This window comes from Alteraurantiacibacter lauratis (genome assembly GCF_037154155.1).
GTDB classification, from domain to species: Bacteria; Pseudomonadota; Alphaproteobacteria; order Sphingomonadales; family Sphingomonadaceae; genus Alteraurantiacibacter; species Alteraurantiacibacter lauratis.
On record NZ_JBANRN010000016.1, the window covers coordinates 1 to 55,110 of the forward strand.

Sequence of the window (55,110 nt, forward strand, 5' to 3'; positions counted from 1 at the left end):
GGAATCCCAATCGAAGAACACGATGTAGGGGCCCTGGTTGCACTGCACCACCGGCGGCGGAGGCGGCGGGGGCGGAGGCGGCGGCGGCGGGGGAGGCGGCGGCGGGGGCGGCGGGGGCGGCGGCGGAGCCACCGGCGCCGGCGCAGGAGCGCCACCGAAGTTGTAGATCAGGCTGATCAGCGCGGAGTGCGTGGCCAGCGAGAACTCGGTCGCGCGGCCCTGGCTGTCGGTTACGTTGAAGTTGTTGGTGTTGAAGTACTTGTACTTCAGGCCAACGTCGAAATTGCGGCTGGCCGGAACACGCAGCGCGGCGATCGCCTGCCATGCCCAGGTGTGATCTGCATCGTCGATGTAGCCGGGGCCGGGCGAGTAGATCGAGGTTTCGCCGCTCATCCAGGTGTGGCCGAAACCGCCACCCACCGACAGACCAATGCCTTCGTCACCGCCGAAGTCAACCAGCGCATTCGCCATCACCGAGGTGAGGCGCATTTCGCCGCCAGCCACCGAGGTGCCGGTAAAGAAGTTGCCGTTGCGCACAGCTTCGGCGGTGCGCGGAATGCCGATCACGGTCGAGGTCAGGAGCGTGGGATCCCATTCCTTGTACGAACCTTCCAGTTCGGCACGGATCGGGCCGAAGTCATAACCGAGAACGCCGGCAACTTCCCAACCGGTTTCGCCTTCGATCAGGACCGCATTCTGGGCAACACCAGCATTGGTGGTGACATCGAGTTCATACTCGTTCGGGAAAACAGCGCCGACATCGACACCGAAATACCCCTGACCATCCCTGGCCATTGCAGGTGCCGAAAGGGCAACGGCTGCAACGCCAAGGCCGAGCGCAAATTTCTTCATAGTTTATTCCCCTTTGAACCTTCGAACGCGGTCATAATTGCTCACGCGAATTGTGGCAACCGTAACCGGTTATCCAGCACATATGACGGCCGGTGGTTTCAACGATTTGAAGCCCTATGCGACAAGTCTATGCCGCAGTTGCGGTTCCCGGCAACGCCCCTTTTCGCCTAGTTTCAGGCCATAATGGAGCTTTTCACCTGCAATCGTTGCGCAAATGCAACATTTGCGCGATTTCATTGCTTGGCGCGGAAACTTTGCTGCATTGCAGCGGCGTTGGAATGCCAGGGAAGCCCTACAGCGCCAATTCGCCCGATTCTCCGGTGCGTATCCGCACCACTTCGGGCAGGTCGAGGACGAAGATCTTGCCATCGCCGATGGTGTCCGTCGCCGCTGCTGCGCGGATCGTTTCAACCACGCGCGGTGCCAGGTCGTCGCTGGTGGCGATCTCCAGCCGCACCTTGGGCAGCATGTTCACCGCATATTCGGCGCCGCGATAGATTTCGGTCTGGCCTTTCTGGCGGCCAAAGCCCTTGGCTTCGGATGCGGTCATGCCGGCGATCCCGATACCGGCCAGCGCCTCGCGAACAGCTTCCAGCTTGAAAGGCTTGATCACCGCAATCACCAGTTTCATCGCATATCCCCTTGGTCAGTGCCCCGGCAGCCGCGCCATCCCTCCGGCGTCTCCGCCGCGCCATAATCGACCTTGGCGCGGTGATGGCAACAAAAAAGGGCCGGAGCGGCTGGCTCCGGCCCAAAGTTTGTTCGTTCGCAGGAGGAACGAGTGGAGGCGGGACCGAGGGGAGAGGAGGAGGTTCGCGGTCCCGCCAAGCTTCAACTTCAGTTGTAGGCGCGCTCGCCGTGTTCGGAGATGTCGAGGCCGTTGACCTCTTCCTCTTCGGTGACACGCAGACCGATGGTCAGCTTCACGAGGTAGCCCGCGATCAGCGTGCCGATACCGGCCCACAAGATCGTGACGATCACGCTGAAAGTCTGGATCCAGAGCTGTGCACCCATCGCGGTCGAACCGTCGCCGGGGCCGCCGAGGAACGGCTGGTAGACCACCGCGGTGCCGATGGCGCCGACAATGCCGCCGATCCCGTGGATGCCGAAGGCGTCGAGCGAGTCGTCATAACCGAACTTCGCCTTCATCTTCGCCACGAAGAAGTAGCAGACGATCGAGGAGACGATGCCGAGCAGGATCGCGCCGAACGGGCCGGAATTGCCCGCAGCAGGCGTAACCGCAACGAGACCGGCGATGATGCCCGAGGCAAAGCCCAGTGCCGAACCCTTGTGGCCAGCCAGCCTTTCCACGACCATCCAGGTCAGCGCCGCAGCAGCGGTGGCAACGAAGGTATTGATCATCGCCAGGCCAGCCGAACCGTCAGCTTCGAGCGCCGAACCGGCGTTGAAGCCGAACCAGCCCACCCACAGCAGGCCGGCGCCGACCAGCGTCAGCGTCAGGCTGTGCGGGGGCATCGGCTCCTGCGGGTAACCGCGGCGCTTGCCCAGCAGATAGGCAAGGACGAGGCCCGAAATACCGGCATTGATGTGCACCACGGTGCCGCCAGCGAAGTCGAGCGCGCCGTCTTCGAACAGCAGGCCGCCGCCCGCCCACACCATGTGCGCGATCGGGAAATACACGATGGTCAACCAGATCGGCACGAACATCATCAGCGCGCTGAACTTCATGCGCTCAGCCGTCGCACCCAGAATCAGGGCGGCGGTGATCGCGGCGAAGGTCATCTGGAAGCTGATGAAGACATACTTGCTGATGACTTCATCGGTGAAGGTGGCCGCCGTGCTCGACGCATCGGTGCCCATCAGGAAATAGCTGCCGCCCGAAATGAACAGGCCCAGCGTGCCTTCGTAAGTGGTATCGCCAAAGGCGAGCGAATAGCCCCACATCACCCAGATCAGCATGGCAAGGCACGCCGTGGCGCCAACCTGCGTCATGGTGGAGAGCATGTTCTTGGAACGGGTGAGGCCGCCATAGAAGAGGGCAAGGCCCGGCAAGATCATGAGCAGCACCAAGAGGGTGGCAGTCATCATCCAGGCGTTGTTGCCGGGATTGGGCACGGCTTCGACCACTTCGGCCGCTTCCTGTGCATAGGCCGCTGTAGCGGTCAGCATGGATGCACCGAGCGTTGCGGCGCCATACATGAGTTTGCGGATCATTGTGTTACCCCTTTGTCCGAAAGCACTGGTCAAAGCGCGGTTTCGCCGGTTTCGCCGGTGCGGATCCGGGTCGTCGACATGAGGTCGAGGACGAAGATCTTGCCGTCGCCGATGCTTTCCGTGCTGGCGGTTGCCTGAATGGTTTCCACGACCTTGGGCATAAGCTCGTCGCTGACGGCGATTTCGAGCTTCACCTTGGGCAGCATATTCACCGAATATTCGGCCCCGCGGTAAATCTCGGTCTGGCCCTTCTGCCGACCGAAGCCCTTGACTTCGGACACAGTCATGCCCGCAACGCCCAGCGCGCCAAGCGCTTCACGCACTTCGTCGAGCTTGAATGGTTTGATGATGGCGATGATGAATTTCATCACTGACCCCTGTTGCTTTTACCGGAGACGGTCCCGGCCGGGGGAATGCAATGCAAAGCCCGTGCCAATTCCCCTCACGGGGAACGCAACGGGCTGTTAAGGATTATCACAGGGGAAAGTTCCGCCTCGGAAAGCCCGAATCTTGTGCAGTTGCACAAAAATTAGGCACGCATCTCGCAGTCGGCCAGCTCCAGCTCGGCACGCACGGGCAAGTGGTCCGATGCGGCCACGGCCAGCGCGCTGCGGTGCACTTCGCAACCCGCGCAGCGCCAGTGCGGCGAATGGACGATCCGGTCGAGCGGGGCGAGCGGGCGGCTGGCGGGGAAGGAGCGGCCGGGGGTAAGCACTTCCCACCCCTGCCCGAACGAACGCAGCGCCCCGCCGCGCGGCGACCATTCGTTGAGATCGCCCAGGATCACCGCCGGCGCATTCCCATGCGCCAGCACGCCGCACACCGTGGCAATCTGGCGGCGGCGCAGCAGGCCCGACAGGTCGAGATGCATCCCCACCACATCGAATTCGCAGCCTTCCTTCGACAGCCGTGCATGCACCGCCCCGCGTGGTTCGAGCGACGGGAGCGTGATGGGCGCGGCATCCACAATATCGATTCCCCGCTTCACCAGAATGGAATTGCCGTGCCACCCCATCCCGCCTGCGCGCATCGCCAGCGGCACGATCTGCCAATGCGTCTCGATCAGCATATCGCGCGGGATCACCGCCGCGCGCGGGCCGAACCGCTGATCCGCCTCTTGCAGCGCCACCACATCGGCATCGAGTTCGTGCAGCACGCGCACGATCCGGTCGGCATCGTGCCGCCCGTCAATCCCCACGCCCTTGTGGATGTTGTAGCTGGCAAAAGTCAGCTTCATCCCGCACATTTTCCATCAACCGGCATGGGACTACAGGTAGGTCTGCCCTGCCCTATTGTCACCTGCCGCCAATCATCGCTCCTTGGTGGCGGAAAAGGTGAGGTCGGGGTTCTTTTCGGCGGCGTAATTCACGTCCCACGGGCTTTTCGCCATGAACACCGGATCGCCATCACGGTCCTTCGCCAGATTGGGGCGGTTGAATTCGGCAAAGCTGCGCTGCGCCGCCTCGCCGCCCCTGATCCAACGCGCGGTGGAGAAAGGCGAAGGCTCCAGCACCGCCTCTACCTTGTATTCGGCCTCCAGCCGCGAAATCAGCACCTCCAATTGCAACTGGCCCACCACGCCCACGATCCACTGGCTGCCGATTTCGGGATAGAACACCTGGATCACCCCTTCTTCGGACAGGTCATCGAGCGCTTTTCGCAACTGCTTGGTTTTGGTGGGGTCCTTCAACTGCACGCGGCGCAGGATTTCGGGCGCGAAATTGGGCAGGCCGGTAAAGCGGACCTGATTCTTTTCGCTCAGCGTATCGCCCACGCGCAGCGTGCCGTGGTTGGGGATGCCGATAATGTCGCCGGCCTCGGCCGTGTCGGCCAGTTCACGATCCTGCGCAAAGAACAGGATGGGCGAATGCACCGCGATCGGCTTGCCAAGGCCACTCGGCACCAGCTTCATGCCGCGCCTGAACGTGCCCGATACCTGCCGCATGAAGGCGATGCGGTCGCGGTGGTTGGGGTCCATATTGGCCTGCACCTTGAAGATGAAGCCGGTCACCTCGTCGCGCTCCGGGCTTATCAGTTCCTCGCCCGCGGGCTGCGGGCGCGGCGGCGGGGCATAGGCAGCGATGGCGCCAATCAGTTCCTCGACGCCAAAGTTCTTGAGCGCCGATCCGAAATAGACCGGAGTCAGGTCGCCATGGCGGAAGGCTTCAAGGTCAAATTCGGGGTAGCCGCCGCGTGCCAGTTCGATCTCCTCGGCAAAGCGCGGCGGGATGGCGGCATCGGTTTCGCGGGTGCCCAGAAATTCGCGGCTTGGCCCTTCGGGACGGGTCACTGTCTCGGTGGCGAAATCGAGCAGACCTTCAAACTCGCCGCCCATGCCGATGGGCCACATTTGCGGACTGACATCGAGCGCCAGCATATCGGCCACTTCGTCAAGCAGCGCGAACGGATCGCGCCCTTCGCGGTCCACCTTGTTGACGAAGGTGATGATCGGCACGCTGCGCAACCGGCACACTTCGAACAGCTTGCGCGTCTGCGGCTCGATCCCCTTGGCTGCGTCGATCACCATGATGGCCGAATCGACCGCGGTCAGCGTGCGATAGGTATCTTCGCTGAAATCCTCGTGCCCCGGCGTGTCGAGCAGATTGAAGACGATCCCGTCCTTCTGGAAGGTCATCACGCTGGAGGTGACCGATATGCCGCGCTGCTGCTCGATCTTCATCCAGTCCGACCGCGCGCGCCGCGCCGCGCCGCGGGCCTTCACCTCGCCCGCCAGATGGATCGCGCCGCCCTGCAGCAGCAGCTTTTCGGTCAGCGTGGTTTTCCCTGCGTCCGGGTGCGAGATGATCGCGAAGGTGCGGCGGTTACTGGTCATGGATCAGCCGCGCAGCTCCGCGCCCAGCTTTGCCGCTGCCGCCACGACCTTGTCCGAAATGGCTTTCAGATCGGCATCCTTGAAGCTGGCCTCACCCGGTTGCAGCGTCACTTCGATCGCCAACGACTTCTTGCCTTCGGGCACGCCCGCACCCGCAAACAGGTCGAAAATGCGCGCATCGGCAATGCTCAGCTTGTCCGCCCCCTTCACGCTGCGCAGCAGATCGCCGGCGGGCAGATCGGCAGGCACCAGGAAGGCGAAGTCGCGCGTCACGGCCTGCAGCGCGGGCGGCGCGTAATGGGGCCGCGCAAAGCCTGTGCCGCCCTTCTTCGCCGGGATCGCATCGAGGAACAGCTCCACCGCCATCACCGGCCCATCCACATCGAACGCGGCGAGCGTTGCCGGGTGCAGCGCGCCAAAGCGGGCCAGCACAACCTTGGGCCCCAGCCGGAGCGTGGCGGACTGGCCGGGATGGAATTGCGGCCCCGGCCCAAGATCATCAGGGCCCATAACCTGCAGTTTTTCGACCGGCGCGCCCGCTTCGGCGAGCAGTGCCAGCGCTTCGGCCTTGGCATCGAAGGCGTCGAACTTCACCGCCTTGCCGTTCGCCCAGCCGCGGGGGGTCTTCTCGCCCGCCAGCACCACCGCCAGCGCCGCACGCTCGTCGCTCGCGCCATCGGGGCTGCGCAGATAACGGCGGCCAATCTCGAACAGGCGCGATCCGGCCGCGCCGCGATCCGCATTGCGCTTGGCCGCAGCCAGCAGGCCGGGGATGAGCGAGGGGCGCATCGCCTTCATGTCCTCGCTGATCGGGTTGTCGAGCACCCAGAGGGGTTGGTCATTGGCGGCAAAATGCTCCGCCTGCGCCACCGGCAGGAAAGACCATGTCACCGCCTCGTTCAGCCCGCGTGCGGCAGCGGCACGGCGCAGGCGGCGTTCGACCTGCTGCTGCGGCGTCGCGGTTGGCCGGGCCACGCCGTCGGCGCGCGGCAGGGCGACGCTCGCCACCTTGTCGAGACCGTGGATGCGAACGACTTCCTCCACGATATCGGGCGCACCGTCCACATCATGGCGCCGCAGCGGCACGGTCACTTGCCAGTCGTCCGAAACGGCAAAATCGAGCGCGGCAAGGATGCGGCGCTGCTCGCTTTCCTCCACCGCGACGCCGCCCAGCTTCTGCGTCAGCGCTGGGTCATAGGCGATCACCTTGGGCGTGAGAGGCGGCGAACCGGCGCGCACGACATGGCTTGCCTCGCCCCCGCAAGTGACAAGGATCAGATCGGTGAGAAGCGCCAGCCCCTCGTCCAAAAAGGCGGGATCGACCCCGCGCTCGAACCGCGTGCGCGCATCGCTGGCAAGGCCCAGCTTGCGCCCGGTTACGCCGATGCTTTCGGGGTTGAAATAGGCGATCTCAAGCAGGACATCGGTGGTGTCGTCCTGCACGCCCGAATGTTCGCCGCCCATGATCCCGGCGATGTCGTGCACGCCGGCATCATCCGCAATCACCGTCATGCTGGAATCGAGCGTATAGGTCTTGCCGTTGAGCGCCAGCACCTGTTCGCCATCCTTCGCACGACGGGCGACAACCGCACCCGACAGCTTGGCAAGGTCATAGACATGCGCCGGGCGGCCGCAGGCGAGCATCAGATAGTTGGTGCAGTCCACCAGCGCCGATATCGGTCGCAGGCCCGCCGCCTTCAGCCGCGCCTGCATCCAGTCGGGCGAGGGGCCGTTTGTGACGCCGCGGATTACGCGGCCGTAAAAGGCGGGGCACCCTTCGGGATCGTCGGTGCGGATGTCCACCGGGCAGGGGAAGCCGCCCACGATAGCAGGCACCGTCACTGGCCTGAACCTGCCCATACCGGCGGCCGCCAGATCGCGGGCAATACCCATTACGCCCATGCAATCGGGCCGGTTGGGCGTGATCGCCACGTCGAAGATGGGCGATGTGCCGTGATAGTCCGCAAAGGGCGTGCCGACCGGCGCATCGTCGGGCAATTCGATGATGCCTGCGTGATCCTCGCCCAGCTCCAGCTCGCGCGCCGAGCACATCATGCCGTTCGATTCCTGCCCGCGAATGGCGCTTTTCTTGAGCACCATGCCGTTGGCCGGCACCACTGCGCCGGCGGTGCCCAGCACGCCCTTCATGCCTGCCCGCGCATTGGGTGCCCCGCACACGACTTGCAGCGGATTGCCATCCCCCGCATCCACGGTCAGCACGCGCAGCTTGTCGGCATCGGGGTGCGGCTTTGCGGTGAGCACATGGGCCACGCGGAAACCGGCGAGCTTCTCGGCCGGATCCTCGATCCCTTCCACTTCCATGCCAATGGCGTTGAGCGTAGCCGAAATCTCCGCCACGCTCGCCTCGGTGTCGAGGTAGTATTTCAGCCATTCGAGCGAGAATTTCATGCCCGCGCTCCTACACCGCTGGAAAGGGTAGGCTGATCGAACGGCGAGAAGCCGTAATGCGCCAGCCAGCGCGCATCGCCGTCGAAGAAGGCGCGCAGATCGTCCATCCCGTATTTCAGCATCGCCAGACGATCGACCCCCAGGCCAAAGGCAAAGCCCTGCCATTCATCGGGATCAAGGCCCGACATCTCGATCACCCGGCGGTTGACCATGCCGCTGCCGAGCAATTCCATCCAGCCGTGCCCCGGCGCATCCCCGCTGCCGCCCAGCACGCGGCGCGAACGGCCATCGGCAGTCTTTTCGATGGCAAAGCCCACATCGACTTCGACCGAGGGTTCGGTGAAGGGGAAATAGCTGGGACGCAGGCGCAGCACGATATCCTCGCGCTCGAAAAAGGCCTTGAGGAAGGTTTCCAGCGTCCACTTCAGATGGCCCAGATGAATATCGCGGTCGATCACCAGCCCTTCGATCTGGTGGAACATCGGCGTGTGCGTGGCGTCGCTGTCGCTGCGATAGACGCGCCCCGGCGCGATGACGCGCAACGGTGCACCTTCCGCCAGCATGGTGCGAACCTGCACGGGGCTGGTGTGCGTGCGCAGCAGCATCTTGCCGCCTTTCGGGGCCTGATCCGGGAAATAGAACGTATCGTGCATCGCCCGCGCCGGGTGGCTTTCGGGCATGTTGAGTGCGGTGAAATTGTACCAGTCGTCCTCGATTTCCGGCCCGGTCGCCACGGCAAAGCCCAGATCGGCGAAGATTTCGGCCAGCTCGTCCATCACCTGGCTGACCGGGTGCACGCTGCCGCGCGGGGCATCGGGCGCAGGCAGGGTCAGATCGACGCGCTCGGTCGCCAGCCGCTCGGCCAGTTCGGCCGCGTCGAACGCCTGCTTGCGGGCAGCCAGCGCCTCGGCCACGGCTTCGCGCAAGCCCTGAATCGCCGGACCCTTGGCCTGCCGCTCCTCCGGGCTCATCGCGCCCAGCGTTTTCAGCAGGGCGGACACGCTGCCCTGCTTGCCCAACAGGCCGACGCGCAAGGCTTCCAGCGCGGCGGGCTCGTGCGCAGCAGCGATTGCGGCCAGCGCTTCGCTCTTCATGGTTTCAATGTCAGACATGGGTTTTGATCAGTCAAAAGGTGTGCAGCAATTGGAAACAGGCGCGCCTGTTAGCCGCCCCGCGCGCTGCACCCAAGCCCTAAATGCCCGGACTTACCCCGCCGCGGCCGCGCCATCGGCATAGCGCAGCACAGTGGGCATGTCGGTCTGCGCCAAGACTCCTTGATCCACCATGCGGCGCGCCATGATCCGGTCGAGCACGGGATGCGGCCTTTCGGCATATTCGGTGGGGGTCATGCCCATGAAGCTGCGGAAATCGCGCACGAAATGCGCGTGGTCGAAATATTGCTCGTCCAGCACACTGCTCCAGCTTCGCGCGCTGCGATCCGTTGACGACGATACCATATAGCGCGCCAGGCTACGCAAGAAGCGTTGGCGGCGCAGCAGCATCTTGGGCGGAAACCCGAAATAGCGCGCGCAGAACCGTTCCAGCGAGCGGCGATTCATGTCCAGCTTGCGCCCCAGTCCCTCGACATCGGCAACCGCCGGATCGCGCAGCACCTCGTGGCAGCGCTCCACCAGCGGATCGGGCGCGGCAAAGTGCTGATCCAGATCCAGAAGATAGGTGTTGATCTGGCGGGCGATAGCATCGGCCTTCAGCCGCTCTTGCCGCACGATGTCCAGAATGGGGGCGAAAGGGGCCAGTGCCTCGACCTGGTGGCCGTCGACAATCTGGTCCGCCAGCGCCCGCGCGGGCATGGCGACATAACGCGCCCAGCCCGCCGGTTGCAGACCCAGCCCCCACAGGCGCGAACGCCACAGGGTAAAGCCGATGGCGCGGCTGGTCGGGCCGCTCACCACAAAGGGAAAGGTGGGACCGGCCGGAGCGGGGATGACAGCGCCATCGGGTGGCCTGCCTTCCTGCGTAAAGCGCATCGTCGCCCATTCGGGATGCAGCCAGTCATCCACCCGCATACCTTCCGGACAATCGATTTCGAAGGAGTAGAGAGCCGTGAAAAAAGGCTGCAACGCACCCGACAGCGCATAGAACCTTACCTGGATATCAAACGGCTCCATCATGCGCGCAACCCAGCCCTGTTTGTGCCGAACATCTGGTGCCGGGCCGGATTCGGCTCCACCCAATGCGACACATCATTACGTGCCACTTCCCGGATGGTTCCCATCAAGACCAGTTTTTTTCAAGCCGCCTGTTACAATCGCGCAAGGAATTGTGACAAGCGCCGTTAGGGTGCGGCGGCTGTCTTGCCGCACAGGACTGTCGCTGTTTCACACCGCCTTCGCCGACTGGGTCGTTTCAGATCGGGTGGAAGGGATAGCGACATGAAGACAAGAACTGGATTGGCCTGTGCAACTGCGCTGGCGCTCGCCTGCGGGACATCCCCCGCCTTTGCCAACGACAATGCCGTGCAACTTGTCCGCTGCGAACAGAGCCTTGGCACGGTCGCATTTGTCGACGGCGCGAATGCCGGGTGGAGCCAGTGGAACCTGGGCAGCCCGCGCGCGCTGCTGATGCGCCTTGCCACCGAATCGGGATGTTTCACCCCGCACAGCGGCGGCAACGAGCCCGCGCGCTTTTTGATGACCGCGATTGCGGGCACGCAGGAAGAGGTGGATCAGGGCGTGGAATTGGCGCGCGGCGCGGCCACCGAAGCGCTGGTGCGGAGCGGCGCGGCGTCATCTGTCCTGCGCAGCGTGCCCTTTGGCGGCGCGGCGCTGGGAATGCTGGGTGGGCTGGGCGGCCGGCGCACCACAGTGGCGGCCGGTCTGACCGTGGTCAGCCCCGCCAATGGCCAGCCGCTCGCCACGGGCAGCGGATCGGTCACCCGATCATCGCTGACATTCCGGGGCAATAACGGATCCTGGGCGCGCGATGTGGCCGGCACGACCGGCTATGCCAACAGCAGCGAAGGCCAGCGCCTGACCGAAGCCTTCATCCTCGCCTTTAACCAGATCGTCGGGCAGAACGCCGCGCTGGCCGCCGCTCCGCAACCGGGGGCAGCCGCAGCAGCCCCCGCCGCAGCGCCGGGCGCAACCACTGCGGTTGCCACGGTGATGCGCGCCGGCCCTGCGGAAAGTGCCGCCGAAGTGCGCGACCTGCGTGCGGGCACCGCTCTCAAACTCACCGGCAACCGTGAGGGCCTGTGGATCGAGGCAGAGGACAATTTCGGCACCAGGGGGTGGGTATCGGTCGAAGACCTGCAATAGCCACCCTTCTTACGGACAGCCTTCTGAACCGGCGCTGCGCCTCTCGGCAAACGACCCTTGCCCCTGCAGCGTCCGGAACAGACGAAGGGCGCGGATGGCCCAAACCATCCGCGCCCTTCATTTTTTGTCTTCCGGTCAGTCGACCGCAACAGGCCGGCAGATTACGCGGGGAGCGCGCCCTTGGCTTGGCGGATAATCGCGGTGAAGGCATCGGCCTGGTTCATCGCCAGATCGGCCATCACCTTGCGGTCGAGTTCGATCCCCGCCAGCTTGGCGCCGTGCATGAACTGCGAATAGGTCAGGCCTTCCATCCGGACAGCGGCATTGATGCGCTGGATCCACAGGGCGCGGAAATTCCGCTTCTTCACCTTGCGGTCGCGATAGGCATACTGGCCGGCCTTTTCGACCGCCTGCCGCGCAACGCGGATGGTGTTCTTGCGGCGACCGCGATAGCCCTTGGCCTGGTCCAGAATCCGCTTGTGCTTGGCGCGGGTGGTCACGCCCCTCTTGATACGGCTCATCCGTCAGTGCTCCTTAATTAAGGCCGTAGGGCGCCCAAAGCTTGATCGTCTTCGCATCTGCGTCAGAGATCACCTTGGTGCCGCGCTGCTGGCGGATGTATTTGGCGTTGTGGCTGATCAGGCGGTGGCGCTTGCCGGCCACACCGTGCTTGACCTTGCCATTGGCGGTGATCTTGAAGCGCTTCTTCACACCGCTCTTGGTCTTCAGCTTGGGCATTTTCGTCTCCTTTGTCAGGGACACGTCCGACCAGCCCTGGCAGCCCTTTTGGCCAGACCGGCGGGGAATCACGTGTCAGTGAAGGAGGGGCCGATAGGCGCAGGACGCGCAAAAGGCAAGCCGGATCGGATCAGTGCGCGTGATCGTCGTGCGCGTCCTCGCCGCTCATCACCGCCAGCACATCCTCCAGCCGCGCCGGATCGCCCAGCGCCAGCACATGGCCTTCGGACGCATCGTGCAGCGGCTCGCCATTCCAGTCGCACATCAGGCCGCCTGCGCCTTCCACCACGGGCACCAGCGCGGCGTAATCGTGCAGCTTCAGTCCCGCCTCGCACACAATGTCGATATGGCCGCTGGCAAGGCAGGCGTAATTGTAGCAATCGCCGCCCATCACCATGCGCTTGTGATCGGTCTTGGCGGCGAGCGCCATGAAGACCTCGCCTTCGGCTTGACTGAAATATTGCGGGCCGGTGGTGGCGATGGTGGCGCGGGCCAGATCGCGGCAGGTGCGCGCAGAAACGGGCTGGCCGTTCAGCGTGGTGCCCTGCCCCATGACGCCCAGCCAGCGCTCCTTCAGCACCGGCTGGTCGATCAGTCCCAGCACCGGAAAGCCATCGACCAGCAGCGCGATCAGCGTGCCGAAAGTCGCGCGCCCGGCGAGAAAGGCGGTGGTGCCGTCAATCGGGTCGAGCACCCATTGCCGGCCCGAACGGCCCTTCTCCTCGCCGAACTCCTCGCCAAAAACGCCGTCCTGCGGCAGTTCGGCCTTGAGGATGCGGCGCATCGCTTCCTCGGCATTGCGGTCTGCCAGCGTGACCGGGGTGGCGTCTTCCTTGGCCTCGGTCGAGACGGGGGTGCGGAACAGCGGCAGGATCTCCGCCCGCGCGGCATCGGCCAGACGGTGCGCCAGTGCGATTTCGGCGGAAAGGTTCATGGAAGAGGCATCCTTTCCGCAGCCGGAACGCTGACGGGATCACCCGCATCGTGCACGCGGATCACGATGGCGCGAATCCCGTCCGCCCCGGCGCGCGGCGTGTGCACGGTGCGGCGCGGGATGACGAAGCTTTCGCCCGGCCCCAACTCGCGCGGCTCCATCCCGTCAATATCGAGCACTGCGCTGCCGCCCAGCACGTAGAGATATTCCTCCCATTCGTGCCAATGCGCCTCGCCCATGGCATTGGGCGGCAGATGGAGATCGGCCACGATCACCTCGTGCCCCGGCGCGGCCTGCGCCTCTTCGCGGAACACCGGGTTCGAACCGAAAGGCGGCTGATGAATCGCGGGCTGGGCGTGGGCAGGCGCCGCAGAGGCGGCGAGCAACACAAGGGGAGCCAGCGCGCGCATCGGATCAGTCGAACAGGCTCGACACGCTGCTTTCGTCCGCAATGCGGCGCACCGCCTCGCCCACCAGCGGGGCGATGGTGAGCACGCGGATCTTGGTCGAATTCTTGGTGGCATCGGTCGGCAGGATGGTGTCGGTAATCACCAGTTCCTTCATGCAGGAGCCCTCGATCCGCGCCACCGCGCCGCCTGACAGCACGCCGTGCGTGATGTAGGCCGCCACGCTTTTCGCGCCCGCTTCCAGCAGCGCTTCGGCCGCGTTGCACAGCGTGCCACCCGAATCGATGATGTCGTCGATCAGGATGCAGTTGCGCCCCTTCACCTCGCCGATGATGTTCATCACTTCGCTTTCGCCGGGGCGTTCGCGGCGCTTGTCGACAATGGCGAGCGGCGCGTTATCGAGCCTTTTCGCCAGCGCGCGCGCGCGCACCACGCCGCCCACATCGGGGGAAACGACCATCAGATCGTTCTCGCCATAACGGGCCTGAATATCCGCCGCCATTACCGGGGCGGCATAGAGGTTGTCGGTCGGGATATCGAAGAAGCCCTGGATCTGGCCGGCGTGCAGATCCACCGCCAGCACGCGGTTGGCGCCCGCCTGTGTGATGAGATTCGCCACCAGCTTGGCCGAAATGGGCGTGCGCGGCCCCGGTTTGCGGTCCTGCCGGCCATATCCGAAATAGGGCACCACCGCGGTGATCCGCTTGGCCGAGGCGCGCTTGAGCGCGTCGATGCAGATCAGCAGTTCCATGAGGTTGTCGTTTGCCGGATAGCTGGTGGATTGCACCACGAACACATCTTCGCCGCGCACATTCTCGTGAATCTCGACGAAGATTTCCTCATCCGCGAAGCGGCGCACGCTGGCATCGGTCAGCGGCACTTCGAGATAGCCGGCAATGGCGCGGGCAAGCGGTAGATTGGCGTTGCCGGACATGATCTTCATGGGCGTTCAAGACCTGTAATGACGCGCAGGGGCAGGGATTCGATGCCCTGCCTCTAGCCCAGCGTCACATTATTGCAAACCATGGGCGCGCGGCGATGTGGGGGAAAGCACCCGATCAATCCTCCCGTTCGGCGCAATGCTCGCCCCGGATCCAGCGGATCGTGCCGGTGGAAGCGCGCATCACCACGCTGTGGGTGGACAGCGCCTGCCGCCCGTCCTTGCGGCGCACATGGCGCACCCCGTCGAGCAGGCTGCCATCGGTCACGCCGGTGGCGGCAAAGATGCAATCGCCGCGCGCCAGATCCTCCAGCCGGTAGATGCGATCGAAATCGGTGATGCCGCATTCATGCGCACGGCGGCGTTCGGCTTCGTTACGGAACATCAGCCGCCCTTCGAACTGCCCGCCCAGGCAGCGAAGCGCCGCCGCCGCCAGCACGCCTTCGGGAGCGCCGCCGGAACCCATATAGAGGTCAATCCCGCCATCGGGATCTGCCGTGGCAATCACCCCGGCAATATCGCCATCGCCCAGCAATTGAATGCCGCAGCCCAGCTCGCGCAATTTGCCGATCAGATCGGCGTGGCGCGGCCGGTCGAGCACGCTGACCATCAGCCGGTCAGGCGCCACGCCCTTGGCTGCTGCCACCGCCGCGACATTTTCCTCTGGCGTCTTGGCAAGGCTGACGATCCCGTCGGGAAAGCCGGGGCCGACCGCGATCTTTTCCATATAGACATCGGGCGCATTGAGCAGGCAGCCCTTGCCCGCAATCGCCAGCACGGCCAGCGCATTGGCCCCGGCCTTGGCGGTGATGGTGGTGCCTTCCAGCGGATCGACCGCAATGTCGATTTCCGGCCCGGCGCGCCCATCGCTCGCCTGCGCCGCGCCCAGCTTCTCGCCGATATACAGCATGGGCGCATGGTCGCGCTCGCCTTCACCGATCACCACCGTGCCATCGACCGGCACAAAATCGAATGCGGCGCGCATGGCCCTGACCGCTGCGTCATCGGCCGCGGTCTCGTCCCCCCGGCCGACCTGCCGCGCCGCCGCCATCGCCGCCGCTTCGGTGACGCGCACCATTTCCAGCGCCAGCACCCGGTCGAGCGGGGATGTCGTCGCGGCACTTGTGGCGGTATCGTTCACGGGCAATTCACTTGGGCAAAGGGAGGTTGCCGGCGGGATTAGGACGGGGTGGCAGCGATGTCGAGATCATTGGCGCGTTACACCCTGCTTGGGGCGCTTGCGGCACCTCTGGCCGCGCCCTTGGCCGCGCAGGAGGCCGCACCCGCCATCACCGCAGAGGAAGCGCTGGAAAACGCCCGCTCTGTCTGGAGCACAAGGCCGGAGCCCGAAGCGGACCCTTGCGCGCAGGCCGAAGCCAATCCCGATGTAATCGTGGTCTGCCGCCGCTGGGAAAGCGGGGAACGCTACACTTTCGAGCGCCCTGTCGAGGCCGATAGCGGGGTCACCGGCAGCGGTGCGCCGCGCCCGCCCGAATTCGACAATTCCTGCCTGCGCACGCGGGGCCGTGAAAACTGCATCATGCTGGGCCGTGTGCCGCCACCTGCGGTAATGGTGGATTTCAGCGCTTTCCCCGAAACGCCCGCCGGATCGGATGCGGCGCGCTATGGCGGGCCGACCGATGCGGATGCGGCGGGCGATTAACCCAGCAACGGCATTACCAGCGGCGGTTCGGCCAGGCTGGGCGAACCTTCAAGCAGGCGCATCGCGGCCGCTACCGCGCTTTCCGGCCCTTCATGGCTGACGATCGCCACCAGCACCGGATCGAGTCCGGCGTCGGAGGGCGAGCCGTGCTGGATCATGCTTTCGATCGACACGCCCGCATCGCGCATCGCGGCCGTAATCTCGGCCAGCACGCCGGGCCGGTCGGCCACGGTGAAGCGCATATAGTGGCGGCCCAGCCGGTTGCCGGGATCAGCGGCAGGCGCCTTTTCCAGCAAGGCCACGGGCAGCGAGAAGGGCGCAACCGCATTGCCGCGCGCAATGTCGATGAGGTCAGCCACCACCGCGCTCGCCGTGGGGCCATCGCCCGCGCCGCGCCCCTGGAACAGCAGGCGGCCGACGAAATTGCCCTCGGCCACCACCGCATTGGTTGGCCCATCCACGGCAGCGAGCGGGTGATCCTTGGCCACCAGCACCGGCTGGACGCGCTGGAACAGGCGGCGTTCGCCGTCCACCGTCTGCACCTCGGCCTGCCCGACAAGGCGAATCACATGGCCCAGCGCATCGGCCTGCGCGATATCGGCTGCGCGGATGCGGCTGATGCCGGAAATGTCCACCGCGCCGAAATCCACCGCCGTGCCAAATGCCAGCGCCGCCAGAATCGCCAGCTTGTGCGCGGCGTCCACGCCTTCGACGTCGAAAGTGGGATCGGCCTCGGCATAGCCCAGGTCCTGCGCAGCCTTGAGCACGCCGCCGAAATCGGCGCCGGTCGATTCCATCTGCGTCAGGATGTAATTGCAGGTGCCGTTGAGGATACCGTACAGGCGCTCGATCCGGTTGGCAGCCGCGCCCTCGCCCAGCCCCTTGATCACCGGGATGCCGCCCGCAACCGCCGCCTCGAATTTCAGGGCAAGGCCGTGCGCTTCTGCCAGAGTGGCCAGTTCCATGCCATGATGCGCGATCATCGCCTTGTTCGCGGTGACCAGCGCCTTGCCGCCGCCCAGCGCCTGCCGCGCCAGAGTGAGAGCGGGGCCATCCGATCCGCCGACCAGTTCCACCACAACATCGACATCAGGCCGCATGGCCAGCGCGGTCATGTCGTCTTCCCAGGCATAGGGAGCAAGGTCGATGCCGCGATCCTTGCTGCGGTTGCGCGCGCTTACCGCCACCACTTCGATGGCCCGGCCCGCGCGTGCGGCGATCAGGCTGCCATTGGCATCGAGCAGGCGAATGACGCCCGCCCCCACGGTGCCAAGTCCGGCAAGAGCGATTCGCAAGGGTTGGGTCATGTTCGGAGTTTCCGCAAGCTGAGTGGAAGAGGGCCAGGCCGCGCCCGATAATGCGGACCGGTGCGCTTGGCTAGGCCCCGTCGCGTCTACTCCGCGCTGCGCGCGCAGGGGCCGACCCGGTCGCGCACGAGGGCGTAATCGGCGCGGGCGCGGGCGCGCGAATCGGGATCGCGCTGCAAGAAGGCGTCGGCGGGCAATTCTGGCGGAAGGAAGCAGGCCAGCGCATACCACTGCAGCGTTTCCGCGCGTGGCGGGCGCGCCGACTGGTCGACAATTTCGGTCCACGACACGCCCCATTCGGGCGCCATCCCCGGTCGCCGCACGATCGACAGCGAGACAGGGGCACCGCTGCGCGTTTCAAGAAAGATCTGCGTTTCCGATTCGCCCGCCAGATTGCCGGGCACACTCATCACCTCTTTCACACCGGTGATGACGGGTGGCCGTTCGCCCTGCACCAGCTGTGTCATGACCTCGCGCACGCGCGTTTCCAGCAGCGGATCGGCCGGCTGGATCGCCTGCGGCCCGACCAGCTGGATCTGCCCCGGACGGTTGGGCACGCGGCGGGCGAAGACAATCACGGTCTCGCGCTTCAGATTGGGGCGGCGGCCGCGTTCGTTCAGCGGCAGATCGACCAGAAAGCTGTGCCGCGCGCCTACCGGCCCCGGCCCCGCGATGAGCGCCTGCGTATCGGCTTCCAGCAGCAGGCGGGCCATGCCCGGCGCCAGCCCCGGCGCATTGGCGGGGCGGATATTGCTTTGCTTGCGCACCTCGACGCGCATCACCAGTTCGGCCGCCTGCCCCAATTCGACCAGATCGACATAGGTGAGATCTGCAGCAGGCAAGGGGCCGCTGCGAAACGGGGATGCAAGCTGCGACGATGGCGCCTGTGCCTGCAACTGGGCGGGCAGCGCAGCGAACCCGCACGCCGCCATCCCCGCCAGCGCCAAGAGCAGATTCGCACTGCGAGAGATTCGCATTTTCGTTCTATCCTTATGCCGAAACCACGGCATTTTGCCGCAATTCAGACCGCTCTGGTGCCCCATATAGGACGCAATCGGGTGGTTTTGCGACAAAAACTGTCCTTAAACCATCCGTTAACGGCTGAATCCTTGCTGAACTCCGCCCCCATGCCATGAAAGCGATTGCCCATGGGGTAAGGTGCCGTTAAGACCCGGGCCGAATGGATGGCGCACCCATAACAGAACAGGGGCGCATCCTGGGCGGGGTGGGCAAATTGCGTATGTCCTCTCGTTCCTTACCGCTCTTGAAGCGTGGCGCGCTCTGAAAGCTTCAGGCTGCACGTATGGGAGTGGTGAAATTTCGCTGCGGCAGGCGAACCCACAGGTGGGTTGTGGAATGCTGCTCTGGCCGGGCCTGGACCTGGCGAATGGATATGGAGTGATGGGACTGGATGGCTTACGCTGACCAAGAAATGAGCGGTAGTCGACTTGTATCGATTATCATCGTTGCCCTCATCCACATTGCAGTTGGTTACCTGCTTATCAGCGGCCTCGCCATTTCGGCGGTGAAGGAAGTTGTCGAGCGCGTGACCACAGTGGATGTGAACGAACCGGAACCGGAAGTGGAGGAACCCCCGCCACCGCCGCCGGATGATACCGCCCCGCCGCCGCCCGTGGCGCCGGCACCGCCGATTAGCATTGCACCGGCACCGCCGCCGATCCGCACGCAGGAGAATATTCCTCCGCCTGCGCCGCCGGCCGTGATCGTGCCGCCGCCGGCACCGCCTGCGCCGCCTGCTGCTCCGCCGCCGCCGCCGCCGCCTTCGCGGGCTCGTCCTGCACAGCCGGACGGACAAAGCCGCTGGGCGCGCCGCATTCAGGACAATTACCCGGCGCGCGCCGTGCGTCAGGAAATTCAGGGCAATGTCGGCGTATCCGTCGTCGTCGGCCCGGATGGCCGCGTGACGCAGTGCACGGTTTCCAATTCCAGCGGTTCGGACATTCTGGACTCGGCAGCTTGCGAAGGGATGCAGCGTTACGCACGCTACACTCCGGCGCTGGATGATGCGGGCAACCCCACAACCGGCCGGCACTCGATCACGATCGTGTACCAGCTCGGCAACTGATTTTCCGGTTCAGATTCATCTCATACAGAGAGGACTTTTCGCATGTTTATTGAACTTCTCGCCGCCGCTGCCGACGCAGCCCCGCAGAACCAGTTCGGCTTCATGGAAGCCATGGAACAGGGCGGCCCCGTCGCCTGGACGATTCTGGGCGTGCTGGTTATCCAGTCGGTCGGTTCGTTCTACATCCTGTTCACCAAGTATTTTGAACAGAACAAGGTGATCAAGCAGTACACCTCCAGCCGCGCCGCCTTCTGGCGCGCCGGTTCGCTGAGCGAAGGTGCCACCAAGCTGGAAAAGAACAGCGCCTGGCGTCAGCTGGTGGACGATGCCCTCGCCGCCGAAGCCGAGCACAAGAACATGACCGACAGCCTCGAAGCGCACGATTGGCTGCACGGCACGCTGGCGCGTTCCGAAGCTGCGATCAACGCCAAGCTGGCAAGCGGCCTGCCCTTCCTCGCCACCACCGGTGCGACCGCGCCGTTCGTGGGTCTGCTCGGCACCGTGATCGGGATCTACCGCGCACTGATCAACATCGGTATTGCCGGTTCGGCCTCGATCGACAAGGTTGCCGGCCCGGTGGGTGAAGCGCTCATCATGACCGCCATCGGTCTGCTGGTGGCCGTGCCTGCGGTGTTCGCCTACAACTACCTGCAGAGCCGCAACAAGAAGATCGCCGCGATGCTGTCTGGCTTCTCGACCGAACTGCTGGCCAACCTCGCCTCGAACGGCGTTGTAAAGCCGCATCTTCCGGCCGCGGCGGCCAAGCCTGCCGCTCCGGCCAAGCCGGCGCCGAAGGCCTGATCCTCTCCTGCAAAACGACGGCGGGTGCCAGGCGGCACCCGCCACCTTGCAGAATTTTTTGAGATAGGACGAGAAACATGGCCATATCGATGGGTGGAGACGGCGCCGACACGCCAATGTCCGACATCAACACCACGCCGCTGGTGGACGTGATGCTGGTGCTGCTGATCATCTTTCTGATCGCCGTGCCGGTTGCCATCCAGACGGTGGAAGAACTGCGTGTGCCGATCCTCGTTTCGCGGGAATCGGACAACAAGGTCGAAAACCTGCTGATCACGGTGACCACCACCGATGATGCGGGCCGGACGCCCAGCACGATCAACACCGCCTATACCGGTGCCTCGCGCAACGGTGATTGCCGCGTGTTTTTCAACAACACCACGCTCGTCGATTCGAGCGAGCTGTACGAGCAGGCATTCCAGCGTCTGGACGCCATCGTGCAGCGTGCGGGCGGCCCGGAAGCCATCATGGCGCAGCCGGAACTGATCCCGCAGGTGCATATCCGCGGCGACGTCAACGCGCCGTGGCGCTGTGTTGCGGGCACGATCTTCAACGTGCAGGCGGCGGGCTATCCCACCGTCGGCTTCATTTCCAACCCGGTCGATCCGAACGGCTGATAGGCCGCTCGCCCATTCGATCAGGATATTAGGAGAAAACCCATGGCAATGTCAGGCGGCCGGGACGATGGCGAGCCGATGATGGAGATGAACACGACGCCGCTGATCGACGTCATGCTCGTGCTCCTCATCATGTTCATCATCACCATTCCCGTGGCGACCCACGCCATCAATATCGATCTGCCGGCTCCCAGCCCGCCCACCAACGTTCCGCCGCCGGATCCGATCATCAACAAGGTGGTGCTGACGCCGGACAACCAGATCCTGTGGAACGGCAACGCAATCTCGATTGCCGAACTGCGCTTCCAGTTGCAGCAAACGCTGAACTTCCCGGTTGAACCCGAACTTCAGTTCGAGCCGGAAGCACAGGCCAGCTACGAATTGTCGGCGCAAGTGCTCAACGTGATCAAGAACGAAGGCATCACCAAGTTCGGCTTCGTCGGCAACGAACGCTACCGCAGCTTCGGCAAGGAATAAGCCGGAGCGCTTCGGCGGACAGAATTGAGGGGGCCGGAGCGATCCGGCCCCCTTTTTCGTGCCCCGCCTCTCGCGGGGGTGCCGCGCTGGCAAGGGGGATCAATCGACCCGCATGGCCGCATCCGCCAGGCTCTCGGCTTCCAGCAACAGCTCGTCATCGCCCGCACCCTGCGGCACCGCCTCGCGCCCGATCATCACCATCACCGGCACCGCCAGCGGGCTGACGCGATCGAGCGTGACGTGTTCCAGTCGCGCCGCTGCGCCTTGCAGCACATCGGCCAGCCGCGCCATATCGGTCAGCCGCGTGCGCGCATCGGCCCAGGCCGCCTCGATCAGCACATGGCCCGGCTCGTATTTGCGCAGCACATCGTAAATCAGATCGGTGCTGAAAGTGACCTGCCGCCCGCTCTTGCGCTGGCCCGGTTGCTGGCGCTCGACCAGTCCGCCGATCACCGCCACCTCGCGAAAGGCACGGCGCAGCAGATAGCTGTTCTCCACCCAGCTTTCGAATTCCGCCGCCAAAATAGCAGGCGACAGCAGCGGCGCAGGATCGGTCACCGCGCGCCGCCCCCATACCGCCAGGCAATAATCGTTGGCGACGAAACCTCCGGGCATCAGCCCCGCATCCTCCATCCGCTTGGTAATCAGCATCCCCAGCGACTGGTTCGCGTTCCAGCCGGCAAAGGTGTAATAGACCGCATATTCGCGGCCTCCGTGGGGGAAGCTTTCCACCAGCAGATTGTCCGGCCCCGGCAGGCGGCTGCGCCAGTCCTGCACTTCCAGCCATTCGCGCACCTCTTCGGGCAGACGCGCCCAGCCTGCCCGATCGACCAGCAGGCCGCGCACACGCTCGGCCAGATGCGTGGTCAGCGGCAGGCGCAAACCACCATAGGACGGGATCACCGCGGCCTTTGCACTGGCGCGCACGATCAGATCCATGTCCTTCAGTTGCTCGACTTCCAGATTGAGACCCGAAAAGCGGAACGTGTCGCCCGGCGCGAGCGCAGCGGCAAAGCGTTCCTCCACCCGGCCCAGCGAGCGCCCATTGCGGAAACGGACATTGAGCATTTCGGAATCGACGATGATGCCAGCATTGAGCCGGTGCCGCGCCGCCATTTCGGGATGCGTCAGCCGCCATGTGCCGTCACGGTCGCGCACAATGCGCCGGAACCGGTCATAGGCCTTCAGCGCATAACCGCCTGTCGCCACGAAGTTCAGCACCCGGCTCCACACTACCTCGTCGACCCACGCATAGGGCAGGCAGGATCGCACTTCGGCCAGCAGGCCTGCCTCGTCAAACGGCGCGGCGCAGGCGCAGACCATCACGTGCTGCGCCAGCACATCGAGCGCGCCGGGCCGGAAATCCTCCCCGTCGCGCCGGCCTTCATCCACCGCATCCTTGGCCGCCTGGGCTTCCAGAAACTCGAACCGGTTGCCCGGCACCAGCAGCGCGCGGCTGGGCTGGTCAAGCCGGTGATTGGCGCGGCCAATGCGTTGCAACAGGCGGCTGGAGCCCTTGGGCGCCCCCATTTGCACCACCAGATCGACATCGCCCCAATCCACCCCCAGATCGAGGCTGGCGGTGCACACCAGCGCGCGCAGTTCGCCCCGCGCCATCGCGCCTTCCACCTTGCGTCGCCCTTCGACCGACAGCGATCCGTGATGAATGCCGATAGGCAGCTTGTCCTCGTTCGCGTCCCACAATTGTTCGAAGATATATTCGGCCAGAAAGCGGGTATTGGTGAAGATCAGCGTGGTGCGGTTGGCGCGGATTTGTTCGTAAAGCTGCGGAATGGCCCAGGTCCCCGCATGGCCGCCCCAGGGCACGCGCGTATCCGCGGGCAGGACGATATCCACCTGCGCCGGTGCGCCCGGCTCGCCTTCCACCAGCGTCACCGTGTCGATTTCACCAAAGGGGGCGAGCCATGCGCGAAACCCCGCTGGATCGGCCAGTGTGGCCGACAGACCCACGCGCCGCACATCCGGCGCAATGGCCTGCAACCGTGCCAGCGCCAACGCCAGAAGATCGCCGCGCTTTTGCGTGGCAAAGGCGTGGATCTCGTCCACCACAATCCGCTTGAGGCCCGCGAACAGCTTGAAGCTTTCCGGATAGGACAGCAGCAGCGACAGGCTTTCGGGCGTGGTCAGCAGGATGTGCGGCGGCTTTTCGCGCTGGCGCTTCTTGCGGTCGGACGGGGTATCGCCGCTGCGCGCCTCCACCCGCAAAGGCAGGCCCATTTCGGCAATGGGGGTGAGCAGATTGCGCTGCACATCATGCGCCAAGGCTTTCAACGGCGAGACATACAGCGTGTGCAAGCCTTCGGGCGGCGGATCATCGCCCAGCACCGAGGGGCAGAAGGCCGCCAGAGTGGGCAGGAACCCGGCAAGCGTCTTGCCCGCGCCGGTATCGGCCACCAGCAGCGCGTGCCGTCCTGCCCCGGCCACCGCCAGCATATCGGCCTGGTGACGGCGCAAGCGCCAGCCTTTGGCGGCAAACCACTGCGCGATTTCGGGCGGGAGAGGCGGCGGCGATGCCATGGGCCAAGAGATAGGGCGCACAGCGCCCGTATCAAAGCGCGAACAGCCCCAATTTCTCGACTTCGCCAAGCGGCAGGTTCAGGCCGAAATGCATCGCCAGCGCGGATTGCACCTCTGCCGCATCGGCAAGTTCGCGCCGTTCCGCACCATCCGGCCCGCCAATCGACAGGCTGCACCCCGTCAGCGCGGCGAATCCGGCCGGCAGCACACGGCTGACCACCAGCCCTGCGCGAAAGCGGGAAGCGGGCCAAGTGGCCGTCCAGTGGTTTGCCTGCTCCAGATCCATGGGCATGACGGGGGCAAGGTCAAAACTGTATTGCGCCTGCCACTCCGCGGTTTCCTGCGCACGGCCATCGGTGGTGGTGCGGGGGCCAGCGCGTTCGAGCAGCCATTCGCCGTGCGGCTCGCCTGCCCGGCGCAAGCGGTGGCGTGCGCCATCGCCCGTTTGCGCCGACGCGCCGTCTACCAGCGGGAGAGGCGGCACGAAGCTCCCGCCAAATCCCGCATCAGCCAGCCATTGCTGCCCCTCAACCTCGGCCAGCAACAGCACATGGGTGCGCGGGCCTATGAAATCCGCGGGCATGGCAAGGCGCGGGCGGGCGAGCAGCGGGCGCGTGGCGATGCCCATGGCGGCAAGCATATCGGCGTACAGGCGGTTCTGTTCGAAGCAGTATCCGCCGCGCCCATGCTCGACCAACTTGGCAAACACGGCATCACTGCCAATGGCAGGCGTGTGCCCCCGCAAGACATCAATGTTTTCAAAGGTGATCGCCTGCCGGTGCGCCGCCTGCACCTGCGCCAGACCCTGCGGCGTGGCGGGCGGTGCGGATGGCAGCCCCAGCCGCGCGAGGTAGGCGGCAAGGCGCGCATCGGTCATTCCTGCATGATCTCACTGCCGGCAGGTTCACCGCCTTCGAGGAACAGCATCTGCGCATCCAGCTCCTCCCGGCTCATCCCCACCAATTGCGCCAACCGCTTGCGATCAGCGTCCCCAAGTTCGCTGTAGCGCCGCTCGGGCGGGAGATCGGCCGCGACCGCGGCGATTTCTGCTTCCACCTCGGCAAAAGCCTGCATCATGGCGGGCATGGCCGACATCGCGGCCATCGCCAGGCGCGGGTCGGATGAAAGCGACAACGACCGACGGGCATAGGCCGCACCGGAAGGGGTGGCGAAGAAAGCGGCAATATCGGCCAGTTCGGCAGAGGTGAAGTTGATTGCATAAAGCTCTGCCATGGCGCGACGCAACGGCGCTTCCAGCGCGGCGCCCGCCCGGCTCATCAGGCGGGGGTATATTTCGGCTTCGCGCGCCTGCCGTTCACGCCAGACGGGATCGAGCAGGCTGGCCGCGCGTTCCGCCTGTGCCTCGTCCAGTTCGAGCCCGGCGCTGCCCATGCCAAGCCGCTCGCGCACATAGGCGGCGGCATCGCGCGGTTGATCCTGCCTGATCGGCAGCAGCATCTGGTTGAAGCCGCCCCCCATCAGTGGCCCCAGTGATCCGGGCGGCAGCATCGCATCCAGCAACGCTTCGGCAGCGGGCAGGCGTTCCTGTTGTTCGGGGGTGAGCGGCTCTGCCTCCATGGCCTGCGCCAGCCCACCCAGCCAATCAGCTCCCGATTCGAAAATCGGGCCAGGCAGGCCTTCTCCTGCCTGGCCGGGAGCCTGCGCCACGGCGTGCGCGGGGACAAACACGAACCCAAGCGCGGCGACCCATGCAAGTGCCTTCATCCCACTCTCCCCTTGGCACGGGGCCTAGTGCCCCACGTTTTCCCCACGTTCGAGGCCGGACAGGGCCAATTGCTCGTCAATCTGCGCCAGCAAACGCTCCAGCCCTTCTGCCGTGTCGCTTTCGGCGCGGGCCACCAGCACATCCTGCGTGTTGGATGCGCGCAGCAGCCACCAACCATCCGCAGTGGTCACACGAACCCCATCGGTGTTGTTGACCTCAGCCGGGCTGTTCGCCAGCCGCGCGGCCACCTCGTCGATCGCGGCAAATTTGCGGCTTTCATCCACCTGAAACCGCATTTCGGGCGTGTTGAGCATTTGGGGCATGGCGCTGCGCAATTCGGTCACCGATTTGCCCAGCCGCGCCGACGCCGCGATCAGCCGGACACCGGCATAGAGCGCGTCGTCAAAGCCGTAATATTCATCCGCAAAAAACACATGCCCGCTCATCTCGCCTGCCAGAGGGGAGGAAACCTCCTTCATTTTGGACTTAATCAGCGAGTGGCCCGTCTTCCACATCAGCGGTGTGCCGCCGCACGCCGCGACATGATCGAACAGCGCGCGGCTGGCCTTCACATCGGCGATAATCGTCGCACCGGGACGCCGGGCGAGCAGATCCTCGGCATAGATCATCAGCAGCTGGTCGCCCCAGATCACGCGGCCCATGCCGTCAATTGCGCCGATCCGGTCGCCATCCCCGTCAAAAGCAACTCCGAAATCGAGGGACTTTGCGGAGACAAGCGCCCGCAAATCCTCAAGGTTTGCCTCGACAGTAGGATCGGGATGATGATTGGGAAATTCGCCATCGACTTCGGTAAACAGCAGGTGATGCTCGCCGGGCAGGCGCGCGGCCAGTTTCTCCAGCGCGGGGCCGGCCGCACCATTGCCCGCATCCCAGCCCACCTTGAGACGGGACAGGATAACGGGATCGATCCCCTCCAGCGGGGCGAGGAGCCGGTCGATATACGCATCGAGGATGTCTACGTCCTCAGCAGTCCCGGTGCCGCTGTCCCAATCGCCCGCCGCCGCCATCTGGCCGAGCGTCTGGATATCGGCGCCGAAGAACGGACGCCCGCGAAATACCATTTTGAAGCCGTTGTAATTGGCGGGATTGTGGCTGCCGGTTATCTGAATGCCGCCATCCACATCTTCGGCTGACGCTTCGGCGTAATACAGCATCGGGGTTGGCCCCATGCCCACGCGGCGCACATTCACGCCGGACTCATTCAGCCCCTTCACCAGCGCTTCGGCCAGCATGGGGGAGGACACGCGCCCGTCCCAGCCCACTGCCACCAGCCTGCCGCCATCGCGCGCGATCAGCGTGCCGAAGCCGCGCCCGATGGCATAGGCATCCTCGGCCCCCAGCGTTTCGCCGATAATGCCGCGAATATCGTATTCGCGAAGGACGGTGGAATGGAACTGGTGCGTCATGGATGCTCCTTGGAATCGGGGAACAGGAGTGCAGATTCAGGGTGTTGTGTCAGAAGGCACATCAGGGGGCAATTCGGCCAGCAACAGGTCGCGGGCGGCATTGGCTTCGTGCATCTGTTCGTTTGTGCCGCCGCGATCGGGATGCACTACCGCCACCAGACGGCGATGCGCGGCGATGATTTCCTCGCGCGCCGCGCGCTCCCCTACTCCCAGCAGCAACCTTGCGCGTTGCAACGCCTGTTGCCGCACTGATTGCTTGCGCTCCCAGGGCCAGCGTCCGGCCATCAGCCTGTAGGCCAGGCATAGGATACCGGCGAGAAGGAGCAGCCGCAGGAACATCCGGGTCAGTCTGCGCCGCTTTCGGCCAATGCCAGTTCCGGCATGGCAGGGGACGCTGCGGGCCGATTGGGAATAGGCAAGGCAAGGCTGGCGACCAGGCTGCGCAATTCCTGCCGCGCCACCAGATGGCTGGTGCCCAATTCACCCAGATGCCCCTTGTCGAGCAGAGTCAGGCCCGAAGGAAACAGCTCGCGGTAGATCACGCGTTCGGATAGGCCCTGCGCCACGCGAAATCCTACCCGTTTGCTGAGTTCGCCCAGTGCAGCATCAAGCCGGCGCTGGTTGCGCGCATCGGTATGGCCGGTGCGGTTGCGCACGACCACCCAATCCATCTGCCGCCGCTTCTGTTCGACCGTCGCCCGGCTGCGCTTCAGCCGTGCCTCCCAGATCAGTTCGGCATAGAAGGACAGGCGCCGCACCTTGAAGCTTTCGGCATCGACTTGCCCGATCAGGTCGAAATCGACGAAGCTGTCATTCATGGGCGTGACCAGCGTGTCCGCCTCGGTCGCCACATGGCGGGCAAAGGGATCGTCGCGTCCCGGCGTATCGAAGATCAGGAAATCGGCATTGGCCCCCAGCCGTGCTGCCTGTGCTTCCAGTTCCTCCACCGTATGGCCGCGAAACACCTCGCACACGGGGCCGGGCAGGTCGATCCCGCGCCGCACAGCAGTCTCCACGCGGTTTTCGATGTAACGGTGCATGGTCGCCTGCCGCGTGTCGAGATCGATCGCCGCCACCCGCGCCCCCTGATACGCCAGCGCCACCGCCACATGCACGGCCGTGGTCGATTTGCCCGTCCCCCCCTTTTCATTGGCGAAGACGATGCGAAAAGGCGGGGAAGCGGTCACGGCAATGCGGGCTTTCTCTGGCAGGAGGACATGTCTAGGGCAGGTGCGCCTGCCATTATACTATCCGAGGGAAGCCTGCGTGCAAACCATCAACCGCCTGAACACCCTCAAGCAAGCTGTGGAAGACCTGCGGCAAAGCGGCACGGTGGCGCTTGTCCCCACAATGGGCGCGCTACACGCGGGACATGTGGCGCTGGTGCGGCGGGCGCGGGAGCTGGCCGATCACGTGGTGGTGTCGATCTTCGTCAACCCCACGCAGTTTGGGCCAAACGAGGATCTGGCCCGTTACCCGCGCGATCTGGCTGCCGATCAGGCGCTGCTGGCGGCAGAGGGCGCGGCGCTGATCTGGGCGCCTGATGCGGCCGAGATGTATCCGGCTGGCTTTGCCACCAGCGTCGCAGTGGAAGTATTGAGCGCGAACTATTGCGGCGCGGTGCGCCCCGGCCATTTCGCGGGCGTTGCCACCGTGGTGCTGAAACTGTTCAACCAGGTGCGACCCAATTTCGCGGTTTTTGGAGAGAAGGACTGGCAGCAACTGGCGGTCATCCGCCGCATGGTGCAAGACCTCAACTTAACTTTACCCTGCGTGGAAAACATCGTGGGCGTGCCTATCGTGCGCGAGGAGGACGGGCTCGCTTTGTCCAGCCGCAACGCGTATCTTTCGGCTGCGGACCGGCGTGTGGCGGGCCAGCTCAATGCGCTGATGCGGCGGGCCATTGCGCAGATCGAAACCGGCGACGAGGTTCGCGCTGCGCTGACGGACCTGGAAAACGCCTTGCTGGCGGCGGGCTTTGCCAGTGTGGATTATGCCGCACTGGCCGATGCCGAGAGCCTAGCCCCGCTTGGAGCGCTGACCGGCTCACCCGCTCGCCTGCTCGTCGCAGCGCGGATCGGCACCACACGGCTGATCGACAATATGCCGGTCGCGGCGGGCTGAACCATGCTGACCGAAGCCGATTTCCGCGCCTATATCGCCGCCTTCAACGCCAATGATTTCGACGGCTTCACCCGGTTCTATGCCGATGATGTGGTGTTCGAACTGGGCGACATGAAGCAGATTGTGGGGCGCGCCAACATCCTCGCCTTCTATCGCCAGGTGAAGGCGCACATTGCCGAAGTGGTGACCCCGCTCGACGTGGTCGTCACCCCCACGCGCATTGCCATGCACTGCCGCACCACTTTCGAGACCTTCAAGGACTGGCCCGATTTCGACATCTGGCCCACGCGTGCGGGCGACCGGCGGGTGGTGGAGACGATTGCCCTGTACGAAGTGGAGGGCGGCCGCTTCACCCACATCCGCGCCGCGCGCTTCAAACCCTGAACGGGACAAGAGATGGCGCGCCCCCGTAATCTCAGAACGAGTGGCGCAGCCCGATATTGGCCCCGTGCGAATCAAATTCGCGCGATACCATGCCGTTATAACCAATCTGCACCTCCACCGGACCGACGGGATCAGTCACGCCCGTGCCCAGTTCCGCACAGCTCCGCACCCGCTCATCCCAATGGGGGCCGCGATGGTAGGCGGCGCGCACCTTGTCGCTGTCACCATGCGCCAGCGCGCGTTCGATCGCATCCGGGTGCCACTTGCCGCTTTCATTCAGCAGGGTGGATGCCATTGCGCGAAAGCCGTGCGCTGTCATTTCATCGCTGGCATAGCCCATGCGCCGCAGGGCCGCGTTTAGCGTGTTGTCGCTCATGGGGCGTTGCCGAGTGCGGACAGAGGGGAACACATATCCCGCCGGGCCGGTGGCCTCATGGGCTTCGCGGAACAGCGCCACAGCCTGTTTGGATAGCGGGACATGGTGGGCTTTCCGCATTTTCATCTTGCCCGCCGGGATGATCCACAGCGCCCCGTCCAGATCGATTTCGCTCCATTCCGCATGGCGCAATTCGCCGGGCCGCACGAACACATGGGGGGCAATCTGCAATGCGAGCTTGGTGAGCCCGCTGCCTTCGTAATCATCGATCGCCCGCAACAGCCTGCCCACTTCGCTGGCCTTGGTAATCGCGCCGTAATGGGTAACGGTGGGCGTTGTCAGTGCGCCGCGCAAATCGCGGGTGGGATCGGATGCAAGCCGCGCGGTGGCCACGGCATAGCGAAAAACAGCGCTGGCAAGTTGCAAGGTGCGTCGCGCGCTTTCCAGCTTGCCTTTGCTTTCCATCTTGCGGATGGCCGCCAGCACATCGGCAGGTTCAATATCCGCGATCGGCAAATGCCCGATCGATGGATTGAGTAGCGACAACAGATATTCGCACCGGATGGCGGTTGAAGGGGCCCAACCCTTTTCTCCATCCCACTTGCGCTTGGCCGCATATTCAGCGGCGATGGCGGCAAAGGTGTTTTCGGCAGATAGCTTGGCCTGCGCCTTTTGGCGCTGTTTGGCCCGTGCCGGTTCATCGCCATGGGCCAATTGCGCGCGGGCCTCGTCCCGCTTCTTGCGGGTTTCCGCCAGACTGATTTCGGGATAGCGCCCCAGCGCCAGCTTGCCCCCGGCTGGCGTCACCAGCAGGTAAAGCCCGCCGGAATCGCCCAGCCTGTAATCCTTGTCCCGCGCCTTGGCCGTGCGGATGGCCGTATCAGTCAACGCCATAGTGGGGGCCTTTTCCAGCCGAGAGATGCCCTTCAGATCGAAAGGCCTCCATCCGATGCGGCATTCGGCGATCAGAAAAGAACGCCAATGGCTGCTAGACCGCCTAAATATGGCGGATTTCCGCCATTTGTCTAGACGGCAATGAACGGTGGTGGATGGGGAGTTGGAGCGGGTAGCGGGAATCGAACCCGCATAGCCAGCTTGGAAGGCTGGAGCTTTACCACTAAGCTATACCCGCTTTTCCGGCCGAATTGTGCGACCGATCATGCCGGGTGGCCTTTGCCATTTGTGGGGTGGCGGCGTCAAGCAGGTCAGTGCCCGGAGAACTCCAGCAGCGCTTTGCCCGCCACGCCTTGCTCGGCCAACCTGTCCATCCCGCCGAGATCCGGCAGGTCGATCACGAACAGCGCCGCCTCGCACACGGCGCCCGCTGCGCGCAGCAACCCAGCGGCGGCAATCGCGGTGCCGCCCGTGGCGATCAGATCATCGACCAGCAGGACATGCTCGCCCGCCGTCAGAAGTGTGGGATCAATCTCGATCCGGGCTTGGCCATATTCGAGCGTATAATCCGCCCCGATAACCGGCACCGGCAACTTGCCCGCCTTGCGCAGCGGAATGAAACCCAAATGGAGGTGCGCGGCAAGCGCGGCGCCAAGGATGAAGCCGCGCGCCTCTATCCCCGCGATGGCGGTGGTACGGGGCGATACGGCCTGCGCCATTTGCGCGATGCAGGCGGAAAAGCCCTGCGGATGCGCAAGCAGCGTCGTGATGTCGCGGAACAATATTCCCGCATCGGGAAAATCGGGAACGGTGCGAACCAGCGCCATGATCTCGTCGCGAGTCATGGCGCTGGCCGACATTCTCAATCTTCCAGCTTGGCGCGCGCCCAGACCTGCTTCTTGGCGAGCCAGGCAAGGATCGTCGCAAACAGCAGGAAGCCCATCACGATCCAGCCGACCTGCTTGCGATAGACCAGCGTGGGTTCTGCCGTCCAGGTGAGGAAGGCAGCCACGTCTGCCGCCATCTGGCGCACAGTTGCCTGGGTCCCGTCGGCATAGGTGACCTGACCAGCCGCGGTCAGCGGCGGAGCCATCGCCAGATTGAGATTGGCGAAATAAGGGTTGTGGTGCAGGCCCGGCCCCGGTGCGGCATCGGGGAACTGTGCCAGCAGCTCAGGCGAAGGCTCCTGATAGCCGGTCAGCAGCGAATAGACATAGGCGGTGCCATGATGGCGCGCCTTTGTCATCAGCGAGAGGTCGGGCGGAATGGCATTGTTGTTCGCCGCGGCCGCTGCGATGCTGTTCGGATAAGGCGAAGGGAACCGGTCGGTCGGCAGGCCCGGACGTGTCGTGGCTTCGCCCGTATCGGGATTGATGCCCGGCACGGTCCAACTGGCGGCTTCGGCCTTCACTTCTTCTTCGGTATAGCCCAGATCTGCCAGATTGCGGAAATGCAACTGGTGCAGGCTGTGACAGGCGGCGCACACTTCCTTGTAAACCTGATAGCCGCGCTGCAGCTGCGCCAGGTCCCATTGCGGGAACAGACCGTCAAAGGAGTAGCCGCCGGCAGGCAGATGCGCCTCGCGGTGGAACACCTTCTCGGCCGTGGGCTGGGCGGGCTCGGTCGCCGCCGTGTAAGCGCCCACGACAAAGGCCAGCAGCACCACGAAGGTGAAGCCCAGGCCGACAAAAAATCCAACAAGGCGGATCATCTTATAATTCCCCTTAACCCGCGCGCTCAGGCAGTTGCCGGCTTGGTGTTGTCAGTCAGTGCGGCCTGCGCGTCCTTGCCCAGCACCGCCTCGGTGATCGAGAACGGCAGCGGTTCGGGCTTCTCGATCGAGGAGATGATCGGCAGGATCACCAGAAAGTGCAGGAAGTAATAGGCCGTGAAGATCTGGCTCAGCATCACGTAGGGCTCTTCCGCAGGTGCACCGCCCAGATAGAACAGCGCTGCCATGGTCGGGATCAGGCCGAACCAGAAGAACTTGCGGAACAGCGGGCGGTAATGGCCTGAACGCACAGGGCTCTTGTCCAGCCAGGGCAGGAAGAACCACACCAGGATCGACGAGAACATCGCCAGCACGCCCCACAGCTTGGCAGGCAGGATGAAGTCGAAGGTGAAGGCACGCAGGATCGCGTAGAACGGGTAGAAATACCATTCGGGCACGATGTGCGCGGGCGTCGAAAGCGGGTTCGCCGGGATGTAGTTGTCCGGATGGCCCAGCGCGTTCGGCATGAAGAAGACAAAGGCGAAATAGACCAGCAGGAACACGCCGAGGCCGAAGCCATCCTTCGCCGTATAATAGGGGTGGAAGGGCAGCGTGTCGCTCTCACTCTTCACTTCCACGCCGGTCGGGTTGGACGAACCGGGAATATGCAGCGCCCAGATGTGCAGGATCACGCAGCCCGCAATCACGAAGGGCAGCAGGAAGTGCAGGCTGAAGAACCGGTTGAGCGCGGCGTTGTCGGGCGCATAACCGCCCAGCAGCCATACCTGAAGCGGTTCCCCCACAAAGGGGATGGCGCCGAACAGGCCGGTAATCACCTTGGCGCCCCAAAAGCTCATCTGGCCCCAGGGAAGCACATAACCCATGAAGGCGGTCGCCATCATCAGCAGGAAGATCACCACGCCAATCAGCCAGATCATCTCGCGCGGGGCCTTGTAGGACGAATAGAACAGGCCGCGGAAGATGTGCAGGTATATCACGACGAAGAACGCGCTGGCGCCGTTGGCGTGCATGTAGCGCATCAACCAGCCCCAGTTCACATCGCGCATGATATGTTCGACCGAATCGAAGGCGACGCTGGCATTGGCGGCATAATGCATCGCCAGCACCACGCCGGTGACGATCTGCAGCACCAGGCAGAAGCCGGCCAGAACGCCGAAGTTCCACATATAGGACAGGTTGCGCGGCACCGGATAGCCCGCACCCACCGCGTTGTAGACAAACCGCGGCAGCGGAAGTTTCTCGTCGAGAAACTTCATCAGCGGAGTGGTCGGTTCGTACTGCTTCGCCCAGGGAAAACTCATCGCTTCTGTCTCTCGCCTCAGCCGATCACGATGGTGGTGTCGGAAGTGAACGTGTATTCCGGAACTTCAAGATTGGTCGGTGCCGGACCTTTGCGGATGCGCGCGGCGGTGTCGTAGTGCGAGCCATGGCACGGGCAGAAATAGCCGCCATATTCGCCCTTCACTTCGCCCTCGGCGGCACCCAGCGGCACGCAGCCCAGATGGGTGCACACGCCCATGACGACGAGGATGTGTTCATGCCCCGGCTGCGTGCGCTCGGCCAGGGTCTGCGCGTCGCGCAGCGAGCCCACATCGACCGCGTTCGCCTCTGCGATTTCGGCATCGGTCAGGTAGCGCACGAAAACCGGCTGCTTGCGGAATTCGGCCTTGATGGCCTGACCCGGCTCCAGCGCGGAAATGTCGAGCTCGGTCGTGCTGGCGGCCAGCACATCCTTGGACGGGGCCATCTGGCTGACCAGCGGCAGCAGGGCGAAAATCCCGCCCACGCCCGCGGTTGCCACGGCAGCGATTTCGATAAAGTCGCGGCGGCGCACGCCATCGGCGGCGGTATCCGTCGGTGTGGTATCAGTGGAGCTTGCCATTACCCTGCCTTGCCTGCCGGACAATCCGCGAGCGCCGCAGCGCCAGCTCATGCCCGAAAAGAAACCTGACCTTGCCGCCTTGCCCCCGCACCCCGGATTCCTCAACGCGGATTCCAGGCGCACAGATTGGCGGCTTGGCGCGGCTGATAGACGAGCAATTCGCCCCTGCCAACCCGCCTTTTCGGCCCATAGGTAAGAGCGTGGCGCAGGCGAATAGGCTGCGCAATCCCCGCACCCAATTTGTCGACAGCCCGGTCGGCGCGCAGCGGCCCGGAAGCGATTCTACCGGCCGATCAGCGAAAACTGGCGGCCATAAGTCGGCTCGCCCCGGTGCGTGGCGCGACGAAAGGAATGAAAACGCGCAGAATCGGCATAGGTGTCGAGCGCCGTATCCGCCACACGGCCTACGCCTGCCGCTTCCAGCCGCGCGCGAACATAGGCGGGCAGATCAAACTGGAAGTGATCCGCCCGCGCGCCGGGCGCGAAGAAGGCAGCATTGGCAGGCGCAGCGTCGAGCAAGCGCTGGCGAAAGCCCGCGTCCACTTCGTAACTTGCCTGCGCAATCGTGGGACCGATCGCCGCGCGGATCCGCCCGCGCTCCGCGCCAAGCGTTTCCATCGCGGCGAGCGTTGCCTCCAGCACGCCGCCAAACGCACCGCGCCAGCCGGCATGGGCCGCGCCCACAACCCCGGCAACGGAATCGGCCAGCAGCACCGGCGCGCAATCGGCGGTGACCACGCCGAGCACCAGCCCTGGCGTTGCGGTAACAAGCGCATCGGCCTCCGGCTCCTCCCCCGGCGCGAAGGGCGCGGTGACGGGCAGGGCGCGCGCCGAATGCACCTGCCGCAAGCGGACAAGCTGGCCGCCGGGGACGAGAAGGTCGGCAGCGGGCGGGCCTTCGAAGCCGATTCCGGTGAAGAAGCCGTGCGGCACGCCTGCCAGCAGAGCATCGCGGATGACGGGCCTCCCCTGCGGTGCACCCTCAGCCAAGCGAGCGGATCACTTGTTCATGGGTGTCGCGCGAAAGGCTTGGCGCGGCGGCGATCCGTTCCAGCGCGGCCCGCATAAGGTTCGCGCGCTGCGGCTCGATCCGCCGCCAGCGGCCCAGCGGTGCGACAAAACGCGCAGCCGTCTGCGGGTTGAGCGGATCAAGCTGGAGAATGAGGTCGGCCACCATCCGGTACCCCTCACCCGATGCATCGTGGAACGCCGCCGGGTTCACCGCCATCGCCATGTAAAGGGCGCGTACGCGGTTGGGATTGGTGAGCGTGAAGTCGGGATGCTCCGCCAGCGCCTTTACATGATCGAGCACCTGCGGATGGAGCGAGCCGGCCTGGAGCGAGAACCATTTGTCCACGACCAGCGCATTGCCGCGATAGCGGTTGTAGAAATCAATCAGCGCATGGGTGCGCTCCGGCCCTTGCAGGCCCGCCAGCACCATCAACGCGCCCTGCCGGTCGGTCATATTATCCGCCGCCCGGTATTGCGCAGCGGCCATCTTTTCGGCGAGCGCGGGATTGCCTTCCGCCAGATAGATCAGCGCCTGCGTCTTGACCTTGCGCGCGCCGCGCGCCTGCGGGCTGAGGCTGTAAGGCACGGCGCTGGCCCTTTCGTGCAGCGCGACGAACTCGCCTTCCAACGCGCGGGCAAGATCGGCGCGCAGCGCCTGCCGCTCGCCGTGAATCGCGCCCGGATCGGCCACCAGCATCTGTTCCGACAGATAGGCGTGCGAAGGCAGGATCAGCAATTCGCCGCGCATCAGATCGTCCAGCCGTTCATCGGCCAACACGGCGCGCAAGGCGCCCGCAATCGCGGCGCGGCCTTCATCGCGCTGTTCGTCCGAGAGGCTGCCTGACACTGCCTCCTTCAGATGGGTGACGACCAGTTCCTGCATCGCCTCATACCGGGCGAAGGGATCGTCATCATGCGCGGCCAGGAACACCAGATCGCTGGTGGGCACATCCTGCGCGATGGCAACAGGGGCGGTAAAGCCGCGGTTGACGGAAAGCACCGGGCGGCTGGCATATCCTTGATAAATAAAGCTATCTTCAGCCTTGTCCAGAACCAGCAATTGCTCGCCCCGGTGGGCGCCCGTTTGCGGATCAAACAGCGCCACTTTCAGCGGGATCGGCATGGGCTGCTTGTCGGGCTGGCCGGGCGTGGCGGGCACATTCTGCGACAGGTGCAGCGCGACCTTGTCACCATCGTGCGCCATGCGGATGGTGACGCGCGGCGTTCCCGCCTGCGAATACCACAGCCGGAACTGCGTCAGATCCAGCCCTGCGCCCTCCTCCATTGCGCGGATGAAATCCTCGCAGGTGGCCGCCTCGCCGTCGTGCCGCGCGAAATACAGGTCGCATCCCTTGCGGAACCGCTCCGGCCCCGCCAGCACGCGCATCATGCGGATCACCTCGGCCCCCTTGTTATAGACCGTGGCGGTGTAGAAGTTCGAGATCTCGCGATAGGCATCCGGGCGGATGGGATGGGCGAGCGGCCCTGAATCCTCCGGGAACTGCACCCCGCGCAGCACGCGCACATCCTCGATCCGCTTCACCGCCTCGCTGCCCATGTCGGCGGAGAACAGCTGATCGCGCAGCACGGTGAAGCCTTCCTTCAAGGAAAGCTGGAACCAGTCGCGGCAGGTCACGCGGTTGCCCGACCAGTTGTGGAAATATTCATGCGCGATCACGCCTTCGACCGCGTCATAATCGCCATCGGTCGCGGTTTCGGGGTCGGCCAGCACATAGCGCGTGTTGAAGATGTTCAGCCCCTTGTTCTCCATCGCGCCCATGTTGAAATCGGACACGGCGACGATGTTGAACACGTCGAGGTCGTATTCGCGGCCGAACACTTCCTCGTCCCATTTCATCGCGCGGATGAGCGATTCCATCGCGTGGCCGGTGCGTTCCAGATCCCCCGTGCCGCGCCGCACGAAAATGGCGAGTTCGACCTTGCGCCCGCTGCAGGTGGTGAAGGTGTCGCGCCGCGCTTCCAGATCGCCTGCGACCAGCGCGAACAGATAGCTCGGCTTGGGCCAGGGATCGTGCCACTCGGCCCAGTGCGTCCCGCCCTCGCCCTTGCCACTGCTCACCAGATTGCCGTTGGACAGCAGCACGGGAAACGCGCCTGCATCACCGCTCATTCGCACAGTATAGGTGGAGAGCACATCGGGCCGGTCGGGGAAAAAGGTGATGCGGCGGAAACCTTCCGCCTCGCACTGGGTGCACAGCATCCCGTTCGAAGCATAAAGCCCCATCAACTGCGTGTTGGCGGCAGGCGCGATTGCCGTGGCCACTTCTACGCTGTGCGCCTCGCCCGGCAAGGTGAGCAGAAGGTCAGGGCCATCCATCACCCAGCCGGTGGTTTCCGCGCTGTCCACTTTCACCCACAGCGGCGTGATGCCATCGCCGTTGAGGCGCAGCACGGGAGAGGCTTCGGCTGCCGGATTGCGGCGCACATCCAGCCGCGCGGTGACCTGCGTCTCCTCCAGCCCCAGCGTGAAATCGAGCGCGACCTGCGGCACGGCCCACGGAAAAGGCCGGTAATCCTCGCGCCTGACCTCGACCGGCGAGGCGATTTCGTGCGCGGCATCGGCCATTTCAGGGTTGCCATCGGGCGTGGAAGGGGTGCGAGCAATATCCATGGGGTTCGATTTAGGTCCTTTCGCGTCTGCGTCCAGCGGCTATCGTGCGGGGATGACGGGACATCTGCTGATTTTCGGCCTTGGCTACACCGCCGCGATCCTCGCCAACCACCTGCGCACAGCGGGCTGGCAAGTGGACGCAACGGGGCGCGCAGGCAATCTCGCCTTTTCCGACCGCGAGAGGGTGGAGGCCGCGCTGGCCTCCGCCAGCCATGTGCTTTCCAGCGTGCCACCCGCAGACGAGGGCGATCCCGTGCTCGACCAATATGGCGCAGCGCTGGCCGGAAAATGGCTCGGCTACCTATCCTCCACCGGGGTCTACGGCGACACAAAAGGGGCCTGGGTCGACGAAAGCGCCCCGACAGGCACCGGGCGGCGCAGCGCGCGGGCAGTGTGCGATGCGCGCTGGCGGGATGCGGGCGCGCATGTGTTCCGCCTGCCCGGAATCTACGGCCCCGGCCGCAGCGCGTTTGACCGAATCGCCGATGGCCGCGCGCATCGTATCGATCTGCCGGGGCAGGTGTTCAGCCGGGTGCATGTGGAGGACATTGCCCGCGGCGTGATCGCGGCGATGGCAAGCGCCCTGCCCGCTCAGCCGTGGAATCTGGCGGACGATCTGCCGTGCAGCCAGAACGCGGTGATCGAACACGCCTGTCGCTTGCTGAGCGTGCCCCCGCCGCCCTTGCAGACGCTGGACGATGCAGGCCTTTCCCCCACGGCACGCGGTTTTTATCTGGAGAACCGGCGCGTCGCCAACGGCAAGGCCAAGCGCCTGCTCGGCTGGCGACTGCATTATCCCACTTACCGCGAAGGGCTGGCCGCTATTGCACAGGGGGCCGCTATTGCACAGGGGGCCGCTATTGCGCAGGGGGCCGCTATTGCGCAGGGGGAACGCTTCGCGCCCTGAGCGCCAGCAGCAGCCCGGCCATCGCCAGCCCCGCCCCGCCAATCGCCAGCGGCGTCCAGCGATAGCCTTCGAGTAGCGTGGAAATCCCCATCGCCACCACCACCACCAGCACGCCATTATACGCTGCGCGGCCCGCCCCCAGCTTGCGCACCAGATCGTAATAGAGCGGAAAAGTCACAACCGACCCCACGATCGCCAGCCACGCCGTGCCCAGCCAGTATGTCCCGTCGCGCGGCAGGACGGGCTCACCATCAATGGCATAGGCCAGCCCCATATTGGCCAGCGTGCCATACAGCATCGACCAGGCCAGCAGCGTCACCAGCGGAACGCCCTTGCCCGATGGCCCGGCCTGAATCACATTGGCCAGCGAGGCCGCCAGCATTGCCAGCAACGCCAGCGTCGTTCCCAACGCGACATTGCCGGTGATCTGTGCGCCCGCAGGCGTCGCCAACGCCTCGTTCCACAACAGCAGCGCGATCCCCGCAATCGCCACCGCGCTGCCCGCCGCGAATCGCGGGGTGATCGGCTGGCCCAGCATGATCTTGCCCAGCACCGCATTGGGCACCAGCATCAGCCCGATCAGCAGCGCGACAATCCCCGATGTGATATGCAGTTCGGCCAGATAGACAAAGGTATAGTTGCCGCAGAACTGGAACAGCCCCATCGCCATCGCCAGAAAATGTGCGCGGCGCGGCATTGCCAGTTTCAGCCGCATCACCAGCGCCAGCATGAACATGGCCGGGGTGGCCAAGGCAAACCGCCACGCGACAGACCAATGCGCCGACACATCGCCGATCTGCCCGGTAATCACGAACCAGGTCGATCCCCAGATCAGGGCCACCAGCACGAAGGGAATGGCAATGGCAGGCCGCAGCAGCGCGTGCGGAAGCGCCGCCGCTTCGTCCGGCGCGCTCACAGCGATCCCACCGCACGGGCCAGCGCCGCGGCATCCTCCATCCGCGTATCCCACGCACAGACAAAGCGCGCCGTGGCATCGTCCCAATCGTAAAAGGCGAAACCGCGTGCGCGCAAGGCTGCCCGCTCCCTCTCGGTCAGCCGCACAAACACCTCGTTCGCTTGCGGCGCATAGAGCAGGCGCTCGCCCGCCATGGCTGCAATCTCCGCCGCCGCCGCATTGGCGTGGCGCGCAAGTTCCAGCCACAGATCGCCGTCGAGCAGCGCAAGAATCTGCGCCGCAATAAAGCGTCCTTTGGAATTGAGATGGCCTGCGCGCTTCCTGCGCCAGCGGGCCAGATCGGCGCGCGCGGGATCGAAGAACACCGCCACTTCCGCCCCCAGCGCACCGTTCTTGGTAAAGCCGAAAGACAGCGCATCGACCGGCCCTGCCGCTTGCCCCGCGCTGCACCCCAGAAAGGCCGCTGCATTGGCAAAACGCGCCCCATCCATATGCAGCGCCAGCCCGTATTCGTCCGCCAGCGCCTTTATCGCGGCCAGCTCTGCCGGCGTGTAACTCTGCCCGTATTCGCTCGCCTGCGTGATGGAAATGGCGTGCGCCTGCACCTGGTGGATGCCGCGGGTGATGGCTGCCAGCACCGCCTCGATGCTGTCGGGCGTCAGTTTCGCCCCCGCGCCATCGGCCAGCAGCAGCTTGGCCCCGTGCAGGAAAAAACCGGGCGCGCCGCCTTCGTCCATTTCGATATGCGCCTCGCGGTGGCAGATCACCCCGCCATGCGGATCGGCCATGGTGGCCAGCGCCAGACAATTGGCCGCCGTGCCCGTATTGGCCCAGACGGCATGGCATTCGCGCCCGAACAGCGTGGAAAAAACGTCGTCGAGCTGCTGGCTCAGCGCGTCGCCGTCATACGGCTTGTCCGGTTCGTCCGCGCTGCGCAACGCTTCCCAGACTTTGGGGTGGACGCGGGCGGCATTGTCGGAGAGGAACTGCATATGCCGTGCCATGGCTTCGCCTGCGCACGATGACAAGAGCGAGAGGCCCAAAGACCATGTCCGATGAAAACAGTTTCGATCCCGCCCGCATCTCGCGCGAGGAGGAGGACGGCACCGGCGCCTATGTCTATCCGGTCGAGGGCGCGGCGCGGCCTGCGGTGCTGACATGGCGCGGTGCCGCAGACGATGTGCGCGTGGTGGACCACACCTTCACCCCGCCCGAAGCACGCGGGCGCGGCATTGCGGCGGGGCTGGTGGAAGCAATCGTTGCCGATGCGCGCGCCGAAGGCTTCCGCATCGCGCCGCTCTGCCCCTATGTCGTGCGCGCCTTTGGCAAGAATCCCGCTTGGGCGGATGTGCGGGCCGATTTGCCGAGATAATTTTGTTTTGCGCCCGCCCATCCGGGCGGGCGATCCTCGGCGCTGTTCCCTTTCCCCGGCACAAGGCCGGCGTGCGGGGCGCCTGCGGGCGGCCGTTTGGCCTTGCGGTCTGCTGGTCGCAGACCGAACCAGCGTTGCAATGGATGTTTAGGGATCTCATCAGCCCCGAAGGAGCCGACGGCGTTGGGACAAAAGGCCCGTGCTGACGTAGCCGGAGGCAGTAGGACAGGAAATATGGTGCTGCTGGGGAGGATTGAACTCCCGACCTCACCCTTACCAAGGGTGCGCTCTACCACTGAGCTACAGCAGCCCGGCCCGGCGCAACGCGCCCGGCATCTGGACAGGCGCGCGCTATTGTCGCGGGGCTTGCGAAAGTCAAGCCAAGCTTGAGATGACCGCGCAATTTGGGCAAGAAGCTCGCTATGCCCTCTGCTCCTTCCAGACCTTCACGCGAAGAAATACTGGCCGCCAAGCTGCGCGAGAACCTCAAACGGCGCAAGGTGCAGGCCCGCGCGCTCGCCGCCGATCTCGCCCCGGATGGCTCGGCCCTTCCCAAGGGCGAATCGAACGGCTAACGGCTGGCGCTTCCTGAAAAGAAGGAGCCGAACCCGTGCCCTCGCTTATTCTTGTCCGCCACGGCCAGAGCCAGTGGAATCTGGAAAACCGCTTCACCGGCTGGTGGGATGTGGACCTGACCGAAAAAGGCGTGGCCGAAGCAACCGCGGCGGGCGAATTGCTGGCCGAGAAGGGCCTGCTCCCCACCATCGCCTTCACCTCGCTGCAAAAGCGCGCGATCAAGACGCTGCATCTGGCGCTGGAGGCGTGCGGGCGGCTGTGGATTCCCGAATTCAAGGACTGGCGCCTGAACGAACGGCATTATGGCGGGCTGACCGGCCTCGACAAGGCGGCGACAGCGGCACTGCACGGCGATGAGCAGGTGAAGATCTGGCGGCGCAGTTTCGATATTCCGCCACCACCGCTGGCCGCCGGGGGCGAATTCGATCTGGCCGCCGATCCGCGCTATGCCGGGATCGCCATCCCATCGACCGAAAGCCTGAAGCTGACAATCGAACGCGTGCTGCCCTATTGGGAAGCGACGATTCGACCTCAACTGGCGGCAGGTCAAACCGTGATCGTCGCGGCGCACGGCAATTCCCTGCGCGCGCTGGTCAAGCACCTGTCGAACATTTCCGACGCGGACATTACCGACCTCGAAATCCCCACCGGCCAGCCGATCATCTATGATTTCGATGACGCGTTGGTGCCTGGCGAACGGCATTATCTGAAGGACCGCTGAGAGAGATGACCGCGCCTGTTGCCATCATCATGGGCAGCCAGTCCGACTGGCCCACCATGAAGCGTGCCGCCGATGTGCTCGACCAATTGGGCGTGGCGCATGACGACCGGATCGTATCCGCCCACCGCACGCCCGACCGGCTGCACGCCTTTGGCAAGGGCGCGGCGGATGAAGGCTTCAAGGTCATCATCGCGGGTGCGGGCGGTGCGGCGCATTTGCCGGGCATGGTGGCCGCCCTCACCCATCTGCCCGTTCTGGGCGTGCCGGTGCAATCCAAGGCGCTGAGTGGGCAGGACAGCCTGCTCTCCATCGTGCAGATGCCAGCCGGTATTCCGGTGGGCACGCTGGCCATCGGCGATGCGGGCGCGACCAATGCGGGCATCCTCGCCGCCGCGATCCTGGCGCTGGAAGATCCGGCGCTGGCCGAGCGCTTGATCGCCTTCCGCGCCGCGCAAACCGGATCGGTGGCGGAAAAGCCGGCCACGCAATAGGCTGACGCGATGACGCATCCCTTCCCCCTGCCAGCGGGCAGCACGATCGGCATCCTTGGCGGCGGGCAATTGGGCCGGATGATCGCCATGGCCGCCGCGCAGCTGGGTTACCGCTGCCACATCTACGCGCCTGAGGCCGACAGCGTGGCCGCCGATGTGGCGGCCGCTTTCACCTGCGCCGCGTGGGATGATGCAGGCGCTTTGGCGCGGTTTGCGGATGCGTGCGATGTGGTGACCTACGAGTTCGAAAATGTACCCGTCGGCCCGCTTCTGGCAATCGCCCCCAGTCAGCTCGCCCCCGGCACCGCCGCGCTGGAAGTGGCGCAGGACCGGCTGAACGAGAAACGCTTTGTGACCGATCTGGGCGGCGCGCCGGCGCCTTTTGCAGCCGTGGACACAGCGGACGATCTGGATGCCGCGATTGCCGATATCGGCGCGCCGGGCATCCTGAAAACCCGCCGCGAAGGCTATGACGGCAAGGGCCAATGGCGCATCGCCTGTGCCGGGGCGCCGCTCGACGAAACCGCCTTCGCTTCGCCGCTAGTCTATGAAGGCTTCGTCGATTTCGCCTGCGAATTCTCTGTCATTCTGGTGCGTGGCCGCGATGGCGAAGTGCGTTTCTGGGATTCCACCTGCAACACGCACGAAGGCGGCATCTTGGCGCACAGCGAACTTCCCGCGCCGCCAATCGTGGGCGAGCAATTGCCCGCCGCGCGCGCGCTGGCGCAACAGGTGGCGGAAAAGCTGGATTATATCGGCGTGCTGACCTGCGAGTTCTTTGCCACGGCAGACGGCCCGGTGTTCAACGAAATGGCCCCGCGGGTGCACAATTCGGGCCACTGGACGATCGAAGGCGCGGTGACGAGCCAGTTCGAAAACCACGTCCGCGCCATTTGCGGCCTGCCGCTGGGGGATTGCAGCAGCGTTTCGGCACGGATCGTGATGGACAATCTGATCGGTGAAGGCGCGCTCGATATCGTGCGGCACCTGTCCGATCCGCGCGCGCACCTGCACCTTTACGGCAAAGCCGAAGCAAGGCCTGGCCGCAAGATGGGGCACATCACCCGTGTTGGCTGAGCGGCAGGTTCTTTTCATCGTGGCGCGCGCCACCAACGGCTGCATCGCGGCGAATGGCGATGTGCCATGGAAGATCCGCGCCGATCTCCAGCGGTTCAGGGCGCTCACCTTGGGCAAGCCGATGGTCATGGGCCGCAAGACTTTCGAGAGCTTGCCCGGCCTGCTGCCCGGCCGCCGCCATATCGTGATGACCCGCTCGAAAAGCTGGCAGGCCGACGGGGCGGAAGTCGCGCATGATGTGAACGAGGCTTTGGCTTTGGCGGGGCCGGGCGATTTCTCTGTGATCGGCGGGGCGGAAATCTTCGCGCTGATGGCCGATGTCGCCACGCAATGGGAAATCACCGAGGTGGCGGAAGATACGGCAGGCGATGTCTTCATGCCGCTGCCCGATCCGGCGGTGTGGGACGAATTCTCGCGCGAAGCCTTTCCCGCCGCCGATGGCTGGCCGCCTTATGCCTTCGTCACCTATCGCCGTTGCGGGGAACAGGCGGACTGATGCTGCTCGATCACCGCAATCCGGTGCCCGACGCCTTGCGCGGTGCCATCGTGGCGCTGGGCAATTTCGACGGCTTTCATCTCGGCCATCAGGCAGTGGTGGCCGAGGCTGTGGCCTGGGCGCGGGCAGAGGGGCGCCCGGCCATCGTCGCCACCTTCGATCCGCATCCGGTGCGCCATTTCGCGCCGCACGTGCCGCCTTTTCGCCTGACCACGCTGCCCCAGCGCCACGAATTGTTCCGCGCCGCCGGAGCGGATGCGATGCTGGTGTTCCATTTCGACCATGCGCTGGCCGCAATGGATGCCCACGCCTTCGTCGCCGATCTGCTGGGCGCGCATATCGGCGCAGGTGGCGTGGTGACGGGGGAGGATTTTACCTTCGGAAAGGCGCGCGGCGGCAATGTGGCGGTGCTCCGCGATGTGGGCGCCACTTGCGGCATTGCCACGCGGGCAGTGGGGCAGGTGAAGCACGAGGGGCAGGTCGTATCCTCCAGCCGCATCCGCGATCTGCTGAAGGCAGGCGAATGCGAAGCGGCGGCGGCACTGCTCACCCGCCCCTTTGCGATCCGGGCCGAAGTAATCCACGGCGACAAGCGCGGCCGCACCATCGGCTATCCCACCGCGAACATGGACATGGGCGCTTACCTGCGCCCGCGTTTCGGCATTTACGCGGTGACCGCGCGGGTTCTGGCGACCGGGCACATGCTGCACGGTGCGGCCAATCTGGGCGTGCGGCCGATGTTTGACCCGCCCAAGGAGCTGTTGGAGCCGTATTTCTTCGACTTTTCCGGCGACCTCTACGGGCAGGAAGTGGAAGTGCATTTGCGCCATTTCCTGCGGCCAGAGGCGAAGTTTGCCATGCTCGACGCGCTGATGGAGCAAATGGCGCGCGATTGCGCCGCGGCGCGGGCCTTGCTCGGCTCGCTTTGAAAATTGCGCCGCGCCGCGCGGGCGGCTAAGGCCCGCCCACGATGACACAGCAGCGCGATTACAAAGACACGGTCTTCCTGCCCAAGACCGATTTCCCGATGAAAGCCGGCCTTCCGCAGAAGGAGCCGGGCATACTGGCGCGCTGGCAGGCGGAAAAGGTCTATGCGAAGCTGCGCGAAGCCCGCGCGGGCCGCGAGAAGTTCATCCTCCACGATGGCCCGCCCTATGCCAATGGCGACATCCATATTGGCCATGCGCTGAACAAGGTGCTGAAGGACGCGGTTGTCCGCACGCAGAGCCTGCTGGGCAAGGACGCGCCTTTTATCCCCGGCTGGGACTGCCACGGCCTGCCGATCGAATGGAAGGTGGAAGAAGCCTACCGCAAGAAGAAGCGCAACAAGGACGAGGTTCCCGCCGAAGAGTTCCGCGCCGAATGCCGCGCCTATGCCGCGCAGTGGGTCGAGGTGCAGAAGGCCCAGTTCCAGCGGCTGGGCATTACCGGCGACTGGGAGCGGCCCTATTTGACGATGGCCCCGGAAGCCGAAGCGCTGATCGTGGCCGAATTGCTGAAGTTTGCCGAAAGCGGCCAGCTCTATCGCGGGGCCAAGCCGGTTATGTGGTCGCCGGTGGAGAAAACGGCGCTGGCCGAAGCCGAGGTGGAATACGAGGATATCATTTCCACGCAGATCGATGTGGCGTTCGAGATTGTGGAATCGCCCATTCCTGAACTGGTCGGCGCTTATGCGGTGATCTGGACAACGACCCCGTGGACGATCCCGGTAAACCAGGCCTTGGCCTATGGGCCGGAGGTTCTTTACGGGCTCTACGAACACGAAGACGGGCGAAAGTTCATCTGCGCCGTTCAACTCAAGAACCAAGTCAATGAGCGTTGGCTCAAGGATGCAGGCGAGATTGCTTCTTGGTATGGACGCGACCTCGCCGGAACGATCTGCCGCCACCCGATGCATGCGTTAGGCGGGTTCTTTGCCGAACCGCGCCCGATGCTTCCCGGTGATTTCGTGACCACTGACAGCGGCACCGGCCTTGTGCACATGGCGCCCGACCATGGCGAGGACGACTTTGCGCTGTGCAAGGAACACGGCATCAACCCCAAATTCGTGGTCGAGGCCGATGGCCGCTACCGCGAGGACTGGGCATGGCTGCCGCGCACCGACGAACGCTCGATGTCGGTCATCAATCCCAAGTTCAACGCGCCCGACGGGCCGGTGTGCTCCGACCTCAGGCAGGCGGGAGCTTTGCTCAGCGCGTCTACCGATTATCAACACTCTTATCCACACAGCTGGCGCTCGAAAGCCAAGGTGATTTTCCGCTGCACGCCGCAATGGTTCGTGCCGATGGACAGGCCGATGGCCCCGTTCGATTATGATGTCGCCCCGCTCGGCGGCGTGGGCGCGGCGGTGGCGCTGGGCGTGCGGGCCGACCGCACCGCCACTTTGCGCGAAACCGCGCTGAAGGCGATTGCCGACACCGCCTTCTACCCGGACAAGGGCCGCAACCGCATCGGTTCGATGGTGGAAGGCCGCCCCGACTGGGTGCTCTCCCGCCAGCGCGCCTGGGGCGTGCCGATCACGCTGTTTGTCGACCGCAAGACCGGCGATTATCTGGTCGACCCCGAAGTGAACGCCCGCATCATTGCCGCCGTGCGCGAAAAGGGCGTCGATGCGTGGAGCGAAGAAGCCGCGCCCGCTCTGCTTGGCCCCAATTACAACCCGGAGGATTACGAGCGGATCACCGACATCCTTGATGTGTGGTTCGATTCCGGCTCCACCCATGCCTTCGTGCTCGAAAGCGGCACCTGGCCGGAATTGCAAAGCCCGGCTGACCTTTATCTCGAAGGCAGCGACCAGCATCGCGGCTGGTTCCAGTCCTCCTTGCTCGAAAGCTGCGCCACGCGCGGCCGTGCGCCTTACAAGGCGGTGCTGACCCACGGCTTCACGATGGATGCCAAGGGCATGAAAATGTCCAAGTCGCTCGGCAACACGATCAGCCCGCTGGCGGTGATGGAGGAATACGGCGCGGATATCATCCGGCTGTGGGCGCTCAGCGTCGATTACACCGCCGATCACCGCATCGGCCCCGAAATCCTGAAAGGCGTCGCGGACCAATACCGCAAGCTGCGCAACACCTTCCGCTATCTGCTGGGCGCGCTGCATGATTACACGCCGCAAGAGGCGGTGGGCGTGGAGGATATGCCAGAGCTGGAGCGGTACATGCTCAGCCTGCTGGCGGAACTCGATGCGCGGATGAAGGCGGCGGTCGAGGCCTATGACTTCAACACCTACACCCGCGCGCTGGTGGATTTCTGCAACGAGGATCTCTCCGCCTTCTTCTTCGATATCCGCAAGGATTGCCTTTATTGCGATCATCCTGCGGATATGAAGCGGCGGGCCTACCGCACCGTGCTCGATGCGATGTTCCACGCGCTGATCCGCTACGCCGCCCCGGTGCTGGTGTTCACGGCGGAAGAGGTGTGGGCGAGCCGCTATCCCGATGCGGGCAGCGTGCATTTGCTCGAATGGCCCGAACTCAGTGATCTAAAAATCTCCGAAGAATTATCCAAGAAGTGGCTTTTTGCAAAACTTCTTCGAGATTCCGTTCTTCGAGAAATCGAAGAAAAGCGGAGAAACAAGGAAATACGATCGAGCTTGGAAGCCAAGATTCTCTTTAAATCAAGCGGTTACTTCAAAGAATTTGGCATACCATGGGAAGAATTCTTTATTGTCAGTCAAGTTAGCATGTTTTTATCTGAAGACGTCACCCTTGTTCAGATGCCCGTGCATGACTTATCGGACGAAAGACGCGTCATTGGCACCTCCGAAAATTTGTATTCTAGTTTCGTCGTCCAACGAATAGAGCACCACAAATGCGGCCGCTGCTGGCGGCACCTGCCCGAAGTGACCGAGGACGGCGCATTATGCGGGCGGTGCGAGGATGTGGTGGCGCGGCTGGATGCCGAGGCCGGAGCGCCGGCGGCATGACGGGCCTCTTCACCCGCGCCCGCGTCATCGGCCTTGCCGCCGCGCTGGTCATCTTTGTTGTCGACCAGTGGACCAAGCATTTCGTGGTCAATGTGCTGGGCCTGCGTGATGTGGGTGACCATTACCCGCTGCTGCCGTTCTTCGATTTTACCCGCGTCAACAATTACGGCGTGTCGCTGGGGATGTTTTCGGCCACCAGCGTGGAAATGCGCTGGGCGCTGGTCTTCGTGACCGGGGCGATCGCGCTGGGCGTGTTCATCTGGATCCTGCGCGAACGGCGGCCGTGGGACATTGCCGGCCTCTCGCTGATCCTGGGCGGGGCATTGGGCAATATCGTCGATCGTTATTCCTACGGCTATGTGGTGGACTTTGCCGATTTCCATATCGGCAGCTTCCGCCCCTTCCTCATCTTCAACGTGGCCGATGCCGCGATCACCATTGGCGTGGTGATTCTTCTTTACCGCGCCTTGTTCATCGGCGAGAAACCCGCCACAGAGCAGGACACCAACGAGGCGGGGCAGACCCGCGGAGAGAATTGACCATGCGTAATGCCACCCGGATCATCCTTGCCCTTGGCGCAACCGCCATGCTGTCGGCCTGCGGCGGCGGGCTGATTGCCGCGCGCGAACGGCCCGATGAATTCGTGGTGCAGCGGCAGGCGCCATTGGTGATCCCGCCCGATTTCGCGCTGGTTCCGCCTGCCCCCGGCGCGCCGCGTCCGGGCGAAGGCACCGCCGCGCAGCAGGCGCTGGAGGCGCTGTTTCCGCCGCAATCGCGCAGCGCAGTGGAACGCGATGCGCTCAGCCGTGCGGGCCAGCCCGAAGTCAGCATCCGTTCCACCGTGGGCGATCCCGCAACCTTCACCGTGAACAAGGGCGCCACCACGCGCACCATCCTCGCCGCGCCCGAAGGCGACGGACAGGCCGCACGGGCGATCTGATTTGCGAAGGGCCATCCGGCCCCCAAGATTTCGCAAATCCTCGGTGCTGTTTCCTTCGGCGCACCTGCGGGCGCGGGTTCGCGCTCTGGTTCCGGCTGATCGCCGAAATTTGGATCAGACCCGGCTGACCAGCAATTTGTCGATACGGCGGCCGTCCATATCGACGACTTCGACCCGCCAGCCCTGCTCCTCGAACGCCTCACCCTCGGTCGGCAGCTTCTTGAGGTGGAACAGGACAAAGCCGGCAGCGGTCGCAAATTCGCGTTGTTCGGGCAGGTCAATCCCCAGCCGTTCGGCAAGCGCATCGGCGGGCATGGCCCCGGCGATCAGCAGAGAACCGTCAGCACGCTCGACAACCATCGGAGTGTCATCTTCGTCGCGGTGGCTGGCAAAGGTGCCGGCAATGGCCGCCAGAATGTCCGCCGTGGTCACGATCCCGTCGAGATGGCCATATTCATCGTGCACCATTGCCATGCGCGTGCCCGATTGCTGGAGCACACGCAGCGCATCCATCGCGTCGAGCTGGTCGGGCACCACTTCGGTCTTGTGCAGAAGATCAGCGAGCACGATCGGCCCGCCCGCCAATTGCCGCGCCAGCACTTCGCGCACCTTGACTACGCCCAGCACCTTGTCGGGCGTGCCATCGGCCACGGGCACCAGCGAATGCGGCGTTTCCGCTATTACCGAGAGGATCTCCTCCTCGCCGCCAGCCGCATCGATCCAGTCAAGTTCGGTCCGCGGCGTCATCACTTCGCGCACCGGCTTGTCGGCCAGCTTCATGATCCCCGACAGGATGGCGCGTTCCTGCTCCTCGATCACGCCGCTGCGCGTGGCTTCGGCAAAGATCATCTGCAATTCCTCCGCCGTCAGCCCGTGTTCGCCGCTTTGCCGCACACCCAGCACGCGCAGCAGGAAGGCCGAGGAATTGTCGAGCAGCCAGACAAAGGGGGCGGTCGCCTTGGCGAGCATCGCCATGGGAATAGCCATGACGAGCGCAATGGGCAGGGCGGCGCGAAGCGCCAGCTGCTTGGGCACCAGCTCGCCCACCACCAGGCTGAAGTAGGTCGTCAGCACGATCACGAGCGCAAAACCGGCATTGTCCGCCACATTGGCGGGCACGCCCAGCAGCATCAGCCGCTCGCCAACAGGCGCACCCAGCGCCGCGCCCGAAACCGCGCCCGAAATGATCCCGATCAGCGTGATGCCAATCTGCACGGTGGAGAGGAACTTGCCCGGTTCCGAGGCCAATCTCAGCGCCACCTCGGCGCTTTTGCTGCCGTTGTCTGCCGCGATTCGCAATTGCGCGGTGCGCGCCGAAACAATCGCCAGTTCGGACATGGCAAAAATCCCGTTCAACAGGATCAGCCCGGCCAGCGCAGCCAGATAGTGCCAAGGGAAGGCGGTCATCGCACGAAAGTCGCTAGCACATTTGCCCCACTTGTCTAAGACTCATCAGGGGGCTTGGGGCTGACGGGCGGAACCGGTTGCGCAATCGCGCGTTCCCCGGCCATCACTTGTTCATTTTCCGCATCCTAGCTGATCCGGAGTGAGCAAGATCCACCCTTGGGGAACTCGGAGGACGTCATGAAGACTTCACGTATTCTGGTAGCGGGCATCGCCGCTGTATCTCTCGTTTCGCTGAGCGCCTGCGTCACCGATCCCAATACCGGCGAACGGACGGTTTCGCGGGCGGCCATCGGCGGGATTGGCGGCGCTGGGCTGGGCTATCTGCTGGGCGGCATTGTCGGCGGCAAGACTGCCCGAATCGTGGGCGCTGGTATTGGCGCGGCAGCCGGCGGCTATGTCGGTTACCGCATGGATGAACAGATCCGCGAACTGGACGAAGTGACAGCGGGCACCGGCGTGGATGTGAGCCAGACGCCGGGCGGCGACGGCATTCTGCTCAACTTCCCGGATGTGACCTTTGCGGTGGATTCGACCACGATCAGCCCCGCCATGCGCGCAGTGCTGGACGATGTGGCGGCCAGCATGATCCGCTATCCCAATTCGCTGATCGACGTGATGGGCCACACCGATTCGACCGGGTCGGATGCCTACAATCTCGACCTCTCGCGCCGCCGTGCCGAATCGGTGGCGAACTACCTCGTGTCGCGAGGCGTGTCGCGCGCACGGATCGAGACGATCGGCTATGGCGAGCAATATCCCATCGCCGACAACACCACGGAGGCCGGCCGTTCGCAGAACCGCCGCGTCGAAATCCGCATCACGCCCGTCACCGAACAGGACGTGCGTCAGGCCTATTGATCTGGGAGGGGCCATCCGGCCCCTCCTCCTCCTCGCCGCTGTTCACGGCATTACGAGTCGATAGTATAGCCCATATAGAACGGGCCGCCTGCCCACTCCTCTGCCGCAGCCAATGGGCGCGCCGCAGCGCTGGTCAGCACCGCTTTCTGTTCCTCGCTCGCGCGGAAATGGCCCGGCGCGAAGGCGTGGAACCGCCAGCGCGGATCACCTTGCACCACCAGGTCGATGTCGCCGCGCTGCTGCGGATTGAAAAGCCCCGCCAGCGGCATGTGGACCGTTTCCGCTGCATCGGAAAGCCACGCCGCCAGCCACGAAAAGGTGCTGACCGCCAGCACCACGTGCCGCGCCCCACGCATGGTCTGGAAATCGGCAAGTGCGCCGCCCGACAGGTAACGTGCGTCCGGAAACTGCGCGCGCAGAGCGCAGGTGTACCAGTTCTCTTCGGTCTGCCCCACAAAGACGGGGCTGAGGCCGGTCTGTTCCAGCAAGCTGTGGTAAAAGGCGAGCGGCAGCGGCGTGTAGTCGCGGTGAACGCCGTTCACGATATCGCCGGTGCGCAGATTGATCGCCAGTTCATTGTCCGCGACGGGGAAGCCCGGCGATGCCGAAAAGACCTGCGCATAATGCGCACGCCTTTCGGCGAAATATTCCAACCGCTGTCCGAAGGCGTCCACTTCGACATAATCCGCCTGCTCAGCCACCGCGCGGCGCGCAAGGGCGGGCAGGTCCAGCCGGTGTTCCCACCCGGTGGCGAATCCGTGGCCCGAAAGCGGCTCTTCCACCTCGCTTACCATGCCCCATTCGGGCATCTGGTACCCCACGACCGGCCAGCCGCCCAGTTCGTGGGCGATACGCTGCGCGACCATGTAGCGGATCATCCGGTTTCCCAGCCCGCCAAAATTGCGCATCACAACGTGGCGGGGCGGGGTTTCGATCATGGCGCTGCTCTGCGCCCCTGGGCCAGCGCCTTGGCACGATCCGCCAGACGCTCCACCGCCGCGGCATGGATTGCAGGCGCGGTGACCAGCAGGCCAAAGGCGCGCGGATCGGGCTTGTTGTAGGCCAGTGCATTTCCGAAGGCATCGGTTACCCGCGCACCTGCTTCACGCGCGATCAGCGAGGCGGCGGCCACATCCCATTCCGAACCCCAGCGCAAGGTCGCGACCAGATCGGCGCGGTTGTCGGCCACCATAGCGATGCGCAGCGCGATGGAATTGGGCTTTTCCACCAAGGTCAGATCGGCATCTTCCGTGGCCAGACTGTCGGCAGGAACACGCGCCCCGGCAAATTCGCGCCGAGTGCTGGCGGAAATGTCCACCCCGTTGAGCCGCGCGCCAGTGCCCGCCGTCGCAGACCACACCTCATCACGCGCAGGTGCCACCAGCAGGCCGATCAGCGGGCGGCCCGCGCTGACCAATCCGACCGATACCGCCCAGCCGGTGCGGCCGCGCAGATAATCGCGCGTGCCGTCGATCGGATCGACCACCCAGATGAGATCGCGTTGCAGGCGCGCCGGATCGTCTGCGGTTTCTTCCGAAAGCCAGCCGGCTGCAGGAAGCAGGCGGCCCAGTTCAGCCTTCAGGAAAGCGTCCACTTCCAGATCGGCAGCGCAGACCGGGCTTGCGTCACCTTTGTGCCAGCTTTCAACGGCATGGCCCGCGCCGGGCCACTGGCGCATGGCGATCTGCCCGGCTTCCACGCAAATATCTTTCAGGCGGTTGCGATCAATCATGCGGAGGCGAGCTTGGATTGCGCTGCAACGCATTGCAAGGCCAAGGAGTTAGTGCTTTAGCGCGAGGCAACCGATTCATCCGGAAAAAGGTTCTCTCTCCCATGAACATCCACGAATATCAGGCCAAGGAATTGCTCGCAAAGTTCGGCATCGGCGTGCCCGCAGGACACGCGGCGCTGACCGTGGAGGAAGCCGTTGCTGGGGCCAAGGCGCTTCCGGGGCCGCTTTACGTGGTGAAGGCGCAGATCCATGCGGGCGGGCGCGGCAAGGGCAAGTTCAAGGAACTCGGCCCCGATGCCAAGGGCGGCGTGCGCCTTGCCAAGAGTATCGAGGAAGTCGAAGCCAATGCCCGCGAAATGCTGGGCAACACGCTCGTCACCGTGCAGACGGGCGAGGCGGGCAAGCAGGTGAACCGCCTCTATGTGACCGATGGCGTTGATATCGCCTCGGAATATTACCTCTCCATGCTGGTTGACCGCGCCAGCGGCCGAATCGCCATGATCGTGTCCACCGAAGGCGGGATGGACATCGAAACCGTGGCGCATGACACGCCGGAAAAGATCACCACGATCACCATTGATCCCGCCACCGGCTTCATGCCGCATCACGGCCGCGCGGTAGCCTTCGCGCTGAAACTGTCGGGCGATCTCAACAAGCAGGCGCAGAAGCTGGCCGCGCAGCTCTACACCGCCTTCACCTCGCTCGATTGCGATATGCTGGAAATCAATCCACTGGTCGAAACCGTCGATGGCAATCTGCTGGTGCTCGACACCAAGATGAGCTTCGATTCGAACGCGCTGTTCCGCCACAAGGATATCGAGGCGCTGCGCGACGAGACCGAGGAAGACCCGATGGAGGTCGAGGCCAGCAAGTATGACCTCGCCTATATCAAGCTGGATGGCGATATCGGCTGCATGGTCAACGGCGCGGGCCTTGCCATGGCTACGATGGATATCATCAAGCTGAACGGTTCGTTCCCGGCCAACTTCCTCGATGTGGGCGGCGGTGCGAGCAAGGAAAAGGTGACCGCCGCTTTCAAGATCATCCTGTCCGACCCGGCGGTGAAGGGCATTCTCGTCAATATCTTCGGCGGCATCATGCGCTGCGACACCATCGCAGAAGGCATCGTCGCCGCCGCGCGCGAAGTCGATCTGTCGGTGCCGCTGGTGGTGCGTCTGGAAGGCACCAATGTGGAGCTGGGCAAGCAGATTCTTGAGCAATCCGGCCTGCCCATCGTGGCGGCAGACAATCTGGGCGATGCGGCAAGGAAGATCGTGGCGGAAGTAAAGCAGGCCGCCTGATCGCGGCGCGCATTTCCCGCCGTTACAATTTGCAATCATTCACCGCTTGATCTCCGGCGCGAAGGCGATAGCTTTTCGCGCCGGAGGGATGGCTGATGAAAAAGACAACGCTTTGGCTGGCGGCTGCGGCCGCCGCGCTTTCGCC

General features: G+C 64.5%; 57 protein-coding genes and 2 tRNA genes (1 of these 59 only partly in view). 22 read left to right on the plus strand and 37 right to left on the minus strand.

The features are described 5' to 3' along the window. The 9 genes from WFP39_RS13470 to WFP39_RS13510 form a co-directional block, all read right to left on the minus strand. Window positions 1-852, minus strand: an 852-nt coding sequence (locus tag WFP39_RS13470; RefSeq protein WP_336920307.1) for an outer membrane protein, incomplete at its 3' end; no start/stop codon positions are given. A 292-nt stretch (window positions 853-1,144) separates the two neighbouring features. Further along, entirely contained in the window at window positions 1,145-1,483 is a 339-nt protein-coding gene (locus WFP39_RS13475) for a P-II family nitrogen regulator (protein ID WP_336920308.1), read from the minus strand. Window positions 1,484-1,689: 206 nt separating this feature from the next. Continuing rightward, window positions 1,690-3,027, minus strand: a complete 1,338-nt coding sequence (locus tag WFP39_RS13480) for an ammonium transporter (protein ID WP_336920309.1) — start codon at window positions 3,025-3,027, stop codon at window positions 1,690-1,692. A gap of 29 nt (window positions 3,028-3,056) precedes the next feature. After that, window positions 3,057-3,395 carry a P-II family nitrogen regulator gene (locus WFP39_RS13485; protein WP_249699641.1) on the minus strand — a complete coding sequence of 113 codons (339 nt, stop codon included), beginning with the start codon at window positions 3,393-3,395 and terminating at the stop codon, window positions 3,057-3,059. A gap of 161 nt (window positions 3,396-3,556) precedes the next feature. Beyond that, window positions 3,557-4,264, minus strand: a complete 708-nt coding sequence (locus tag WFP39_RS13490; protein ID WP_336920311.1) for an endonuclease/exonuclease/phosphatase family protein — start codon at window positions 4,262-4,264, stop codon at window positions 3,557-3,559. Window positions 4,265-4,336: 72 nt separating this feature from the next. Further along, on the minus strand, window positions 4,337-5,860 hold the full coding sequence (locus tag WFP39_RS13495) for a peptide chain release factor 3 (RefSeq protein WP_336920312.1): 1,524 nt from the start codon (window positions 5,858-5,860) through the stop codon (window positions 4,337-4,339). 3 nt (window positions 5,861-5,863) lie between these two features. After that, window positions 5,864-8,269, minus strand: a complete 2,406-nt coding sequence (gene pheT, locus WFP39_RS13500) for a phenylalanine--tRNA ligase subunit beta (protein WP_336920314.1) — start codon at window positions 8,267-8,269, stop codon at window positions 5,864-5,866. Continuing rightward, window positions 8,266-9,381 (minus strand): phenylalanine--tRNA ligase subunit alpha, encoded by a 1,116-nt coding sequence (pheS, locus tag WFP39_RS13505; RefSeq protein ID WP_336920315.1) that lies wholly within the window; start codon window positions 9,379-9,381, stop codon window positions 8,266-8,268. Before pheS ends, pheT begins: the two co-directional genes overlap by 4 nt. 93 nt (window positions 9,382-9,474) lie before the next feature. Further along, the gene (locus tag WFP39_RS13510; protein WP_336920317.1) at window positions 9,475-10,401 is read right to left on the minus strand and encodes an AraC family transcriptional regulator; all 927 of its coding nucleotides are present in this window, start codon (window positions 10,399-10,401) and stop codon (window positions 9,475-9,477) included. Between the two features lie 261 nt (window positions 10,402-10,662). Between WFP39_RS13510 and WFP39_RS13515 the strand changes: the two genes are divergently transcribed. Beyond that, the gene (locus WFP39_RS13515) at window positions 10,663-11,547 is read left to right on the plus strand and encodes an SH3 domain-containing protein (RefSeq protein ID WP_336920318.1); all 885 of its coding nucleotides are present in this window, start codon (window positions 10,663-10,665) and stop codon (window positions 11,545-11,547) included. Between the two features lie 161 nt (window positions 11,548-11,708). Here the strand turns inward: WFP39_RS13515 and rplT are convergent, their stop codons facing one another. From rplT to glpX, 6 genes are all read right to left on the minus strand, one after another. After that, complete coding sequence (gene rplT, locus WFP39_RS13520; RefSeq protein WP_336920319.1) at window positions 11,709-12,068, minus strand: 50S ribosomal protein L20; 360 nt, start codon at window positions 12,066-12,068, stop codon at window positions 11,709-11,711. A 13-nt stretch (window positions 12,069-12,081) separates the two neighbouring features. Further along, window positions 12,082-12,285, minus strand: coding sequence for a 50S ribosomal protein L35 (gene rpmI, locus WFP39_RS13525; RefSeq protein ID WP_336920320.1), 204 nt, complete (start codon window positions 12,283-12,285; stop codon window positions 12,082-12,084). A gap of 130 nt (window positions 12,286-12,415) precedes the next feature. Then, on the minus strand, window positions 12,416-13,219 hold the full coding sequence (locus tag WFP39_RS13530; protein WP_336920321.1) for an inositol monophosphatase family protein: 804 nt from the start codon (window positions 13,217-13,219) through the stop codon (window positions 12,416-12,418). Continuing rightward, a complete protein-coding gene (locus tag WFP39_RS13535; RefSeq protein ID WP_336920323.1) occupies window positions 13,216-13,605 on the minus strand; it encodes a cupin domain-containing protein in 390 nt (129 codons plus the stop codon). The genes WFP39_RS13530 and WFP39_RS13535 overlap by 4 nt, the downstream gene beginning before the upstream one ends. A 28-nt stretch (window positions 13,606-13,633) precedes the next feature. After that, window positions 13,634-14,569, minus strand: a complete 936-nt coding sequence (locus WFP39_RS13540) for a ribose-phosphate pyrophosphokinase (protein ID WP_336920324.1) — start codon at window positions 14,567-14,569, stop codon at window positions 13,634-13,636. A 115-nt stretch (window positions 14,570-14,684) separates the two neighbouring features. Further along, window positions 14,685-15,713 carry a class II fructose-bisphosphatase gene (gene glpX, locus WFP39_RS13545; protein WP_377923209.1) on the minus strand — a complete coding sequence of 343 codons (1,029 nt, stop codon included), beginning with the start codon at window positions 15,711-15,713 and terminating at the stop codon, window positions 14,685-14,687. A gap of 51 nt (window positions 15,714-15,764) precedes the next feature. Between glpX and WFP39_RS13550 the strand changes: the two genes are divergently transcribed. After that, window positions 15,765-16,229: a hypothetical protein gene (locus tag WFP39_RS13550; protein ID WP_336920327.1), complete on the plus strand. Its 465-nt coding sequence runs from the start codon at window positions 15,765-15,767 to the stop codon at window positions 16,227-16,229. Here WFP39_RS13550 and WFP39_RS13555 read toward each other — a convergent pair. Both WFP39_RS13555 and WFP39_RS13560 read right to left on the minus strand, forming a co-directional pair. After that, window positions 16,226-17,536, minus strand: coding sequence for a homoserine dehydrogenase (locus tag WFP39_RS13555; RefSeq protein ID WP_336920329.1), 1,311 nt, complete (start codon window positions 17,534-17,536; stop codon window positions 16,226-16,228). The genes WFP39_RS13550 and WFP39_RS13555 overlap by 4 nt on opposite strands. Window positions 17,537-17,622: 86 nt before the next feature. Beyond that, on the minus strand, window positions 17,623-18,513 hold the full coding sequence (locus tag WFP39_RS13560) for a hypothetical protein (RefSeq protein ID WP_336920330.1): 891 nt from the start codon (window positions 18,511-18,513) through the stop codon (window positions 17,623-17,625). A 434-nt stretch (window positions 18,514-18,947) separates the two neighbouring features. Between WFP39_RS13560 and WFP39_RS13565 the strand changes: the two genes are divergently transcribed. The 4 genes from WFP39_RS13565 (at window position 18,948) to WFP39_RS13580 (ending at window position 21,517) form a co-directional block, all read left to right on the plus strand. Continuing rightward, the gene (locus WFP39_RS13565; RefSeq protein ID WP_336920331.1) at window positions 18,948-19,622 is read left to right on the plus strand and encodes an energy transducer TonB; all 675 of its coding nucleotides are present in this window, start codon (window positions 18,948-18,950) and stop codon (window positions 19,620-19,622) included. A gap of 42 nt (window positions 19,623-19,664) precedes the next feature. Then, window positions 19,665-20,423 carry a MotA/TolQ/ExbB proton channel family protein gene (locus tag WFP39_RS13570; protein WP_336920332.1) on the plus strand — a complete coding sequence of 253 codons (759 nt, stop codon included), beginning with the start codon at window positions 19,665-19,667 and terminating at the stop codon, window positions 20,421-20,423. A gap of 77 nt (window positions 20,424-20,500) precedes the next feature. Continuing rightward, on the plus strand, window positions 20,501-21,040 hold the full coding sequence (locus WFP39_RS13575; protein WP_336920334.1) for an ExbD/TolR family protein: 540 nt from the start codon (window positions 20,501-20,503) through the stop codon (window positions 21,038-21,040). A gap of 42 nt (window positions 21,041-21,082) precedes the next feature. Further along, window positions 21,083-21,517, plus strand: a complete 435-nt coding sequence (locus tag WFP39_RS13580) for an ExbD/TolR family protein (protein WP_336920336.1) — start codon at window positions 21,083-21,085, stop codon at window positions 21,515-21,517. Window positions 21,518-21,616: 99 nt separating this feature from the next. Here WFP39_RS13580 and WFP39_RS13585 read toward each other — a convergent pair whose 3' ends face one another. From WFP39_RS13585 to WFP39_RS13610, 6 genes are read right to left on the minus strand one after another with little or no spacing between them, the layout of a single operon-like run. Next, window positions 21,617-24,055, minus strand: coding sequence for a ligase-associated DNA damage response DEXH box helicase (locus WFP39_RS13585; protein ID WP_336920337.1), 2,439 nt, complete (start codon window positions 24,053-24,055; stop codon window positions 21,617-21,619). A 31-nt stretch (window positions 24,056-24,086) separates the two neighbouring features. Further along, window positions 24,087-24,932, minus strand: a complete 846-nt coding sequence (locus WFP39_RS13590; RefSeq protein ID WP_336920338.1) for an arylamine N-acetyltransferase family protein — start codon at window positions 24,930-24,932, stop codon at window positions 24,087-24,089. Beyond that, the gene (locus tag WFP39_RS13595; RefSeq protein WP_336920339.1) at window positions 24,929-25,780 is read right to left on the minus strand and encodes a DUF2059 domain-containing protein; all 852 of its coding nucleotides are present in this window, start codon (window positions 25,778-25,780) and stop codon (window positions 24,929-24,931) included. Before WFP39_RS13595 ends, WFP39_RS13590 begins: the two co-directional genes overlap by 4 nt. 24 nt (window positions 25,781-25,804) lie before the next feature. Further along, window positions 25,805-27,208: a phosphoglucomutase/phosphomannomutase PgmG gene (gene pgmG, locus WFP39_RS13600; RefSeq protein ID WP_336920340.1), complete on the minus strand. Its 1,404-nt coding sequence runs from the start codon at window positions 27,206-27,208 to the stop codon at window positions 25,805-25,807. A gap of 36 nt (window positions 27,209-27,244) precedes the next feature. Then, a complete protein-coding gene (locus tag WFP39_RS13605; protein WP_336920341.1) occupies window positions 27,245-27,493 on the minus strand; it encodes a J domain-containing protein in 249 nt (82 codons plus the stop codon). Window positions 27,494-27,552: 59 nt separating this feature from the next. Next, the gene (locus tag WFP39_RS13610; RefSeq protein ID WP_336920343.1) at window positions 27,553-28,395 is read right to left on the minus strand and encodes a division plane positioning ATPase MipZ; all 843 of its coding nucleotides are present in this window, start codon (window positions 28,393-28,395) and stop codon (window positions 27,553-27,555) included. A gap of 79 nt (window positions 28,396-28,474) precedes the next feature. On the opposite strand from WFP39_RS13610, the gene panC reads away from it, so the two are divergent. After that, window positions 28,475-29,332, plus strand: a complete 858-nt coding sequence (gene panC / locus WFP39_RS13615; RefSeq protein WP_336920345.1) for a pantoate--beta-alanine ligase — start codon at window positions 28,475-28,477, stop codon at window positions 29,330-29,332. Between the two features lie 3 nt (window positions 29,333-29,335). Further along, window positions 29,336-29,716: a nuclear transport factor 2 family protein gene (locus tag WFP39_RS13620; RefSeq protein ID WP_336920347.1), complete on the plus strand. Its 381-nt coding sequence runs from the start codon at window positions 29,336-29,338 to the stop codon at window positions 29,714-29,716. Window positions 29,717-29,747: 31 nt separating this feature from the next. On the opposite strand, the gene WFP39_RS13625 is transcribed toward WFP39_RS13620, so the two are convergent. The 8 genes from WFP39_RS13625 to pepN form a co-directional block, all read right to left on the minus strand. Then, on the minus strand, window positions 29,748-30,986 hold the full coding sequence (locus WFP39_RS13625) for a tyrosine-type recombinase/integrase (protein ID WP_336920349.1): 1,239 nt from the start codon (window positions 30,984-30,986) through the stop codon (window positions 29,748-29,750). A gap of 164 nt (window positions 30,987-31,150) precedes the next feature. Then, a tRNA-Gly gene (locus tag WFP39_RS13630) sits at window positions 31,151-31,224 on the minus strand. 73 nt (window positions 31,225-31,297) lie between these two features. Further along, complete coding sequence (locus tag WFP39_RS13635; protein WP_336920351.1) at window positions 31,298-31,831, minus strand: adenine phosphoribosyltransferase; 534 nt, start codon at window positions 31,829-31,831, stop codon at window positions 31,298-31,300. A 17-nt stretch (window positions 31,832-31,848) separates the two neighbouring features. Beyond that, entirely contained in the window at window positions 31,849-32,697 is an 849-nt protein-coding gene (locus WFP39_RS13640; protein ID WP_336920353.1) for a cytochrome c1, read from the minus strand. Between the two features lie 26 nt (window positions 32,698-32,723). Next, the gene (locus tag WFP39_RS13645; RefSeq protein ID WP_336920355.1) at window positions 32,724-34,019 is read right to left on the minus strand and encodes a cytochrome b; all 1,296 of its coding nucleotides are present in this window, start codon (window positions 34,017-34,019) and stop codon (window positions 32,724-32,726) included. A gap of 17 nt (window positions 34,020-34,036) precedes the next feature. Continuing rightward, window positions 34,037-34,600, minus strand: coding sequence for a ubiquinol-cytochrome c reductase iron-sulfur subunit (gene petA, locus WFP39_RS13650; protein ID WP_336920356.1), 564 nt, complete (start codon window positions 34,598-34,600; stop codon window positions 34,037-34,039). A 282-nt stretch (window positions 34,601-34,882) separates the two neighbouring features. Further along, window positions 34,883-35,590, minus strand: coding sequence for a peptidoglycan editing factor PgeF (gene pgeF / locus WFP39_RS13655; protein ID WP_336920358.1), 708 nt, complete (start codon window positions 35,588-35,590; stop codon window positions 34,883-34,885). After that, a complete protein-coding gene (gene pepN, locus WFP39_RS13660; RefSeq protein ID WP_336920360.1) occupies window positions 35,583-38,243 on the minus strand; it encodes an aminopeptidase N in 2,661 nt (886 codons plus the stop codon). The genes pgeF and pepN overlap by 8 nt, the downstream gene beginning before the upstream one ends. Before the next feature lie 52 nt (window positions 38,244-38,295). On the opposite strand from pepN, the gene WFP39_RS13665 reads away from it, so the two are divergent. Next, a complete protein-coding gene (locus WFP39_RS13665; protein WP_336920361.1) occupies window positions 38,296-39,150 on the plus strand; it encodes a Rossmann-fold NAD(P)-binding domain-containing protein in 855 nt (284 codons plus the stop codon). Here WFP39_RS13665 and WFP39_RS13670 read toward each other — a convergent pair. Then, entirely contained in the window at window positions 39,119-40,066 is a 948-nt protein-coding gene (locus tag WFP39_RS13670) for a DMT family transporter (protein ID WP_336920363.1), read from the minus strand. The two genes, WFP39_RS13665 and WFP39_RS13670, sit on opposite strands and share 32 nt — an antisense overlap. Then, window positions 40,063-41,058: a threonine aldolase family protein gene (locus WFP39_RS13675; protein ID WP_336920403.1), complete on the minus strand. Its 996-nt coding sequence runs from the start codon at window positions 41,056-41,058 to the stop codon at window positions 40,063-40,065. The genes WFP39_RS13670 and WFP39_RS13675 overlap by 4 nt, the downstream gene beginning before the upstream one ends. A 56-nt stretch (window positions 41,059-41,114) precedes the next feature. Between WFP39_RS13675 and WFP39_RS13680 the strand changes: the two genes are divergently transcribed. Next, window positions 41,115-41,438 (plus strand): GNAT family N-acetyltransferase, encoded by a 324-nt coding sequence (locus WFP39_RS13680; RefSeq protein WP_336920365.1) that lies wholly within the window; start codon window positions 41,115-41,117, stop codon window positions 41,436-41,438. Between the two features lie 235 nt (window positions 41,439-41,673). Here WFP39_RS13680 and WFP39_RS13685 read toward each other — a convergent pair. Next, window positions 41,674-41,748 (minus strand) — tRNA-Thr (locus tag WFP39_RS13685). A gap of 112 nt (window positions 41,749-41,860) precedes the next feature. Here WFP39_RS13685 and WFP39_RS13690 point away from each other — a divergent pair. Genes WFP39_RS13690 through WFP39_RS13730 form a run of 9 tightly spaced genes read left to right on the plus strand, consistent with a single transcriptional unit; the run spans window position 41,861 to window position 49,667 of the window. Continuing rightward, a complete protein-coding gene (locus WFP39_RS13690) occupies window positions 41,861-42,013 on the plus strand; it encodes a hypothetical protein (RefSeq protein WP_336920366.1) in 153 nt (50 codons plus the stop codon). A 35-nt stretch (window positions 42,014-42,048) separates the two neighbouring features. After that, on the plus strand, window positions 42,049-42,735 hold the full coding sequence (gpmA, locus tag WFP39_RS13695) for a 2,3-diphosphoglycerate-dependent phosphoglycerate mutase (RefSeq protein WP_336920368.1): 687 nt from the start codon (window positions 42,049-42,051) through the stop codon (window positions 42,733-42,735). Window positions 42,736-42,740: 5 nt separating this feature from the next. After that, window positions 42,741-43,226 carry a 5-(carboxyamino)imidazole ribonucleotide mutase gene (gene purE / locus WFP39_RS13700; protein WP_336920370.1) on the plus strand — a complete coding sequence of 162 codons (486 nt, stop codon included), beginning with the start codon at window positions 42,741-42,743 and terminating at the stop codon, window positions 43,224-43,226. Window positions 43,227-43,235: 9 nt separating this feature from the next. Continuing rightward, window positions 43,236-44,303, plus strand: coding sequence for a 5-(carboxyamino)imidazole ribonucleotide synthase (locus WFP39_RS13705; protein ID WP_336920372.1), 1,068 nt, complete (start codon window positions 43,236-43,238; stop codon window positions 44,301-44,303). 19 nt (window positions 44,304-44,322) lie between these two features. After that, entirely contained in the window at window positions 44,323-44,799 is a 477-nt protein-coding gene (locus tag WFP39_RS13710) for a dihydrofolate reductase (protein WP_336920373.1), read from the plus strand. Next, entirely contained in the window at window positions 44,796-45,728 is a 933-nt protein-coding gene (locus WFP39_RS13715; protein ID WP_336920405.1) for a bifunctional riboflavin kinase/FAD synthetase, read from the plus strand. The genes WFP39_RS13710 and WFP39_RS13715 overlap by 4 nt, the downstream gene beginning before the upstream one ends. 41 nt (window positions 45,729-45,769) lie before the next feature. After that, window positions 45,770-48,727, plus strand: a complete 2,958-nt coding sequence (ileS, locus tag WFP39_RS13720) for an isoleucine--tRNA ligase (protein WP_336920375.1) — start codon at window positions 45,770-45,772, stop codon at window positions 48,725-48,727. Continuing rightward, window positions 48,724-49,266, plus strand: coding sequence for a signal peptidase II (lspA, locus tag WFP39_RS13725; protein ID WP_336920377.1), 543 nt, complete (start codon window positions 48,724-48,726; stop codon window positions 49,264-49,266). Before ileS ends, lspA begins: the two co-directional genes overlap by 4 nt. Window positions 49,267-49,268: 2 nt before the next feature. Then, the gene (locus WFP39_RS13730) at window positions 49,269-49,667 is read left to right on the plus strand and encodes a DUF3035 domain-containing protein (protein ID WP_336920379.1); all 399 of its coding nucleotides are present in this window, start codon (window positions 49,269-49,271) and stop codon (window positions 49,665-49,667) included. A gap of 114 nt (window positions 49,668-49,781) precedes the next feature. Here the strand turns inward: WFP39_RS13730 and WFP39_RS13735 are convergent, their stop codons facing one another. Further along, on the minus strand, window positions 49,782-51,074 hold the full coding sequence (locus WFP39_RS13735) for a hemolysin family protein (protein ID WP_336920380.1): 1,293 nt from the start codon (window positions 51,072-51,074) through the stop codon (window positions 49,782-49,784). 177 nt (window positions 51,075-51,251) lie between these two features. Between WFP39_RS13735 and WFP39_RS13740 the strand changes: the two genes are divergently transcribed. Next, on the plus strand, window positions 51,252-51,932 hold the full coding sequence (locus WFP39_RS13740) for a YiaD family glycine zipper/OmpA-like lipoprotein (RefSeq protein WP_336920382.1): 681 nt from the start codon (window positions 51,252-51,254) through the stop codon (window positions 51,930-51,932). 50 nt (window positions 51,933-51,982) lie between these two features. Here the strand turns inward: WFP39_RS13740 and WFP39_RS13745 are convergent, their stop codons facing one another. Together WFP39_RS13745 and WFP39_RS13750 are read right to left on the minus strand one after the other, a co-directional pair. Continuing rightward, the gene (locus WFP39_RS13745; protein WP_336920383.1) at window positions 51,983-52,870 is read right to left on the minus strand and encodes an O-fucosyltransferase family protein; all 888 of its coding nucleotides are present in this window, start codon (window positions 52,868-52,870) and stop codon (window positions 51,983-51,985) included. Further along, window positions 52,867-53,664: a 3'(2'),5'-bisphosphate nucleotidase CysQ gene (locus WFP39_RS13750; protein ID WP_336920384.1), complete on the minus strand. Its 798-nt coding sequence runs from the start codon at window positions 53,662-53,664 to the stop codon at window positions 52,867-52,869. The genes WFP39_RS13745 and WFP39_RS13750 overlap by 4 nt, the downstream gene beginning before the upstream one ends. Before the next feature lie 101 nt (window positions 53,665-53,765). Between WFP39_RS13750 and sucC the strand changes: the two genes are divergently transcribed. After that, entirely contained in the window at window positions 53,766-54,965 is a 1,200-nt protein-coding gene (gene sucC, locus WFP39_RS13755; protein WP_336920386.1) for an ADP-forming succinate--CoA ligase subunit beta, read from the plus strand. Between the two features lie 95 nt (window positions 54,966-55,060). Next, window positions 55,061-55,110 carry the 5' portion of an energy transducer TonB gene (locus WFP39_RS13760; protein WP_336920387.1) on the plus strand. 871 nt of this gene lie beyond the right edge of the window, so the window shows 50 of its 921 coding nt (coding positions 1-50); its start codon is at window positions 55,061-55,063; its stop codon lies off the right edge, out of view.

What these genes read in the sequence shown, in the direction of transcription:
- WFP39_RS13475 (WP_336920308.1), bottom strand. Translation starts at nt 1,483, where the DNA reads ATGAAACTGGTGATTGCGGTGATCAAGCCTTTCAAGCTGGAAGCTGTT.
- WFP39_RS13480 (WP_336920309.1), bottom strand. Translation starts at nt 3,027, where the DNA reads ATGATCCGCAAACTCATGTATGGCGCCGCAACGCTCGGTGCATCCATG.
- WFP39_RS13485 (WP_249699641.1), bottom strand. Translation starts at nt 3,395, where the DNA reads ATGAAATTCATCATCGCCATCATCAAACCATTCAAGCTCGACGAAGTG.
- WFP39_RS13490 (WP_336920311.1), bottom strand. Translation starts at nt 4,264, where the DNA reads ATGAAGCTGACTTTTGCCAGCTACAACATCCACAAGGGCGTGGGGATT.
- WFP39_RS13495 (WP_336920312.1), bottom strand. Translation starts at nt 5,860, where the DNA reads ATGACCAGTAACCGCCGCACCTTCGCGATCATCTCGCACCCGGACGCA.
- pheT (WP_336920314.1), bottom strand. Translation starts at nt 8,269, where the DNA reads ATGAAATTCTCGCTCGAATGGCTGAAATACTACCTCGACACCGAGGCG.
- pheS (WP_336920315.1), bottom strand. Translation starts at nt 9,381, where the DNA reads ATGTCTGACATTGAAACCATGAAGAGCGAAGCGCTGGCCGCAATCGCT.
- WFP39_RS13510 (WP_336920317.1), bottom strand. Translation starts at nt 10,401, where the DNA reads ATGATGGAGCCGTTTGATATCCAGGTAAGGTTCTATGCGCTGTCGGGT.
- WFP39_RS13515 (WP_336920318.1), top strand. Translation starts at nt 10,663, where the DNA reads ATGAAGACAAGAACTGGATTGGCCTGTGCAACTGCGCTGGCGCTCGCC.
- rplT (WP_336920319.1), bottom strand. Translation starts at nt 12,068, where the DNA reads ATGAGCCGTATCAAGAGGGGCGTGACCACCCGCGCCAAGCACAAGCGG.
- rpmI (WP_336920320.1), bottom strand. Translation starts at nt 12,285, where the DNA reads ATGCCCAAGCTGAAGACCAAGAGCGGTGTGAAGAAGCGCTTCAAGATC.
- WFP39_RS13530 (WP_336920321.1), bottom strand. Translation starts at nt 13,219, where the DNA reads ATGAACCTTTCCGCCGAAATCGCACTGGCGCACCGTCTGGCCGATGCC.
- WFP39_RS13540 (WP_336920324.1), bottom strand. Translation starts at nt 14,569, where the DNA reads ATGAAGATCATGTCCGGCAACGCCAATCTACCGCTTGCCCGCGCCATT.
- WFP39_RS13550 (WP_336920327.1), top strand. Translation starts at nt 15,765, where the DNA reads ATGTCGAGATCATTGGCGCGTTACACCCTGCTTGGGGCGCTTGCGGCA.
- WFP39_RS13555 (WP_336920329.1), bottom strand. Translation starts at nt 17,536, where the DNA reads ATGACCCAACCCTTGCGAATCGCTCTTGCCGGACTTGGCACCGTGGGG.
- WFP39_RS13560 (WP_336920330.1), bottom strand. Translation starts at nt 18,513, where the DNA reads ATGCGAATCTCTCGCAGTGCGAATCTGCTCTTGGCGCTGGCGGGGATG.
- WFP39_RS13565 (WP_336920331.1), top strand. Translation starts at nt 18,948, where the DNA reads ATGGCTTACGCTGACCAAGAAATGAGCGGTAGTCGACTTGTATCGATT.
- WFP39_RS13570 (WP_336920332.1), top strand. Translation starts at nt 19,665, where the DNA reads ATGTTTATTGAACTTCTCGCCGCCGCTGCCGACGCAGCCCCGCAGAAC.
- WFP39_RS13575 (WP_336920334.1), top strand. Translation starts at nt 20,501, where the DNA reads ATGGCCATATCGATGGGTGGAGACGGCGCCGACACGCCAATGTCCGAC.
- WFP39_RS13580 (WP_336920336.1), top strand. Translation starts at nt 21,083, where the DNA reads ATGGCAATGTCAGGCGGCCGGGACGATGGCGAGCCGATGATGGAGATG.
- WFP39_RS13585 (WP_336920337.1), bottom strand. Translation starts at nt 24,055, where the DNA reads ATGGCATCGCCGCCGCCTCTCCCGCCCGAAATCGCGCAGTGGTTTGCC.
- WFP39_RS13590 (WP_336920338.1), bottom strand. Translation starts at nt 24,932, where the DNA reads ATGACCGATGCGCGCCTTGCCGCCTACCTCGCGCGGCTGGGGCTGCCA.
- WFP39_RS13595 (WP_336920339.1), bottom strand. Translation starts at nt 25,780, where the DNA reads ATGAAGGCACTTGCATGGGTCGCCGCGCTTGGGTTCGTGTTTGTCCCC.
- pgmG (WP_336920340.1), bottom strand. Translation starts at nt 27,208, where the DNA reads ATGACGCACCAGTTCCATTCCACCGTCCTTCGCGAATACGATATTCGC.
- WFP39_RS13605 (WP_336920341.1), bottom strand. Translation starts at nt 27,493, where the DNA reads ATGGCCGGACGCTGGCCCTGGGAGCGCAAGCAATCAGTGCGGCAACAG.
- WFP39_RS13620 (WP_336920347.1), top strand. Translation starts at nt 29,336, where the DNA reads ATGCTGACCGAAGCCGATTTCCGCGCCTATATCGCCGCCTTCAACGCC.
- WFP39_RS13625 (WP_336920349.1), bottom strand. Translation starts at nt 30,986, where the DNA reads ATGGCGTTGACTGATACGGCCATCCGCACGGCCAAGGCGCGGGACAAG.
- WFP39_RS13635 (WP_336920351.1), bottom strand. Translation starts at nt 31,831, where the DNA reads ATGACTCGCGACGAGATCATGGCGCTGGTTCGCACCGTTCCCGATTTT.
- WFP39_RS13640 (WP_336920353.1), bottom strand. Translation starts at nt 32,697, where the DNA reads ATGATCCGCCTTGTTGGATTTTTTGTCGGCCTGGGCTTCACCTTCGTG.
- WFP39_RS13645 (WP_336920355.1), bottom strand. Translation starts at nt 34,019, where the DNA reads ATGAGTTTTCCCTGGGCGAAGCAGTACGAACCGACCACTCCGCTGATG.
- petA (WP_336920356.1), bottom strand. Translation starts at nt 34,600, where the DNA reads ATGGCAAGCTCCACTGATACCACACCGACGGATACCGCCGCCGATGGC.
- pepN (WP_336920360.1), bottom strand. Translation starts at nt 38,243, where the DNA reads ATGGATATTGCTCGCACCCCTTCCACGCCCGATGGCAACCCTGAAATG.
- WFP39_RS13665 (WP_336920361.1), top strand. Translation starts at nt 38,296, where the DNA reads ATGACGGGACATCTGCTGATTTTCGGCCTTGGCTACACCGCCGCGATC.
- WFP39_RS13675 (WP_336920403.1), bottom strand. Translation starts at nt 41,058, where the DNA reads ATGCAGTTCCTCTCCGACAATGCCGCCCGCGTCCACCCCAAAGTCTGG.
- WFP39_RS13680 (WP_336920365.1), top strand. Translation starts at nt 41,115, where the DNA reads ATGTCCGATGAAAACAGTTTCGATCCCGCCCGCATCTCGCGCGAGGAG.
- WFP39_RS13690 (WP_336920366.1), top strand. Translation starts at nt 41,861, where the DNA reads ATGCCCTCTGCTCCTTCCAGACCTTCACGCGAAGAAATACTGGCCGCC.
- purE (WP_336920370.1), top strand. Translation starts at nt 42,741, where the DNA reads ATGACCGCGCCTGTTGCCATCATCATGGGCAGCCAGTCCGACTGGCCC.
- WFP39_RS13705 (WP_336920372.1), top strand. Translation starts at nt 43,236, where the DNA reads ATGACGCATCCCTTCCCCCTGCCAGCGGGCAGCACGATCGGCATCCTT.
- ileS (WP_336920375.1), top strand. Translation starts at nt 45,770, where the DNA reads ATGACACAGCAGCGCGATTACAAAGACACGGTCTTCCTGCCCAAGACC.
- lspA (WP_336920377.1), top strand. Translation starts at nt 48,724, where the DNA reads ATGACGGGCCTCTTCACCCGCGCCCGCGTCATCGGCCTTGCCGCCGCG.
- WFP39_RS13730 (WP_336920379.1), top strand. Translation starts at nt 49,269, where the DNA reads ATGCGTAATGCCACCCGGATCATCCTTGCCCTTGGCGCAACCGCCATG.
- WFP39_RS13735 (WP_336920380.1), bottom strand. Translation starts at nt 51,074, where the DNA reads ATGACCGCCTTCCCTTGGCACTATCTGGCTGCGCTGGCCGGGCTGATC.
- WFP39_RS13740 (WP_336920382.1), top strand. Translation starts at nt 51,252, where the DNA reads ATGAAGACTTCACGTATTCTGGTAGCGGGCATCGCCGCTGTATCTCTC.
- WFP39_RS13745 (WP_336920383.1), bottom strand. Translation starts at nt 52,870, where the DNA reads ATGATCGAAACCCCGCCCCGCCACGTTGTGATGCGCAATTTTGGCGGG.
- WFP39_RS13750 (WP_336920384.1), bottom strand. Translation starts at nt 53,664, where the DNA reads ATGATTGATCGCAACCGCCTGAAAGATATTTGCGTGGAAGCCGGGCAG.
- sucC (WP_336920386.1), top strand. Translation starts at nt 53,766, where the DNA reads ATGAACATCCACGAATATCAGGCCAAGGAATTGCTCGCAAAGTTCGGC.